47 protein-coding genes, 1 tRNA gene and 2 pseudogenes (1 of these 50 only partly in view) are annotated in these 57,671 nt (G+C 62.0%); 30 read left to right on the forward strand and 20 right to left on the reverse strand.

Features of this window, described 5'->3' with window-relative positions; translation table 11 throughout:
• Positions 1-234 precede the first annotated feature (234 nt).
• Entirely contained in the window at positions 235-1,674 is a 1,440-nt protein-coding gene (pyk, locus tag ASD52_RS34420; protein ID WP_025424792.1) for a pyruvate kinase, read from the reverse strand.
• Positions 1,674-2,045: pseudogene (locus ASD52_RS34425) on the reverse strand (DUF1036 domain-containing protein); the annotation flags it as partial. The pseudogene ASD52_RS34425 and the gene pyk, both read right to left, overlap by 1 nt.
• A gap of 297 nt (positions 2,046-2,342) precedes the next feature.
• Here ASD52_RS34425 and ASD52_RS34430 point away from each other — a divergent pair.
• From ASD52_RS34430 to ASD52_RS34440, 3 genes are all read left to right on the forward strand, one after another.
• Positions 2,343-3,137, forward strand: a complete 795-nt coding sequence (locus tag ASD52_RS34430; protein ID WP_025424794.1) for an N-formylglutamate amidohydrolase — start codon at positions 2,343-2,345, stop codon at positions 3,135-3,137.
• Between the two features lie 19 nt (positions 3,138-3,156).
• Positions 3,157-3,462: a DUF1244 domain-containing protein gene (locus ASD52_RS34435; RefSeq protein ID WP_025424795.1), complete on the forward strand. Its 306-nt coding sequence runs from the start codon at positions 3,157-3,159 to the stop codon at positions 3,460-3,462.
• Positions 3,463-3,586: 124 nt separating this feature from the next.
• Positions 3,587-3,853, forward strand: a complete 267-nt coding sequence (locus ASD52_RS34440; RefSeq protein ID WP_025424796.1) for a DUF2312 domain-containing protein — start codon at positions 3,587-3,589, stop codon at positions 3,851-3,853.
• 80 nt (positions 3,854-3,933) lie between these two features.
• On the opposite strand, the gene ASD52_RS34445 is transcribed toward ASD52_RS34440, so the two are convergent.
• Entirely contained in the window at positions 3,934-5,820 is a 1,887-nt protein-coding gene (locus tag ASD52_RS34445) for a DUF882 domain-containing protein (protein WP_057226580.1), read from the reverse strand.
• A 180-nt stretch (positions 5,821-6,000) separates the two neighbouring features.
• Positions 6,001-7,542, reverse strand: a complete 1,542-nt coding sequence (locus ASD52_RS34450) for a sigma-54 dependent transcriptional regulator (protein ID WP_057205656.1) — start codon at positions 7,540-7,542, stop codon at positions 6,001-6,003.
• Between the two features lie 188 nt (positions 7,543-7,730).
• On the opposite strand from ASD52_RS34450, the gene ASD52_RS34455 reads away from it, so the two are divergent.
• From ASD52_RS34455 to ASD52_RS34465, 3 genes are read left to right on the forward strand one after another with little or no spacing between them, the layout of a single operon-like run.
• Positions 7,731-9,590: a M3 family oligoendopeptidase gene (locus ASD52_RS34455; RefSeq protein ID WP_057221577.1), complete on the forward strand. Its 1,860-nt coding sequence runs from the start codon at positions 7,731-7,733 to the stop codon at positions 9,588-9,590.
• Positions 9,591-9,650: 60 nt separating this feature from the next.
• On the forward strand, positions 9,651-10,811 hold the full coding sequence (locus tag ASD52_RS34460; protein ID WP_025424800.1) for an aminodeoxychorismate synthase component I: 1,161 nt from the start codon (positions 9,651-9,653) through the stop codon (positions 10,809-10,811).
• Entirely contained in the window at positions 10,808-11,434 is a 627-nt protein-coding gene (locus tag ASD52_RS34465; protein ID WP_057221578.1) for an aminotransferase class IV family protein, read from the forward strand. Before ASD52_RS34460 ends, ASD52_RS34465 begins: the two co-directional genes overlap by 4 nt.
• On the opposite strand, the gene ASD52_RS34470 is transcribed toward ASD52_RS34465, so the two are convergent.
• Positions 11,399-12,349, reverse strand: a complete 951-nt coding sequence (locus tag ASD52_RS34470; protein WP_025424802.1) for a GGDEF domain-containing protein — start codon at positions 12,347-12,349, stop codon at positions 11,399-11,401. The two genes, ASD52_RS34465 and ASD52_RS34470, sit on opposite strands and share 36 nt — an antisense overlap.
• Positions 12,350-12,493: 144 nt before the next feature.
• Between ASD52_RS34470 and ASD52_RS34475 the strand changes: the two genes are divergently transcribed.
• From ASD52_RS34475 to ASD52_RS34510, 8 genes are all read left to right on the forward strand, one after another.
• Positions 12,494-13,390, forward strand: a complete 897-nt coding sequence (locus ASD52_RS34475) for a DUF3445 domain-containing protein (protein WP_057226583.1) — start codon at positions 12,494-12,496, stop codon at positions 13,388-13,390.
• 142 nt (positions 13,391-13,532) lie between these two features.
• Positions 13,533-14,984: a homospermidine synthase gene (locus ASD52_RS34480; RefSeq protein WP_025424804.1), complete on the forward strand. Its 1,452-nt coding sequence runs from the start codon at positions 13,533-13,535 to the stop codon at positions 14,982-14,984.
• A gap of 171 nt (positions 14,985-15,155) precedes the next feature.
• Positions 15,156-15,524, forward strand: a complete 369-nt coding sequence (gene omp10, locus ASD52_RS34485; protein WP_025424805.1) for an outer membrane lipoprotein Omp10 — start codon at positions 15,156-15,158, stop codon at positions 15,522-15,524.
• A 333-nt stretch (positions 15,525-15,857) separates the two neighbouring features.
• Entirely contained in the window at positions 15,858-17,705 is a 1,848-nt protein-coding gene (locus ASD52_RS34490; protein WP_025424806.1) for a bifunctional UDP-sugar hydrolase/5'-nucleotidase, read from the forward strand.
• Between the two features lie 115 nt (positions 17,706-17,820).
• The gene (gene hemH / locus ASD52_RS34495; RefSeq protein WP_025424807.1) at positions 17,821-18,858 is read left to right on the forward strand and encodes a ferrochelatase; all 1,038 of its coding nucleotides are present in this window, start codon (positions 17,821-17,823) and stop codon (positions 18,856-18,858) included.
• A gap of 101 nt (positions 18,859-18,959) precedes the next feature.
• On the forward strand, positions 18,960-19,958 hold the full coding sequence (locus ASD52_RS34500) for an SPFH domain-containing protein (protein ID WP_156613072.1): 999 nt from the start codon (positions 18,960-18,962) through the stop codon (positions 19,956-19,958).
• A gap of 3 nt (positions 19,959-19,961) precedes the next feature.
• Positions 19,962-20,420, forward strand: a complete 459-nt coding sequence (locus ASD52_RS34505) for an NfeD family protein (RefSeq protein WP_025424809.1) — start codon at positions 19,962-19,964, stop codon at positions 20,418-20,420.
• Positions 20,421-20,572: 152 nt separating this feature from the next.
• Positions 20,573-22,018: an outer membrane beta-barrel protein gene (locus tag ASD52_RS34510; RefSeq protein WP_025424810.1), complete on the forward strand. Its 1,446-nt coding sequence runs from the start codon at positions 20,573-20,575 to the stop codon at positions 22,016-22,018.
• Positions 22,019-22,132: 114 nt separating this feature from the next.
• Here ASD52_RS34510 and galU read toward each other — a convergent pair whose 3' ends face one another.
• Positions 22,133-23,020 carry a UTP--glucose-1-phosphate uridylyltransferase GalU gene (gene galU, locus ASD52_RS34515; protein ID WP_025424811.1) on the reverse strand — a complete coding sequence of 296 codons (888 nt, stop codon included), beginning with the start codon at positions 23,018-23,020 and terminating at the stop codon, positions 22,133-22,135.
• Positions 23,021-23,414: 394 nt separating this feature from the next.
• Between galU and ASD52_RS34520 the strand changes: the two genes are divergently transcribed.
• Together ASD52_RS34520 and ASD52_RS34525 are read left to right on the forward strand one after the other, a co-directional pair.
• Positions 23,415-24,635, forward strand: a complete 1,221-nt coding sequence (locus ASD52_RS34520; RefSeq protein ID WP_025424812.1) for a lytic murein transglycosylase — start codon at positions 23,415-23,417, stop codon at positions 24,633-24,635.
• Positions 24,636-24,736: 101 nt separating this feature from the next.
• Positions 24,737-25,957, forward strand: a complete 1,221-nt coding sequence (locus tag ASD52_RS34525) for a DUF459 domain-containing protein (RefSeq protein ID WP_234907903.1) — start codon at positions 24,737-24,739, stop codon at positions 25,955-25,957.
• Between the two features lie 217 nt (positions 25,958-26,174).
• Here the strand turns inward: ASD52_RS34525 and ASD52_RS34530 are convergent, their stop codons facing one another.
• Positions 26,175-27,632, reverse strand: coding sequence for a glutamate synthase subunit beta (locus ASD52_RS34530; RefSeq protein ID WP_025424814.1), 1,458 nt, complete (start codon positions 27,630-27,632; stop codon positions 26,175-26,177).
• Positions 27,633-27,736: 104 nt separating this feature from the next.
• Entirely contained in the window at positions 27,737-32,461 is a 4,725-nt protein-coding gene (gene gltB, locus ASD52_RS34535) for a glutamate synthase large subunit (RefSeq protein ID WP_025424815.1), read from the reverse strand.
• A 556-nt stretch (positions 32,462-33,017) separates the two neighbouring features.
• Between gltB and ASD52_RS34540 the strand changes: the two genes are divergently transcribed.
• Positions 33,018-34,064 carry a low specificity L-threonine aldolase gene (locus tag ASD52_RS34540; RefSeq protein WP_057205649.1) on the forward strand — a complete coding sequence of 349 codons (1,047 nt, stop codon included), beginning with the start codon at positions 33,018-33,020 and terminating at the stop codon, positions 34,062-34,064.
• A 100-nt stretch (positions 34,065-34,164) separates the two neighbouring features.
• On the opposite strand, the gene ASD52_RS34545 is transcribed toward ASD52_RS34540, so the two are convergent.
• Positions 34,165-35,022: a LysR substrate-binding domain-containing protein gene (locus ASD52_RS34545; RefSeq protein ID WP_025424817.1), complete on the reverse strand. Its 858-nt coding sequence runs from the start codon at positions 35,020-35,022 to the stop codon at positions 34,165-34,167.
• A gap of 95 nt (positions 35,023-35,117) precedes the next feature.
• Between ASD52_RS34545 and ASD52_RS34550 the strand changes: the two genes are divergently transcribed.
• Complete coding sequence (locus ASD52_RS34550) at positions 35,118-36,107, forward strand: bile acid:sodium symporter family protein (protein ID WP_057226585.1); 990 nt, start codon at positions 35,118-35,120, stop codon at positions 36,105-36,107.
• Between the two features lie 151 nt (positions 36,108-36,258).
• On the opposite strand, the gene ASD52_RS34555 is transcribed toward ASD52_RS34550, so the two are convergent.
• Positions 36,259-36,720 carry an Hsp20 family protein gene (locus tag ASD52_RS34555; protein WP_025424819.1) on the reverse strand — a complete coding sequence of 154 codons (462 nt, stop codon included), beginning with the start codon at positions 36,718-36,720 and terminating at the stop codon, positions 36,259-36,261.
• Between the two features lie 394 nt (positions 36,721-37,114).
• Here ASD52_RS34555 and ASD52_RS34560 point away from each other — a divergent pair, with 394 nt between their 5' ends.
• Positions 37,115-38,080 (forward strand): alpha/beta hydrolase, encoded by a 966-nt coding sequence (locus ASD52_RS34560; RefSeq protein WP_025424820.1) that lies wholly within the window; start codon positions 37,115-37,117, stop codon positions 38,078-38,080.
• A 24-nt stretch (positions 38,081-38,104) separates the two neighbouring features.
• Here ASD52_RS34560 and hisN read toward each other — a convergent pair whose 3' ends face one another.
• Both hisN and ASD52_RS34570 read right to left on the reverse strand, forming a co-directional pair.
• Entirely contained in the window at positions 38,105-38,878 is a 774-nt protein-coding gene (gene hisN, locus ASD52_RS34565) for a histidinol-phosphatase (RefSeq protein WP_025424821.1), read from the reverse strand.
• Positions 38,879-39,297: 419 nt separating this feature from the next.
• On the reverse strand, positions 39,298-40,179 hold the full coding sequence (locus ASD52_RS34570; RefSeq protein WP_025424822.1) for an N-formylglutamate amidohydrolase: 882 nt from the start codon (positions 40,177-40,179) through the stop codon (positions 39,298-39,300).
• A 195-nt stretch (positions 40,180-40,374) separates the two neighbouring features.
• Here ASD52_RS34570 and cpdR1 point away from each other — a divergent pair, with 195 nt between their 5' ends.
• The 4 genes from cpdR1 to ASD52_RS34590 all read left to right on the forward strand — a co-directional run bounded on the left by cpdR1 (position 40,375) and on the right by ASD52_RS34590 (position 43,390).
• Positions 40,375-40,737 carry a response regulator CpdR1 gene (gene cpdR1 / locus ASD52_RS34575; protein WP_025424823.1) on the forward strand — a complete coding sequence of 121 codons (363 nt, stop codon included), beginning with the start codon at positions 40,375-40,377 and terminating at the stop codon, positions 40,735-40,737.
• Positions 40,738-41,009: 272 nt separating this feature from the next.
• Positions 41,010-41,084, forward strand: a tRNA-Val gene (locus tag ASD52_RS34580).
• 565 nt (positions 41,085-41,649) lie between these two features.
• Positions 41,650-42,282: a DUF1311 domain-containing protein gene (locus tag ASD52_RS34585; protein WP_025424824.1), complete on the forward strand. Its 633-nt coding sequence runs from the start codon at positions 41,650-41,652 to the stop codon at positions 42,280-42,282.
• 415 nt (positions 42,283-42,697) lie between these two features.
• A complete protein-coding gene (locus ASD52_RS34590) occupies positions 42,698-43,390 on the forward strand; it encodes an alpha/beta hydrolase (protein ID WP_025424825.1) in 693 nt (230 codons plus the stop codon).
• A gap of 121 nt (positions 43,391-43,511) precedes the next feature.
• On the opposite strand, the gene ASD52_RS34595 is transcribed toward ASD52_RS34590, so the two are convergent.
• From ASD52_RS34595 to ASD52_RS34620, 6 genes are all read right to left on the reverse strand, one after another.
• Positions 43,512-44,189 (reverse strand): peroxiredoxin-like family protein, encoded by a 678-nt coding sequence (locus tag ASD52_RS34595; protein ID WP_025424826.1) that lies wholly within the window; start codon positions 44,187-44,189, stop codon positions 43,512-43,514.
• A 299-nt stretch (positions 44,190-44,488) separates the two neighbouring features.
• Positions 44,489-47,767, reverse strand: a complete 3,279-nt coding sequence (locus tag ASD52_RS34600) for an adenylate/guanylate cyclase domain-containing protein (RefSeq protein ID WP_025424827.1) — start codon at positions 47,765-47,767, stop codon at positions 44,489-44,491.
• A gap of 233 nt (positions 47,768-48,000) precedes the next feature.
• The gene (locus ASD52_RS34605) at positions 48,001-48,276 is read right to left on the reverse strand and encodes a hypothetical protein (RefSeq protein ID WP_025424828.1); all 276 of its coding nucleotides are present in this window, start codon (positions 48,274-48,276) and stop codon (positions 48,001-48,003) included.
• A 36-nt stretch (positions 48,277-48,312) separates the two neighbouring features.
• A complete protein-coding gene (locus tag ASD52_RS34610; protein WP_025424829.1) occupies positions 48,313-48,495 on the reverse strand; it encodes a hypothetical protein in 183 nt (60 codons plus the stop codon).
• 29 nt (positions 48,496-48,524) lie between these two features.
• A complete protein-coding gene (gene dapA, locus ASD52_RS34615; protein WP_025424830.1) occupies positions 48,525-49,463 on the reverse strand; it encodes a 4-hydroxy-tetrahydrodipicolinate synthase in 939 nt (312 codons plus the stop codon).
• Positions 49,464-49,474: 11 nt separating this feature from the next.
• Entirely contained in the window at positions 49,475-49,981 is a 507-nt protein-coding gene (locus ASD52_RS34620) for a hypothetical protein (protein WP_025424831.1), read from the reverse strand.
• A gap of 301 nt (positions 49,982-50,282) precedes the next feature.
• Here ASD52_RS34620 and ilvD point away from each other — a divergent pair, with 301 nt between their 5' ends.
• Both ilvD and ASD52_RS34630 read left to right on the forward strand, forming a co-directional pair.
• Complete coding sequence (gene ilvD / locus ASD52_RS34625; protein WP_025424832.1) at positions 50,283-52,121, forward strand: dihydroxy-acid dehydratase; 1,839 nt, start codon at positions 50,283-50,285, stop codon at positions 52,119-52,121.
• 162 nt (positions 52,122-52,283) lie between these two features.
• Entirely contained in the window at positions 52,284-52,712 is a 429-nt protein-coding gene (locus ASD52_RS34630) for a lipocalin-like domain-containing protein (RefSeq protein WP_025424833.1), read from the forward strand.
• Positions 52,713-52,771: 59 nt separating this feature from the next.
• Here the strand turns inward: ASD52_RS34630 and ASD52_RS34635 are convergent, their stop codons facing one another.
• Positions 52,772-53,176, reverse strand: coding sequence for a GFA family protein (locus tag ASD52_RS34635; protein ID WP_025424834.1), 405 nt, complete (start codon positions 53,174-53,176; stop codon positions 52,772-52,774).
• Positions 53,177-53,555: 379 nt separating this feature from the next.
• Between ASD52_RS34635 and ASD52_RS34640 the strand changes: the two genes are divergently transcribed.
• Positions 53,556-54,017: a MarR family winged helix-turn-helix transcriptional regulator gene (locus tag ASD52_RS34640; protein ID WP_025424835.1), complete on the forward strand. Its 462-nt coding sequence runs from the start codon at positions 53,556-53,558 to the stop codon at positions 54,015-54,017.
• Between the two features lie 12 nt (positions 54,018-54,029).
• Here the strand turns inward: ASD52_RS34640 and ASD52_RS34645 are convergent, their stop codons facing one another.
• Positions 54,030-54,476, reverse strand: a complete 447-nt coding sequence (locus ASD52_RS34645) for a MarR family transcriptional regulator (protein ID WP_025424836.1) — start codon at positions 54,474-54,476, stop codon at positions 54,030-54,032.
• A gap of 61 nt (positions 54,477-54,537) precedes the next feature.
• On the opposite strand from ASD52_RS34645, the gene ASD52_RS34650 reads away from it, so the two are divergent.
• From ASD52_RS34650 to ASD52_RS34665, 4 genes and pseudogenes are all read left to right on the forward strand, one after another.
• Complete coding sequence (locus tag ASD52_RS34650) at positions 54,538-55,266, forward strand: thioredoxin family protein (protein ID WP_025424837.1); 729 nt, start codon at positions 54,538-54,540, stop codon at positions 55,264-55,266.
• 123 nt (positions 55,267-55,389) lie between these two features.
• Positions 55,390-55,850: pseudogene (locus ASD52_RS34655) on the forward strand (DUF1579 domain-containing protein).
• A gap of 79 nt (positions 55,851-55,929) precedes the next feature.
• Positions 55,930-56,700 carry a VOC family protein gene (locus tag ASD52_RS34660; protein ID WP_025424838.1) on the forward strand — a complete coding sequence of 257 codons (771 nt, stop codon included), beginning with the start codon at positions 55,930-55,932 and terminating at the stop codon, positions 56,698-56,700.
• Between the two features lie 296 nt (positions 56,701-56,996).
• Positions 56,997-57,671 carry the 5' end (the start) of a GGDEF domain-containing protein gene (locus ASD52_RS34665; RefSeq protein WP_025424839.1) on the forward strand. It continues 1,086 nt past the right edge of the window, so the window shows 675 of its 1,761 coding nt (coding positions 1-675); the start codon lies at positions 56,997-56,999; its stop codon lies off the right edge, out of view.

Consider the following 57,671-nt stretch of genomic DNA (forward strand, 5'->3'; position numbering starts at 1 on the left):
CGCCTCGGCCTCTTGATATCGGCGAGTATCTGCCGGGCACGTTCGTAGAAGAGCTGTCCCGGCTCTGTGAACAGGTCACTGGACCAAGGAAGGCGTGATGGATGAGGAATACCTCTTTTGGGACAATCAGGGCTTCATGAAGCAGATCGGCCTGGCCCAATAGAAAGACAGAGGCCATGGGAGCAGGTTCACTGCTCCCATGGCCTCATGGCATTCTGAAACGAGCGGCGAGCCTCAGATACCGCTCAGGCCGTCCGAGCCGATATAGGCGATGCGCAGCATGTTGGTGGCGCCGGGCGTGCCGAGCGGCACACCGGCCGAGATGATGACGCGTTCGCCGGGCTTGCCGAAACCCTCATGAGCAACGATGCGGCAGGCACGGTTGACCATGTCGTCGAGATCGGTCGCATCCTCGGTGACGACGCAATGCAGGCCCCAGACGACCGAAAGCCGGCGAGCCGTCTGGACGATCGGCGACAGCGCGATGATCGGAACCTGCGGGCGCTCGCGCGCGGCGCGAAGGCCCGTTGTGCCGGACGAGGTGTAGCAGACGATTGCAGACAACCGCAGCGTCTCGGCGATCTGGTGGGCGGCCAGCGAAATCGCGTCGGCACCGGTCGCCTCGGGCGGCGTGCGCTGCGCGTAGATGATGCTGGAATAGTGCGGGTCGCGCTCGACGCTGCTGGCGATCGACGCCATGGTCGAGACGGCTTCCACCGGATACTCGCCGGAGGCGGATTCAGCCGACAGCATGATGGCGTCGGCGCCTTCGAAGACGGCAGTCGCAACGTCGGAGACTTCAGCGCGCGTCGGCACCGGCGCGGAGATCATCGATTCCAGCATCTGCGTGGCCACGACCACCGGTTTGCCGGCGCGGCGACAGGCGCGCGTCAGCTGCTTCTGCAGGCCAGGCACAGATTCGAGCGGCATTTCGACGCCAAGGTCGCCGCGTGCAACCATCAGCGCGTCGGAGAGCTCGATGATCTCGTCGATGCGCTCGAGCGCCTGCGGCTTCTCGATCTTGGACATCAGACCGACGCGGCCGCGGGCGATCTTGCGAACCTCGGCCAGGTCCTCGGGACGCTGGACGAAGGACAGCGCCACCCAGTCGAACTCTCCGGTTGCCAGAATCGCATCGAGGTCCGAGCGGTCCTTGTCGGTCAGGACGCCGACGGCCAGCAGCGTGTCGGGCAGGCTGACGCCCTTGCGGTCGGAAATCTTCGTGCCGGCAACAACCGTTGTGACGATGCTCTTGCCGTCGGTCTTTTCGGCGCGCAGGTGCAATTTGCCGTCATCGATCAGCAGGCGATGGCCAGGCTTGACCGCTTCGAGGATTTCCGGATGGGGCAGAAACACGCGGGTGCTGTCGCCAGGCTCGTCCTTGTTGTCGAGGGTAAAGGTCTGACCGACCTTGAGGTCGACCTTGCCTTCGGCAAACTTGCCGACGCGCAGCTTCGGACCCTGCAGGTCGCCGAGAATGCCGATCGGGCGGCCACAGCGCGCTTCGACCGCGCGGATGCGCTGCACCAGCGTGCGCATCACGTCGTGGCTTGCGTGGCTCATGTTGATACGGAACAGATCAGCCCCCGCCTCGTGCAGCTTCTGGATCATCTGCTCGTCGGCCGACGCCGGTCCGAGCGTGGCGAGGATTTTGACTTTTCTGTTCCGCTTCATCAATTCTGGCTTTCCTGCGTGCCGGGCGTATCGGAGAGCTGAACCATCCAGCTTCCCTGCCGCCCCGTGTCATATTCCTTGAATCCCATCCGCTGGAAGCCGCGGGCAAAGCAGTCCTGCACGCCCGAAACCTTGAATTCGTTTTCGGCGACGCACATGTTGACGTCGCCGGTCCAACGGCCACCCCGGGCCGCGTCTTCAGCGTAGAGATAATAGTATCGCGATTCGAGCTCGCCCTCGATCAGGGTCGCACATGTGGTCGCGGGAACCTGCCACCACCCCTCGGTTACCCAGCCTTCCTTGGCGCGGTAACCGATCGCCACGCCGACCAGATTTTGCGTGCCATTGCAGACGCGAAAATCGGCGCGAGCCTCACCGGCAAATAGAAATGAGCCTGAAATAGCCAGGGAAAACAGGAGGATCCCCCCCAATGTCGACAGCCCCGGCTTCGCTTTGGAAAATGGATATCTGGACACGGTTTCCGATGGAACTCCGTTTTGATTTGCGTGGCCTTTCTTGCGACGACCAGCCCGGAAAGTCAACGTAACTCTAATCGATTACATCGGGCTAATTAGGTGTCGATTGCGCAAAACAGTTGCGTTTTTCTTGTGAATGTCTCCGACGCGTGCAATCAAAAGCATACCCCCCCGAAAGCAGACTGGAACTGCATGCAGCACTATTCGCCCTATGAGATTATCGAAGCCAACCCCACAACCGGCCTCGTACTACTCGCCGACCACGCCATGAACCGCCTACCGGAAGAATATGGCAGCCTCGGCCTGCCGGCAGCCGCGTTTCAACGTCACATCGCCTATGACATCGGCGTCGAACATCTCGTCCGCCGGCTCTCGGCCGCACTCGACGCACCGGCAGTTCTAGGGTGCTTCTCGCGACTTTTGATCGACCCCAATCGCGGCGAGGACGATCCGACCCTGATCATGAAGATTTCCGACGGCGCGATCATTCCGGGAAACCACCCGATCAGCGAGGAGGAATGGGACAACCGGCTGAACCGTTTCCATCGGCCCTATCACCGCGCAGTCGCCGAGACACTGGAGCGCAGTGCCTTGGCCACGGGCAGCGCCCCGCTGGTCATCTCAATCCATTCCTTTACGCCCGCCTGGAAGGGTGCCGTCCGTCCGTGGCACGCGGCCGTGCTCTGGGACAACGACGCGCGCGCGGTGCTGCCGCTGATCGAAAAGCTCGAAGCATCGGGCGATATCGTCGTCGGCAACAACGAGCCCTATGACGGAGCGCTGCGCGGGGATACGATGTTCCGGCACTGCATGGCACCGGGCATTCCCCATGCCCTGATCGAGATCAGGCAGGATCTGATCGCAGACGAGGCGGGCATTGCCGCATGGGCCGATCGGCTCGCCCCGATCCTTGCCGATCTCAATACCCGGCCCGACCTGCATCGCTACGAACGGCACCCGTCGCGCACCGGCGCCTACGACATTTGAGACCAGGAAAGACAACATCATGACCGAGCTCACCCCGGACCAGCAGACCGCCTTCGAAGCCGCCGCCTTCCGGCGTCTGGTCGCGCACTTGCGCGAGCGCAGCGACGTGCAGAACATCGACCTGATGAACCTTGCCGGCTTCTGCCGCAACTGCCTGTCCAACTGGTATCGGGACGCAGCCAACGAGGCCGGCGTGACACTCGACAAGGAGCAATCCCGCGAGATCGTCTACGGCATGCCCTATGAGGAATGGCGGGCGCTGCATCAGAGGGAAGCCTCGAGCGAGCAGAAAGCCGCCTTCGAAACCAACCGCCCCAAGGAATAAACCTCTGCGCCGGGCCACCGCCACGGAAATGCCAGCGTTGTTGCGCAATGGCCCTTGACCTTGGCCGCCGTTCGCGGCACGTCACGGCACCCAAGAATTTCATTCCCCGCAAAAGGAGAAGACCATGTCAGATGCACACGGCGTCGCACGCGACCAACTCCGCGCTTTCATCGAACGGATCGAGCGCCTGGAAGAAGAAAAGAAGACCATCGCCGACGACATCAAGGACGTCTACGGCGAAGCCAAGTCCACCGGCTTCGATGCCAAGATCCTGCGGAAGGTCATCTCCATTCGCAAGCAGGACGCCGATGAGCGCATGGAACAGGAAGCGATCCTCGACACCTACCTGCAGGCGCTCGGCATGATCCCGGCCGCGGCTGAAGAAGAATAATTTCTCCTGCCATAGACAGCAAAAAGCCCGCCGGTATCACCGGCGGGCTTTTTTTGTGTTGAGTCTTATTTGCTCGAAACTCAGTTGGTGCTGAACTTCTTCACTTCCATGAAGTTGACGGCGTTGCCGCTGAAGCGGGCCGTATCGACCGTTGTTCCGGCCGTGCTGTTGAAGCCCGCAGCATAAACAGTCGTCGGGGCCGTGCGCAGCGTCTTGCTGACGAAGCGCGGTGCCGTCACGGGCTTGGAAAGCGTCGCGACGCGGCCGGCAGAAAGGGCCCATTCGGAGATGATCTTCTGCGTCAGCTTCGGCTCGGTGCGAACCGACGAACGGGTCGCGGCGTCGGCATCATGCTTCTTCGGACGACCACCTTTTGCCGGGGCTTCGGCCTGGGTGTCGAAGGCGCCATCAAAGGCATTGGCGCGGCCATTCGTCGAGGCCTGCGGCGCATAGGCGGCCATTTCGACCGGCTGGGCGACTGGCTCGCGCTCTGCCTGTGTCGGCGCGGCAAGCGCGACGCGTGTCGATGCCTGGGCCGTGGTATCACGCGGCGGCTCGGCCGAAGCCAGAACCGGGCGCTCTGCAAAGGCAGGCACGGCAACCTTGGCATCCGCGACAGCGGCAAGAGCCGCATCACCCGCCGGGCGCATGGCCGGCACCGGCACGAAGCCAAGTGCCTGCATGTCCGTTGCCAGCGGATCGACCGATGCCACAAGCGTCTCGCCGGCAGCAGCGTTCACGCCACCCCGATCGAGCATCTGCGGGACCGGCACCTTGACCGAGGTCAGATCGGCAAATTCGCTCGGCATTTCCGGCGTCTGCGGCAGGGCGGCAGCAAGCGCGTCCTGGGCCGCGTTCTTCTGCGGCGCGACCAGGGCCACGGCTACGCCGCCATTTTCAGGCGCATCCTTGAAGGCCGGACGAACGGCCGGAACCGGTGCATTGATGTTCTGATCGGCTGTGGTGGTCTCGGCTGTGGTGGTCTCGGCTGTGGTGGTCTCGGCTGCGACCGAACCGGCAACACCCGGAAGTGCTTCCTGGGCGGCAGGTGCCGACGCCGTCTGGACCTTTGCCGGAGTGGCTTCTTCATCGCCGGGGCCGGCCGCGATTGCCGAGGGTTCTTCATCCTCGTCGCCGCCACCGCCAAAGAGCATGGCGAACAGGTTACCGCGGCGCTTGCCGCCCTCGGCATCGCCCGCACCCTTGGCGCCACCACCGGCAACTTCGATCGCCGAGGCGCCGACGCGACGCTTGTAGTCGGCAACAGCCTGGTTATAGCCCGGCAGCGGCTTGCCGTCGGACGGAACGTGCATGGTCTTGCCGTCGGGGAAGAGACGGGCCAGTTCGTTGCGGGTCATGCGCGGCCAGGCGCGAACGCCGCCGACATCCATGTGAACGAACGGAGAGCCTGAGGTCGGGTAGTAGCCGACGCCACCGACCTGGAATTTCATGCCGATTTCGCGCACCGTCTTCAGCTTCACGTCGGGAATGTAGAAGTCCATCGCCTTGCCGAGCATGTGCTGGCTCTTCTTGGCAACGCCCTTGGAGCGCGAACGCAGCATGCCGTTGGTGGCCGGCGAACGATAGGCCGAAACGACGTGGATATAATCGCGCGAGCCACTCTTGGTGTAGACTTCCCACACGAGGTCGAGCAGGCGCGGATCCATCTTGGTCGGCTCGTTGCGACGCCAGTCGCGCAGGAACCGGTTGATCTGCTGCAGGCCCTTCGGGTCATAGCGGCCGTTGCGCTTGAAGGTGATCTGCGCCTTTTCCTGCGTGTGGATGAAATAGAGCTTCAGCGTACGCGTCTGGCCGGCGGCCTCGACGGGAGGTGCCATGCCAGGCGTAACCAGAGACACCGCAAGGGCGATGGATGTCAGAACCTGCGGCACCTTACGGGTCATCGCCGAGCAGAGTCTGCTAGCTAAGGAGCCGAGAGGCTTCTTAAAACTGAACAAATTTGGCATTCAATCCCCGTCCGACGGACAACCGTGCTTCGCTGTCTCAGATGACTGTCAAATAAGGTGACAGGATGGCATATATGCCACAGTCGTCACCGCCCCTTATAATATAGTGAACACTTCACTAACAAGGTCTAAACGGCGGTGACGGAATCGCACGGCTAGTGAGGCGTGAATGCGTCGATTTTATGCCGCCTCACGCAAGGGATTGTCGGGATCGATGCCGTAATCCTTGAGTTTGCGGTAGAGCGTCGACCGGCCGATACCGAGTTTGCGCGCCACCTGGCTCATCTGGCCCCGATAGAATTTCAGCGCAAAACGAATCAGTTCCTCCTCGACTTCGGCGAGTTTGCGCACGTCTCCGCCCTCATCGACGCTGGCAATTGCATTCTCCATACGGCCATCATGCGTGGCATCGGCCTCCATCGATTTCGCCGTGCTGGCAAAATCGGGATAGACGCTTACGGCCGGATCGGCAGCGGCGGTGCGCTCGGGGCCGGCATCGCCCCAGGAGAAACCGCTGCGGTCGGAAACGACGTAGCCGGGGATCTGCGTGGCGATCTGCGGGAAGTCCTTGACCGTCAGCTCGTTGCCGTCGGCCAGAACGACCGCACGGAAGATCGCGTTCTCCAGCTGGCGGATGTTGCCCGGCCAGTCATAGGCGGTGAGCAGCGCCATCGCACCGCTCGAAACGGTGAGCGGCGTGCTGAGCCTCTGCTCGGACGCAAACCGGTCGACGAACGAGCGCACCAGGACCGGGACGTCCTCCTTGCGCCGGCGCAGCGCCGGAATGGTGATCGGGAAGACGTTGAGACGATAGTAGAGATCCTCGCGGAACCGGCCTTCGCGCACCTCGTTGATGAGGTCCTTGTTGGTGGCCGAGATCAGTCGCACGTTGACCCGGTGCGGATGGCGCGCGCCGATCGTCTCGATCTCGCCCTGCTGGACCGCACGCAGCAGCTTCACCTGCACTTCGAGCGGCAGGTCGCCGATCTCGTCGAGGAACAGGGTGCCGCCGTCGGCGTCGACGAACTTGCCGCTGTGCTTTTCGGTGGCACCGGTAAAGGCGCCCTTCTCGTGGCCGAAGAGAATGCTCTCGACCAGATTGTGCGGGATGGCGCCACAGTTGACGGTGATGAACGGCTTGCCCGAACGGTCGCTGGCCGACTGGATCGCCCGCGCCACCATTTCCTTGCCGACGCCGGATTCACCCTCGAGCACGATCGGAATGTTAGACTGCGCAGCCCGGCGAGCGAGATCGATCACCCGGATCATCGCCGGGCTGGCCGAAACGACGTCATCGAAACCGACGGCACCGCCGCGCGGGCGGCGCGAGGTTTTGACCTTGCCGTCGCGGCTCGCCATCTTCAGCGCGTTGCCGAGCGCCACCGACAGCCGCTCCGGAGAAACCGGCTTGACCAGGAAGTCGAAGGCACCGGCCTGCATCGCTTGCACGACGGTTTCGATACCGCCCTGCCCCGTCTGCACGATGACGGGCGTATCGACGCCCCGTTCCGCCAGCGCATCGAGAAAGCCGTGGCCGTTCATTTCGGGCATCAGCAGATCGAGAAGGATGACGTTGATGATGCCGCCCTTGCGCTCGAGCAGCTCCAGGCCACTGCGGCCATTGTCGGCGAGATGCGCGACATGACCGAGACGCTCGATCATGTTCGTCAGCAACCGGCGCTGCACCGGATCGTCATCGATGACAAGAATGTGTGATGTCACGGAAGCCTCCTGCTTTGGACACGCGGTACTTTTTGGCCAACGTCATGTGCCAAATCACGTCAGGCATCTGTGCCATAAAGGGCTGAACATCATCTTTTGAGAAATGCTTGCATTTTATCCATTGGCGGCGATAGCAATGGAACCCATATCGCTTGCCTCTTCCTGCCACGAACGAGAGAAATCCGACGATGACCTTCCGCACCTTCGCCCTCGAGAAAACCATCGTCCGTGCCGCCACCGGCCCCGCCCAAGGAGCTGTGGCCGAGCTCGGCGATCTGCCCTCCTGGCGGCTGGAGGATCTCTATCCGTCCGCAACCTCTGATGCATTCCGTTCCGACATGAAGAAGGCCGAGGCGGACTCGATTGCGTTTGAGGCCAAGTGGAAAGGCAAGCTTGCCACCGCTGCGACGAAAGCCGGCGACGAAGGCATCGGTGCTGCCGTGAAAGAATTCGAAGCGCTGGAAGACATCATGGGGCGCATCGCGTCCTTTGCCGGCCTGACCTATTTCTCCGACACCTCCAAGCCGGAAAACGGCAAGCTCTACGGCGACGTGCAGTCGAAGCTGACCGATATGTCGGCGCATCTCCTGTTCTTCTCGCTCGAACTCAACCGCATCGACGATGCGGTGATCGACGCAGCGCTTACCAACGACAGCCTGGCGGCGCACTACAAGCCCTGGCTACTCGACCTGCGCAAGGACAAGCCCTACCAGCTTGATGACAAGCTCGAGCAGCTGTTCCTCGAGAAATCGATGACCGGGCCAGCCGCCTTCAACCGCCTGTTCGACGAGACCATGACGTCGCTGACCTTCACCGTCGACGGCGAGACGATGCCGCTCGAAATGGCCCTGAACCTGCTGCAGGATCCCTCGACCGAGGTGCGCAAGAAGGCGGCGATGGCGCTTGCCGAAACCTTCAGGGCCAATATCCGCACCTTCACGCTGATCACCAATACGCTCGCCAAGGACAAGGAAATCTCGGATCGCTGGCGCGGTTTCGAGGATATCGCCGACAGCCGGCACCTCGCCAACCGCGTCGAGCGCGAGGTCGTCGATGCGCTCGCGGAAGCGGTGAAGTCAGCTTATCCGCGCCTTTCGCACCGCTACTATGCCATGAAGGCGAAGTGGCTCGGCATGGAACAGATGGAGTTCTGGGATCGCAACGCGCCGCTGCCGGAAACGCCGAATGCGCTGATCTCGTGGAACCAGGCGAAGGATACGGTGCTTTCGGCCTACCATGCCTTCGCCCCAGAGATGGCCGCAATTGCCCGCCGCTTCTTCGATGACCGCTGGATCGATGCGCCGGTGCGCCCCGGCAAGGCCCCCGGCGCCTTCGCCCACCCGACCGTTCCCTCCGCGCACCCCTACGTGCTCGTCAATTATATGGGCAAGCCGCGCGACGTAATGACGCTTGCCCACGAACTCGGTCACGGCGTGCACCAGGTGCTCGCCGGCGAGCAGGGCGCGCTGATGGCCTCGACGCCGCTGACCCTCGCCGAGACGGCATCGGTGTTCGGCGAAATGCTGACCTTCCGTGCGCTTCTCGACCAGACCAAGGACAAGCGCGAGCGCAAGGCCATGCTCGCCCAGAAGGTCGAGGACATGATCAATACGGTCGTGCGCCAGATCGCCTTCTACGAATTCGAGCGCAAGCTGCACACGGCCCGCAAGGAAGGCGAACTGACCGCCGAGGATATCGGCAATCTGTGGCTTTCGGTGCAGGCGGAAAGCCTCGGGCCGGCGATCCGGATTTCCGAGGGCTACGAGACCTACTGGGCCTATATCCCGCACTTCATCCACTCGCCGTTCTATGTCTATGCCTATGCTTTCGGCGATTGCCTGGTGAACTCGCTCTATGCCGTCTACCAGAACGCCGAAAAGGGCTTCCAGGCAAAGTATTTCGAGCTGCTGAAAGCCGGCGGCACCAAGCACCATTCGGAATTGCTCGCTCCCTTCGGCCTCGATGCCACCGATCCGTCGTTCTGGGCACAGGGTCTGTCGATGATCGAGGGGCTGATCGACGAACTCGAGGCGCTTGATAAGGCGTGATCCGGCGCGGGCCGAGCCCGCGCTCCAGAGACTTTCAAGGAAAAGTGCGAAGCGGCATCGATGAACGAAAACGCACCTTTTGTGCTTTTCCGGGACGACAGCGAAAATCGGACCACGGTTTTCACTGATCCGGAGCGCGTCGTCACGGCGCGGACCAAAGCCGAATTCCGCCGCGGCCTCGCCGAGCTTGAGCGTGCACATGCGGCCGGCAAATGGATTGCCGGCTTCATGGCATATGAGGCGGGCCATATCTTCGAAGAGAAGCTGAGCCCCTTTGCCGAGGAGGGGGGGCGCGAAACGCCGCTGATGTCCTTCGGCATCTTCGACGCACCGAGCGACGACCATCCGCTTGGCGAGCCGCAACGTCGGATGGAGAACGAGCCTTTCCTTGCCGAGCCGCGTGCCGCCTGGGATTTTCCCACCTATCGCGAGCGGTTCGACCGCCTGCATCAGCATCTGCGCCAGGGCGATTGTTATCAGGCGAACCTGACGATGCCGATCCGCGCCCGCTGGACGGGCGATCCGCGCGCCGCCTTCTGGTCACTGATCGAACGGCAACCGGTAAAATACGGCGCGCTCGTCGTGCTGGATGGTCCGATCCTCGTCTCGCGCTCGCCCGAGCTCTTCTTCCGGGTCGACGCTGACCGATGGATTGAGACGCATCCGATGAAGGGCACCGCAAAGCGCGGCGCGTCGGCTGAGGAGGACGCCGAGATCATTGCTGCCATGCGCACTGACGAGAAGACCCAGGCCGAAAACCGCATGATCGTCGACCTCTTGCGCAACGACATCTCGCGCATCACCGAGGTCGGAACGCTCGACGTCCCGAAACTGTTCGACATCGAGACCTATCCGACCGTTCACCAGATGGTCAGCCATGTCAGGGCCAAGCTGCGGCCGGATGTCGGCATCACCGATATTTTCGCCGCACTCTTTCCCTGCGGCTCGATCACCGGCGCGCCGAAGATGCGGGCGATGGAAATCCTGCACGATCTCGAAGACGGTCCGCGCGACGCCTATTGCGGCGCAATCGGCTTTATCGCGCCGAACGGCATCATGCGCTTCAGCGTGGCGATCCGCACCATCTCGCTGTTTGCCAATGGCGAGGCCGTCTTCAATGTCGGCGGCGGCATCGTCTTTGATTCCGGCGCCCAGTCCGAATATGACGAATGCCTGCTCAAGGCGCGGTTTGCCATCGGCGATGCCGAGATCGCCCGATGACGGATTTTTCCCTGATCGAGACCCTGCGCTACGAACCCGATGTTGAATTCGTTCGCTTGAGGTTACATCTCGCCCGGTTGAAACGATCGGCACGAAGATTGGGATTTGCCGGCGCCGAGCGGGCGCAGGCGGAGCTGCAAGCCGCCGTCCAGGGTGCAACAGGCCCGCTACGGGTCCGCCTGACGCTTGACCGCAACGGCACCGTCGCCGTGACCACGGCAACTTTCACGCCCCTTGCAGAAGACACTGTCTGGCGCGTGCGTTTTGCTCAAACGCGGCTCTCTTCCGAAGACAAGCTGGTGCGGGTGAAGACCACCCGGCGCGACATCTACGAGACGGCACGCACTGAATACCCGGCAACCGAGGTCGACGAAGTTCTTCTCCTCAACGAAAAGGGCGAGGTCTGCGAGGGAACGATCACCTCAATCTTCCTCGACGATGGCAGCGGCACGCTGAAAACGCCGCCGATCGCCTGCGGGCTTCTGGCCGGCGTGCTCCGGACGGAACTCATCTGCCAGCGACGGGCGCGCGTCGCCCGCCTGTCGCTCGACGATCTGGCAAAAGCCGAGCTCTATGTCGGGAATTCGCTACGGGGCCTGATCCGGGCGAAGCTCTGGGTCTGAACCCGGCAAGGTGTACCGCTTTACCCGGTCGCGCCCGTCGCGCTTGGCGAGATAGAGCGCCTCGTCGGCGCGGGCATAAATGTCCTTGACGCCGTCGCCTTCCCGATACTCGGCCAGCCCCACCGAACAGGTGTAGTAGAACTCCGGGATACTCGCGAGCGGCCTGGCGCTGCGCACCTTGTCGAGCAAGCGGTCGAGGATCATGTTGCCTTCGCTGATCGTGGTGTCGGGCAGGATCAGCATGAACTCCTCGCCGCCGATGCGGCCGAAGCAATCGGAGCGGCGCACGAACTCCTGCATCTGGCGGGCGAAGTCGAGCAGAACCTCATCGCCCTGATGGTGGCCGTAGCGATCGTTGATCGCCTTGAAATAGTCGATGTCTATGATGGCGACGCAGCCCCACATATGCGGGTTCTGGGCGCAATTGGCGATGAATTCACCGAGCCGCCCCATGGTATAGCGCCGGTTGGGCACATTGGTGAGTTCATCGACCTGCGAGGCGCGCAGCGCGAAATCGCGATCCTGCCTTAGCGCGCGCTCCTCGACGCGAATGGTAGTGATGTCGACGGCGACGCACAGCATCCACCCCCTGGCATCGACCGTTTCCGTCATCCACAGCCAGCGGCCGTCATGCAGGTCGGTCTCCATCGCCCGAAACGGGATCTTGCCGCGCCGATTGATCGTTGAGGCTATCCAGGCATTGATGTCGCTGGTCGAGAGCACGGTTCCGCGACCGGCGGCATGGTTGCGCCGCATGATTTCCGCCCAGGTCGGCGCCTCGTCGGCCTCGATGAAATAGGCAGCGCGAAAGGCATCATTGGCAAATTGCAGCCGGTCGTGCTGATCGTAGAGCGCCATCAGCACGGGTGTTTGGGCCTGCAGGCCCATCAAGGTCTTTATATGGTCGCCGGTCACGTTCAGTCTGCGACGCCTCCAGGTCGGGGAAGGAAACAACAATCATGGCGCGTAGCGGATGATTGTATCAAAGCTATAGCACGAAGTCCTTGTGACAAGCTTCGGCCCATGCGAAACGAAAGGGAATATGGTTAAATCGCGAGAATGATCCGGTCATCCCGCATGAAACACACGCCCTACGACGGCTCCTCCAAGCCCTTTACGATCGGCCTCACGCAGCTCGATCCCGATCGCTGGATCGAGCCGGACGTCCAGCTGCAGCACTATCTCGACCAGAAAGCCCAGTTGCTCGCACAGTCCCGCGACGTGGTTTTTGCCGCCGACGACCGGACGCAGGACGCGCAGAGCGAACTGCTGCAGATCCTGTCCGACTATCTGCCGACACGGTATCCCGACATCTACTGTCGGCAGGACGAAACAATGATGGTCGGCGGGCGACGGGTGCCCTTGTGCGGCGACGACGCGCTTGTGCTAGCGGGCTCGCTCGTTCAGGACGACCTGGCGATCATGCAGCGCGACGACCGCGGCTGGCGCCTTGGCGCCGCCTACATCGCCTTCCCCTCGTCCTGGTCGCTCGCCGAAAAGTTCGGGCGCACCATGGACGAGATCCACGCCCCGGTCCCCGGCTTCGGAGACGGCACGCGCAACGCCGAACTCATCAGCCGCATGTTCGATAACCTGCCGCCTGGCCGCTTCGTCGAACGCTTCAACTGGGCCGTCAATGTCGACGGCTCCCTGCATCTGCCGAAGCCCAAATCGGAAGGGGTGTCGGCCGGCGCGATCGAGCTGACCGAAGAGCGCACCTTCATCCGCGTCGAGCGCCAGACGTTGCGCAAGTTGCCGCGAAGCGGCGCGATCGTCTTCACAATCCGGATCTATTCCGATCCCCTGGCGCTGTTGCGACAGCGGGCGGATGCGGGAACTTTGGCCCTTTCCTTCATCGAGCAATTGCGCTCTCTCGACCTGCCGCAGGCGGCCTACAAGGGCCTCGTCAGCAAGCGGGACGCTCTCATTTCGGCCCTCATTTCCATCGCCGGTTAAACAATATCGCAGATCAGCGTTGACCCGGCGGCCCTTTATTGTGACAGCAAACTATGCTCTAGGCCTATCACACGGCGCGAGCCTCATTTTCAGACACTTTCAACACCGTCACTGGGAAAGTTTCCTCAGGAGTAAGACCAAAATGGCAGACACCACCTATCCGGTTTACGGCGAGATCACCGGCCCGATCGTCATGATCGGCTTCGGTTCGATCGGCCGCGGCACCTTGCCGTTGATCGAGCGCCACTTCAAATACGACAAGAACCGGTTGATCGTGGTCGAGCCGCGCGAGGATGCTGCCGACAACGAGATCTTCGAGCGTCATGGCGTCCGCCACGTTCGCGCCCATGTGACGAAGGACAACTATAAGGAGCTGCTGAAGCCGCTCCTGACCGAAGGCGAAGGCCAAGGCTTCTGCGTCAACCTGTCGGTCGATACCGGCTCGCTCGACCTGATCAAGATGTGCCGCAAGCTCGACGTTCTCTACATCGACACCGTCGTCGAACCGTGGCTCGGCTTCTACTTCGATGCCGAAATGGACAACGCCTCGCGCACCAACTATGCCCTGCGCGAAACCATGCGCAAGGAAAAGGAAAAGAACCCGGGCGGCACCACGGCCGTTTCGACCTGCGGCGCCAACCCGGGCATGGTCTCCTGGTTCGTCAAGCAGGGGCTCCTCAACCTCGCCAACGACCTTGGCGTGAAATACGACGAACCGCATCAGGACGACCGCGAAGGCTGGGCGAAGCTGATGAAGAAGGTCGGCGTCAAGGGCGTGCACATCGCCGAGCGCGACACCCAGCTGACCAAGAAGCCGAAGCCGCTCAACGTCTTCTGGAACACCTGGTCGGTCGAAGGCTTCATCTCCGAAGGTCTGCAGCCGGCTGAACTCGGCTGGGGCACCCACGAAAACTGGATGCCGAAGAACGCCAAGAAGCACAAGAAGGGCTGCAAGGCGGCCATCTATCTGGAGCAGCCGGGTGCCAACACCCGCGTGCGCACCTGGTGCCCGACGCCTGGCCCGCAATACGGCTTCCTCGTCACCCACAACGAGTCGATCTCGATCGCCGACTTCTTCACCGTCCGCGACAAGGACGGCGAAGTTACCTATCGCCCGACCTGCCACTACGCCTACCATCCGGCCAATGACGCCGTCCTTTCGCTGCACGAAATGTTCGGCAACGGCGGCAATTCGCAGCCAGTCCATCATGTTCTTGACGAGAAGGAACTCGTTGAAGGCGTCGACGAACTGGGCGTCCTGCTCTACGGCCATGACAAGAATGCCTACTGGTTCGGTTCGCGCCTGTCGCTGGAAGAGACCCGCCGCATCGCCCCCTACCAGAACGCCACCGGCATGCAGGTCACCTCTGCGGTGCTCGCGGGCATGGTCTGGGCGCTCGAAAACCCGAAGGCCGGCATCGTCGAAGCCGACGAGATGGACTACAAGCGCTGCCTCGAAGTGCAGCTGCCCTATCTCGGCCCGGTCGAAGGACACTACACCGACTGGACCCCGCTCGACGGTCGCCCGGGCCTGTTCCCGGAAGACATCGACACCAAGGATCCCTGGCAGTTCAAGAACATCCTCGTTCGCTAAACCGCTGACATTGCGAAGCATCCGGCCCGGGGCATTTCTGCCCCGGGCTTTTTTTGTTCATATGGGAAAAGCCCGGCGCGCCGGCCCGACCACTCTTGCTTTCAACTCTTGATCGCGGCATGGTTCGGCGAAATGAAACGGACGCTCGGCACAAAGCGAGGGAAATCGCCAATGAAGCCATTCGCAATTCTGACCCTTCTCGCGACCGCCGCGACCCTGGCCTCCTGCCAGTCGTCGCCCCGGGAAGCCGGAGGGGCACCGCCCGCTCGCCAGGCAACGGGTGTCGAAGGCTCATGGACGGATCCGAACGGCATCGTTTCGACCTTTGCAGGCGGAACCTTCTCGACCCGCACCACCGACAGCAACCAGCTGCTGGCTTCCGGCAACTACGTGAAGCTCAGCCCGACACTCGTCGAGATCAACATGACCTCGCTGGTGCGCAACACCCAGTCCAAGGTCAATTGCGCGCTGGTCACACAGAGCCAGCTCAATTGCACCACCGATGCCGGCGCCCAGTTCTCGCTGGCGCGACGCGGCTGAGACAAGCTTCGAGCACGGATCAAAGCTCCCGCTAGGGGGCTTTTTTTGTGCATTCGTATGACTTAACCCTACTGCATGTTTCCCTAAATCGAAGCCGATTTAGGGGGAAAAACATGCAGCAATTCAAAGCGCTACAGCGACCTTTGCGCGCCTGAAAAGGCGCGCGGCGCTGTAGTTGCAGATCCGGCAACCGGAGGATGGTTTTAGTGCTTGAAGTCGCCCTGAAGTGATGAAAACATTCGCACCGGCAAAGCCACCCCGGCCGCGGGGACCGGACCCGCTTCGGCGGGTCTGAAAGCGGCCGGCAGACAACAGGCAAAACAGGAGAACATCATGATCAGACACATACGGACCGGCCTGATGACCGCGTCCATTCTTGCCCTCTCCTCGGGCGCAGCCTTCGCCGATTATGAACTGAACATCCTGCACATCAACGATCTCCACTCCCGTATCGAATCGATCAACAAGTTCGATTCGACCTGCTCGGCCGAAGAGGAAGGCAAGAACGAGTGCTTCGGTGGCGTCGCCCGCCTGAAGTCTCTGATCGACCAGAAACGCCAGGATCTGTCCGGCAAGAACGTCTTGCTGTTGAATGCCGGCGACAACTTCCAGGGTTCGCTGTTCTTCACCACCTACAAGGGTCTGGCCGAAGCCGAATTCCTCAACCTGATGAAGTTCGACGCGATGACGGTCGGCAACCATGAATTCGACGAGAGCGAAGATGGCCTTGTCGGCTTCCTCGATAAGATCGAGTTCCCCGTCGTCACCGCCAACGTATTGCCCAGTCACAAGTCGAAGATCGGTGACCGCATCAAGCCGTCGATCGTTCTCGAAGCCGGCGGCCAGAAGATCGGCATCGTCGGCGCCGTCGCCAACGATACGCCCGAACTCTCCTCCCCCGGCCCGGACATCCTGATCGGTGACGACGTCGCCACCACGACTGCCGCGGTTGAAGAGCTGAAGAAGCAGGGCGTCGACAAGATCATCGCGCTCACCCATGTCGGCTACCCGCGTGACCTCGCCGCGATCGCAAAGATTCCCGATGTCGACGTCGTCGTCGGCGGCCACTCCCACAGCCTGCTGTCGAACACCGACGCAAAGGCCGAAGGCCCCTACCCGACGATGGTCGACAACCCCGGTGGCTACAAGGTTCCGGTCGTCCAGGCCGCCTCCTATAGCAAGTACCTCGGCGATCTCGTCGTCACCTTCGACGACAACGGCGTGGTGAAGGCTGCCAAGGGCGATCCGATCCTGGTCGATTCTTCCGTCAAGCCGGATCAGTCCGTTTTGACCCGCGTGGCCGAACTCGCCAAGCCGATCGAGGAGCTGCGCTCCAAGATCATCGGCAAGACCGAGGCCCCGATCGACGGTTCGCGTGACAATTGCCGGGCCAGGGAATGCGAAATGGGCAGCCTCGTTGCCGACGCCATGCTCGACCGCGTCAAGGGCCAGGGCGTGACGATCGCCATCACCAATGGCGGTGGCCTGCGCGCCTCCATCGATGCCGGCGACGTTTCGATGGGCGAAGCCATCACCGTGCTGCCGTTCCAGAACACGGTTGCGACCTTCCAGCTCAAGGGTGACGGCATCCGTGCCGCGCTTGAGAACGGCCTCAGCAAGCTTGAAGAACCCGGCGGCCGTTTCCCGCAGGTGGCCGGCATGAAATATTCCTTCGACAAGTCGAAGGAAGTGGGCAGCCGCGTCGTCTCGGTCGAGGTAAAGGAAGGCGAAGGCTTCGTGCCGCTCGATCCGGCAAAGACCTATTCGATCGTCACCAACAACTACATGCGCAATGGCGGCGACGGCTACGCAATCTTCAAGGACAAGGGTGAGAACGCCTACGACTACGGTCCGGGCCTCGAAACCGTTCTGGCCGACTATCTCGCCGCGCACCAGCCGTTCAAGCCCTACACGGATGGCCGCATCACCGAAGTCGCTGCAGCCGCCGGCGCCACGACTGCCGAACCGGCAACGGCAACGCAGCCTGCAGCCGACGCCGCCGCGAGCGCGACGGCCTCCGGTCCGCAGAAGCATGTCATCGCCAAGGGCGACACGCTTTGGGATCTCGCCAAGGCGTTCTACGGCGATGGTGCGCTCTGGGCAAAGATCTCCGCGGCCAACGGCAAGCCCGCTCCGCGCCACCTGCATGTCGGAACCGAACTGGAGATTCCGGCAAAGTAAGACAATTTGCCTCTCCTTCGAGAGCCGGCGCGGGCTTCCCCGCACCGGCTTTTCTTCTTAGAAGGACGTGACGAAAAGTGCATGCACCTGCTTATACGTGACCACGAGGACCGAGATGACCAACGCGCCCGCCGCGACCGCCCAAAGCGATCACCCGACCGTTAAATCCGGAAAGGTCGGCGTTCTGCTGGTCAATCTCGGCACGCCCGATGGCACCGACTACACCTCGATGCGCCGCTATCTCAAGGAGTTCCTCAGCGATCGCCGCGTCATCGAATGGTCGCGGTTGTTCTGGTATCCGATCCTCTACGGCATCGTGCTCAACACCCGCCCCGGCAAGGTCGGCAAGGCCTATGAAATGATCTGGAACAAGGATCTGAACGAAAGCTACCTGCGCACCTATACCCGCAACCAGGCGACCTTGATGGCGGAAGCCTTCGCCAATCAGCCGCACATCGTCGTCGATTGGGGCATGCGCTACGGCCAGCCGTCGATCGCCTCGCGCATGGAAGCCCTGCAGAAGGCCGGATGCGAACGCATCCTCTTGTTCCCGCTCTATCCGCAATACGCCGCGGCAACGACAGCCACCGTCAACGACAAGGCATTCGAAGCCCTGCTCAAGATGCGCTGGCAGCCGGCGCTGCGCACCGTTCCGCCCTATCATGACGATCCCGTCTATATCGACGCGCTGGCAACTTCGATCACGCGGCATCTGGCGACACTCGACTGGGAGCCGGAAGTGGTGCTCACCTCCTTCCACGGCATCCCGAAGAGTTACTTCGAAAAGGGCGATCCCTACTATTGCCAGTGCCAGAAGACCGCGCGTCTGCTGCGCGAAAAGCTCGGGTGGTCCAAGGACAAGCTGCAGGTAACCTTCCAGTCCCGCTTCGGGCCGGAAGAATGGCTGCAGCCCTATACCGACAAGACGGTCGAGAAGCTGGCGCAGGACGGCGTCAAGCGCATCGCCGTGATCAACCCAGGCTTCGTTTCCGACTGTCTGGAAACGCTCGAGGAGATCGCCGAGCAGGCGGCCGAGAGCTTCCATCACAATGGCGGCGAAAAGTTTGCACATATCCCCTGTCTCAACGACAGTGCCGAGGGCATGATGGTTCTCGAGCATGTCGTGCGCCGGGAGCTAAGCGGCTGGCTTTGAAGCCGAAATCTGCGACGACCGCTTGAAATAGACTGACCGATGCCCACGTCTGGGTTAGAGTGTCACTTCAAACTGGGGTTGTGATCATGGGGGACGTGTCTTTGGGCGGATTTGATATTGCGGTCATCGCATTGGTGGTCTTGGTGATCTTTGTGATCATCACCATGGTCAAGACGGTGCCGCAGGGCTATCGCTATACGGTGGAGCGCTTCGGCCGCTACACCAAGACGATGGAACCGGGTCTCAACATCATCATTCCGTTCATCGACCGGATCGGCGCCAGGATGAACGTGATGGAGCAGGTCCTCGACGTTCCGACCCAGGAAGTCATCACCAAGGACAACGCCAGCGTGTCGGCCGATGCCGTCGCGTTCTACCAGGTGCTCAACGCCGCCCAGGCTGCCTACCAGGTGTCCGATCTTCAAAACGCCATTCTCAACCTGACCATGACCAACATCCGCTCGGTCATGGGGTCGATGGACCTCGACGAACTTTTGTCGAACCGCGACACCATCAACGACAAGCTGTTGCGCGTGGTCGATGACGCCGCCAACCCCTGGGGCATCAAGATCACCCGCGTCGAACTCAAGGACATCGCACCGCCGAAGGATCTCGTCGACGCCATGGCTCGGCAGATGAAGGCCGAGCGCGAGAAGCGCGCCCAGGTGCTGGAAGCGGAAGGGTCGAGAAACGCGCAGATCCTGCGTGCCGAAGGTGCCAAGCAGTCGGCCATCCTGCAGGCCGAAGGCCAGCGCGAGGCCGCCTTCCGCGACGCCGAGGCGCGCGAACGTCTGGCCGAGGCCGAGGCCAAAGCGACACAGATGGTGTCGGCGGCGATCGCTGCCGGTGACGTCCAGGCGATCAACTACTTCGTCGCCCAGAAATACACCGAAGCGCTTGCTGCGATCGGCACTGCCAACAACCAGAAGATCATACTGATGCCTATAGAAGCGTCCGCGCTGATCGGCTCGCTCGGCGGCATTGGCGCAATTGCCAGGGAAGTGTTCGGCGACAACCAGGCGCCAGCCCCCCGGCAGCGCCAATCGACGACACCGCGCACCGGCCCGGCGTCCGATCCGTTTGAACCTCAGGGACAATAGGCGATGGTCCAGCGCATCATCCTTGAACTCGGCCCCTGGAGCTGGTGGGTTCTCGGTCTTGCACTGCTGGCGGCCGAAGTCGTCGCACCCGGCGTTTTCCTCGTCTGGATCGCCATTGCCGCGCTCATCACCGGCGTTCTGTCGCTTTTGCTGTGGGACACTGTCGTCTGGGGCTGGCAGGTTCAGTTCGTCGTCTTCGCGCTTCTGTCCATCGTCGCCGTTCTCCTTGGGCGGCACTTCATCTCCTCGTCTTCCAGGGAGACGGACGAACCGCTGCTCAACCAACGGGCCCAAAGCCTCGTCGGCCGAACCGCCGTGCTTGAAAAGCCGATTGCCGAGGGCCACGGCCGCGTGCGTCTGGACGATACGATCTGGATCGTCGAGGGGCCCGATCTGCCCGCCGGTACGCGCGTTCGCATCGTTGCCAGCCACGGGCGCAACCTGACGGTCGAGAGCGCCTAAAGCGCCGCGACCGTTCAGATGCGCGTGCTGCGCTTTAAGCTCTTGTTTTTGCGCATGTCGTTAACGCGTTTTTGCCGTTTGGAAACGATTGGTTAACCACGCGGCTTTACGATTGCGAAAGGATTGCAATCAGGCTCGCGGACAAACGGCAGATGGTGCCAGACAACACTCGCTCGATCGGAAGAGACGCGCGGCGTTTGACGCTGGTGGCGTTGCTGCTGGCCGGCACCGCGATGGCCGCTCCGCTTTCGGCGCATGCCCAAACGGTGACGAACGCCGCCGTGCCGACGACCCCTGGCATCGTTGCCCCCGGCACAGCAACCGCAGCACCGGCGATCGCCGATCCGCAAACGACGGGCGCCGTCAGCACCGACGATCTGTCTCCGGCCTCGGACGAAGACCTCATCCGTCTCAACCGCCGCGAACCAACGATCGATGGATTGCGGACGCGAATAGAGCCGGAAGACGACCGCGCACCCGGCGTTCGCATCGGCACATTCACGCTGCGGCCGGAAATCGGCGAGACGATCAACCATGAATGGCGCAACAACGGCAACAACAACAAGCAGAACCGCGGTTATCTGGAAACCGGCATCCGCGGCACCCTGACGTCGGATTGGTCCCGCCACGAACTGACGGTTATCGGCGCTGGCGTGTTGCAGAACAACATCTCCGGCGAGGGCGAGGAAGAGCCTCGCGCTGACATCGACGCGGAACTGCGCCTCGATCTCTCAGATGAAACCGTTGCGCGTCTTCGGGCAGGCTACAGCTTCGACCGTGAGGACGCCGACGATCCGAACGCGATCTCGAATGCCAAGACACAATCGGGCGTCAACACCTATCGGCTCGGCGCTGCCATCGAGCGCGACTTCGGCCTCATCCGCGGATCGGTCGGGCTCGAATTCGAACGGCAGACCTATGGCGACGTCGAGCTGGAAAACGGCACGACGATGTCGGTCGAAGACCGAAACCGCAACAACGGAACCCTGACGGCGCGCGTCGGCTATGAAATGTCACCGGCACTGATCCCGTTCATCGAGGCCGCGGTCGGCGGGTCGATCTACGATCTTCGCCAGGACACGCTCGGCTTCGAGCGCTCCTACCAGAGCTACGCGACACGTGGCGGTCTGGAGGTCGACCTTGGCGAGAAGCTCTACGGCGAGATCGCCCTTGGCTACGAGACCTATCGTTTCGAAGATGACCGGCTCAGCGACGTCAGCGGCCTGTCCGTCGACGGCCGCCTCAACTGGTCGCCGCAACGCGGTACGGATGTGCTCTTCGGGCTATCGACCGGTCTCGACCCGTCGACGACAGCGGGCGTTTCCGGATCGATGGACTATGCCTTGACCAACATCATCACCCACGAGATGCGCTCCGATCTGGTTGCACGACTGTCCAACACCCTGATCATCCGCAAATATCCGTCAGACTCCAGTTCCCTCGACGAGACAACCTGGCGCACCGGCGCAGGCCTCACCTGGGATATGAACCGTTACCTCGCACTAATCGGCGATGTCAGCTATGAGCGCACCACGCCCGACGTCGGCGATACGACCGACATCACCCGCGTCGGCGTCGGTCTTGTGCTGCGGCGTTGAGTAAAAGCAGAGAGGCCGCCATGCATAAAGGCCGGGCGGCAATGCGCATTTCCACACAAAGAAAAAGGCCGCGCCCGTGGGGGACGCGGCCTTTTCGTTTCGGTTGAACCGGGATTACTTCAAGCTGCTCAAAAGCGCCTTCAGCGGGCCCTCCACGATCGGGCGGATATCGGCGCGCTCCAGCGCGAAGGCGACGTTGGCGAGGATGAAGCCATCCTTGGCGCCACAGTCGTAGGTCTCGCCGCGGAAATGATAGGCGGCGAACTGCTGGACCTCCGAAAGCTTCAGCATCCCGTCGGTCAACTGGATCTCGTTGCCGGCGCCACGCTCCTGTTTCTCCAGGATCGGGAAGATTTCCGGCTGCAGGATGTAGCGGCCGTTGATGAAGAAGTTCGACGGCGCCGTTCCCGGTGCGGGCTTCTCGACCATCTTGGTGATCTTGAAGCCGTCGCCGACCTTGTCGCCGACACCGACGATCCCGTATTTGTGGGCCTGGTCCGGTGCGCATTCCTCGACTGCTATGACGTTGCCGCCGCTCTGTTCGTAGAGCTCGACCATGCCCTTCAGGCAGCCCTTCTCGCCCTTCATGATCATGTCGGGCAGCAACAGCGCGAAAGGCTCGTTGCCGACCAGCTCGCGGGCGCACCACACGGCATGGCCAAGGCCGAGCGGCGCCTGCTGGCGGGTGAAGCTCGTCGTGCCGGCCTTCGGCAGAATGGTGTCGAGAAGCTCGATCTCGATCTTCTTGTTGCGCTCGCGCAGGGTCTGGTCGAGTTCGACCTGGATATCGAAATAGTCCTCGATCACGGCCTTGCTGCGGCCGGTGACAAAGATCAGGTGCTCGATACCAGCTTCCATCGCCTCGTCGACCACATATTGAATGACCGGCTTGTCCACCACCGTCAGCATTTCCTTCGGCACGGCCTTGGTGGCCGGCAGGAAACGCGTGCCCAGACCAGCGACCGGGAACACGGCTTTGCGGACTTTACGCTTGTCGGTCATCGGTACCTCCTTCATTCGGATTTCAATCCTGAGTGTTGCTGTTAAAATCCTTAAATCAAAATCAATTTAAGGAATCGTGCAGCGCTTTGCAGTGCGGCGGCAATCTCTACGCAACGATGTGAACGCACGCTGAACCGGGACGAAAAAAATGCAGATACGGACGGTACTCGCATTTTCTTCCACGGAAGACGCAATGGCCTTTTCATGGTAAAGGGTTTGTTGACCACGTTTCTGTAGATTCGCCTTAATCCGGCGCTGCATCGACTGCGGCCGGATCCGAGAACAGGAACCGCCGGCGGTCGCCGAACCGCAAGGCTGGCTCCAGACTGCCACCATGCGGAAATGTCCCGGCTATGACGGCTGAGGCTCCGCAGAGAAACGGAACCGACAGCTGATGATCAGAAACCGCAGGACGTTTTTCCGTCATATCGCAGCCGCCTTCGTCCTATCCGCCGTCGCGCTTGGCACCTCCCCCGCGCGCGCCGATGCCGGATTCCAGAATTGGATCAACAACTTCTATGCCACGGCTGCAAAGAGCGGCATCACCCAGGCGACCTATCGCAAGGCCTTTGCCGGCGTGAAGACACCCGACGCCACCGTGATCGAAAAGGCCAATTACCAGCCTGAGTTCAAGCACAAGATCTGGGAATACATCGATTCCCGCGTCAACCCCTACACCAAGCGCGTCGGCCAGGAGATGGCCGCCAAGCACGCCCGCACGCTGAATTCGATCGAAAAGCACTTCGGCGTCGACAAGACGATCCTGCTGGCGATCTGGTCGATGGAATCGAACTACGGCGCCGTTCTCGAAAAGGACGACCGCCTGCACTACGTGCCGCGGGCGCTCGCAACCCTTGCCTATGCCGATCCCAAGCGCGCGAAATTCGCCAAGACCCAGCTGATTGCCGCACTCAAGATCCTGCAGAGCGGCGACATCACCCCGCGCGAACTGACCGGCTCCTGGGCCGGCGCCATGGGACACACGCAATTCATCCCGACCAGCTATCTGCTCTACGCGGTCGACGCTGATGGTAACGGCCATCGTGACATCTGGAATTCGGTGCCCGACGCGCTTGCGACCGCCGCCAACCTTTTGAAGAAGAACGGCTGGCAAGCGGGCGAGACCTGGGGCTACGAAGTCGCACCACCGGCCAACGCCGCGAAATATTCCGGACAGACGAAGACGCTTGCCCAGTGGGCAGCACTCGGTTTCCTCCGCCCGAACGGCAAGGGCTTCCGCAACGGCAATTCGCGGGCCGAACTGAAGCTGCCGAGCGGCGGTAACGGTCCAGGCTTCCTGATGACCAAGAACTTCTTCGTCATCAAGCGCTACAACGCGTCGGACAGTTACGCGCTCGGCGTCGGTCTTCTTGCCGACCAGATCGCCGGTTATGCCGGAATGCAGCAGCGCTGGCCGCGACCGGACGGTTCGCTCGATATCAGCGAGAAGTTCGAATTGCAGAACCGCCTGAAGGAACTGGGTTATTACAGCGGCGAAGTCGACGGCAATTTCGGATCCGGCTCCAAGGCTGCGATCCAGGAGTTCCAATCGAAGAACGGCCTGGCGCCGGACGGCGAGCCGACACAACATCTGCTGCGCGCCCTGCGCAACTGACGCGCACGCCCGAAACGCGACGGCGGCCTTGCGGCCGCCGTCCGTTCGATGGATGATCAGATATGCATGCGAAAACCAAGGCCCGGATGACAGGGGGCGCAATGCCCTGGAGGACGGCGACGATGATCATCGCCGCAGCCGCGATGCTGTTCGTCGGCTTTGCCGCAAGTTATGCGGAAGCCCAGCAGAGGGTGCAGCGACGCAATCTCTTCCAGATGCTGTTCGGCGGCCTCACGCGCGAACGCCGCGTAATCGACGAGCGGTACGAGTTTCCGCAACAGCCGCGCCCGAGGCGCGCCCGCCAAAGCCAAACCCCGCAACGACAGAAGGCTCCGGGCCAGCAAAAGGCAAAGCCCGCCATTGCCGATGCGGCGCCGGTGCCGCAGCCGGTTGAAAAGGCGCCGGACTCCAAGAAGGTTCTGGTCGTCGGCGACTTCATGGCCGGCAGCCTCGGCGATGGCCTGAAGACCGCATTCGAGATGACGCCCGGCATCACCATCGAGACGCGCGCAAGCGGCTCGTCCGGGCTGGTGCGCGAGGACTATTTCAACTGGCCGGTGACGCTGCCGAGCTATGTGGGCGAGATCAAGCCTTCCGTCATCATCATCAGCCTCGGCGCCAACGATCGTCAGCAGATGCAGATCGGCAGCACCAAGGAAAAGTACCGCACCGATCTTTGGACCGAGGAATACCGCAAACGTGTCCATGCGCTAGCAGAGTTGGCACACAAGGAAAAACTGCCGGTCCTGTGGGTCGGCATGCCGCCGTTCCAGTCCGCCGCGATGACCGCCGACATGGTGACGTTCAACGGCATCTACCGCGAGGAAGTCGAAAAGGTCGGTGGCCAGTTCGTCGACATTTGGGACGGTTTCGTCGACGAAGGCGGCAAGTTCGTGCTGACCGGCTCCGACATCAACGGCCAGCAGGTTCGATTGCGCGGCGCCGACGGGATCAACCTGACCAAAGCCGGTAAACGCAAGCTCGCCTTCTACGTGGAAAAGGACATTCGCCGCCTGCTCGGGGATGCCGCGGCGACCGACAAGGACGTGCCGGGCGCCGATGGGCTGAAGGACCTTGTGGTTACCGCGCCGCTTGCCAACGAGGACATCGTCAAGACGCAGCCGATCGGCCTCACCGATCCGGATCTCGACGGCGCTGCAGCACTGCTCGGCGATGCCGCACCCAACAAGGGCACAGGCAAGAGCCCGCGCGACCGACTGGTCGACAAGGGGGATGTTGCCGCGGCACCTGCCGGCCGTGTCGACGATTTCCGCCTCGCCAAGCCTAGTACGGTCATCAGCAATCCGGTGATCCGGAACTAACACTTTTTCGAGCGGCTGCGTGCGACAACCATCGTCACGGCGATCGCTTCGCCTAGAGCGTTTCCGATTTGGACGGAAGCGCACAGATGCTCTATCTCTTTGTTTTTACGCATTTCCTGACGGAAAGCCGCTTCGCACTTTTCCTGGAAATTCCCTAAAGCAAAAGGGGCCCCACGATGAACCGGCGGAGCCCTTTTTGCACTTGGGAGCAATGATGTCAGCGCGGCAGGATCGACGATCCCATCAGCGCCTCGTCGATCGCGCGGGCCGCCTGGCGGCCTTCGCGGATCGCCCAGACGACGAGCGACTGGCCGCGGCGAACGTCGCCGGCCGTCCAGAACTTGTCGACCGAAGTCTTGTAGTCGCGGTCGTTGGCAACGACGTTGGTCGAGCCACGACGATCGGTGTTGAGCGTCAGCTTGTCGCCGAGATCCTTCAGTACGCTATCGGTGAACGGGCCGCTGAAGCCGATGGCGATGAAGGCAAGATCGGCCTTGATGATGAACTCCGTGCCGGCAATCGGCTTGCGGCGATCGTCCACCTGGCAGCACTTGACGCCGATGAGGTTGCCGTCCTCGTCGCCGACAAACTCCAACGTCGCGACCTGGAACTCGCGGATCGCGCCTTCGGCCTGGCTGGACGAGGTGCGCATCTTGGTCGCCCAGAACGGCCAGACGGCAAGCTTGTCTTCCTTTTCCGGCGGCTGCGGGCGGATGTCGAGCTGGGTGACCTTGACGGCACCCTGGCGGAAGGCCGTGCCGACGCAGTCGGAGGCGGTGTCGCCACCGCCGACGACGACGATGTGCTTGCCGCCGGCAAGGATAGGCGCTGACGGCCAGCCGGTGCTGTCGATGTTCTCACGCCCGACCCGGCGGTTCTGCTGCACGAGATAGGGCATGGCGTCATGCACGCCGGCGAATTCGACACCGGGGATGCCGGCATTGCGCGGCGTTTCGGAGCCGCCGCAATAGAGCACGGCATCGTGGCGATCGATCAGTTGCTCGGCCGGCAGGTCGACGCCGACATTGACGCCGCAATGGAAGGTGACGCCTTCGCCCTTCATCTGCTCGACGCGGCGATCAATGAAGTTCTTCTCCATCTTGAAGTCGGGGATGCCGTAGCGCAGCAGGCCGCCGGGCTTGCTCTCGCGCTCGTAGACGTGAACCTCGTGACCGGCGCGCGCCATCTGCTGGGCGGCGGCCATGCCGGCCGGACCCGAACCAATGACGGCGACCTTCTTGCCGGTCTTGGTAACAGCCGGCTGCGGCACGATGTAACCCATTTCATAGGCCTTGTCGGCGATCGCCTGCTCGACGGTCTTGATCGCGACCGGCGCATCCTCGAGGTTCAGCGTGCACGCTTCCTCGCACGGCGCGGGGCAGACGCGGCCGGTGAATTCCGGGAAGTTGTTGGTCGAATGCAGGTTGCGGATCGCCTCTTCCCAGTTGCCGTTGTAGACCAGATCGTTCCAGTCGGGGATCTGGTTGTGCACCGGACACCCGGTCGGCCCATGGCAGTAGGGGATGCCGCAATCCATGCAGCGTGCCGCCTGCTTCTGCACCTCCGGTTCCGACATCGGAATGGTGAATTCACGGAAATGGCGGATGCGGTCGGACGCCGGCTGGTACTTTGCCACTTGCCGGTCGATCTCGAGAAAACCAGTTACCTTACCCATCGTATCATCCTGATAGCTATGCGTCTGAACAGGCACTTGAGACAAGCGCGCGTGATGAACCCCCGAACCCTTTTCGGAACCGGGAGCCCTTTTCACCGGGGCCTCTATTCGGCCGCCTCTGCCATTTTCATGCGTTCCATGTCTTCGAGCGCACGACGATATTCGACCGGCATGACCTTGCGGAATTTCGGCCGGTAGTCTGCCCAATGGTCGAGGATCGCCTTTGCCCGGGGCGAGCCCGTGTGGTGCAGGTGGCTGGAGATCAGCTGATAGAGCCGCTCCTCGTCGTGGCGCGTCATATCGCCGGACACGTCGACCATGCCCTTGTGCATGATGTCGCCGCCGTGATGATGCAGCTTCTCGAGCATGTCGTCTTCTTCGGGCACCGGCTGCAGTTCGACCATCGCCATGTTGCAGCGGCGGGCGAAATCGCCTTCCTCGTCCAGCACATAGGCAACACCGCCGGACATGCCGGCCGCGAAGTTGCGGCCCGTCGCGCCGAGAACGACGACGACACCGCCGGTCATGTATTCGCAGCCGTGGTCGCCCACGCCTTCGACGACCGCAATGGCACCGGAATTGCGCACGGCGAAGCGTTCGCCGGCAACACCGTTGAAGTAGCATTCGCCGGAGATCGCGCCGTAAAGCACGGTGTTGCCGACGATGATCGAGTTTTCGGGCACGATTTTGGTGTTTTCAGGCGGCCGGACGATGATACGGCCACCGGAAAGCCCCTTGCCGACATAGTCGTTGCCGTCGCCCACCAGGTCGAAGGTGATGCCGCGCGCCAGGAAGGCGGCGAAGGATTGGCCCGCCGTACCCTTGAGGGTGACGTGGATCGTATCGTCCTTCAGGCCCTTGTGGCCCCAGCGCTTGGCAAGCACACCCGAAAGCATGGCGCCGGCCGACCGGTCGACGTTCTTGATCTTGGCTTCGAAGGCGACGGGCGCCTTGGTTTCCAAGGCGATCTTGGCCTTCTCGATCAGCGTTCGGTCGAGCACGTCGTCGATCGGGTGCTTCTGGCGGCTGGTCCAGTAGGTCTCCGCCTTCGGAGCGTCGACCTTGTGGAAGATCTTCGAGAAATCGAGACCGTTGGCCTTCCAGTGGGCGAGCGCGCCGTCCTTCTCCAAGAGTTCGGAAGCACCGATGATTTCATCGAGCCTGCGCACGCCGAGCGAGGCGAGGATCTCGCGCACTTCCTCTGCAACGAAGAAGAAGTAGTTGATGACGTGCTCGGCCGTGCCCTTGAAGCGCTTGCGCAGCACCGGATCCTGGGTCGCGACACCGACAGGACAGGTGTTGAGGTGGCACTTGCGCATCATGATGCAGCCGGCCGCAATCAGCGGCGCGGTGGCAAAACCGAACTCGTCGGCGCCGAGAAGCGCGCCGATGATCACGTCGCGGCCGGTCTTCAGGCCACCATCGACCTGAAGGGCAACGCGCGACCGAAGGCCGTTCAGCACCAGCGTCTGCTGAGTTTCGGCAAGGCCGATTTCCCAGGGGCTGCCGGCGTGTTTCAACGACGTCAGCGGCGATGCGCCGGTGCCGCCGTCGAAACCGGAAACGGTGATGTGGTCGGCGCGCGCCTTGGCGACACCGGCAGCAACCGTGCCGACGCCCACTTCCGAGACCAGCTTGACCGAAACATCGGCTTCAGGGTTGACGTTCTTCAGGTCGTAGATCAGCTGCGCCAGATCTTCGATCGAGTAGATGTCGTGGTGCGGCGGCGGCGAAATCAGGCCGACGCCCGGCGTCGAATGCCGGGTCTTGGCGACGGTCGCATCCACCTTATGGCCGGGCAGCTGCCCGCCCTCGCCGGGCTTGGCGCCCTGGGCCACCTTGATCTGCAGCATGTCGGCATTAACAAGATACTCGGTGGTCACGCCGAAGCGGCCGGAGGCGATCTGCTTGATCGCCGACCGTTCCGGGTTGGTCGAGCCATCGGGCAGCGGCAGGTAGCGGTCGCTTTCCTCGCCGCCTTCGCCGGTGTTCGACTTGCCGCCGATCCGGTTCATGGCGATTGCCAGCGTCGTATGCGCCTCGCGGCTGATCGAGCCGAAGGACATGGCGCCCGTCGAGAAGCGCTTGACGATGTCGGTGGCCGGCTCGACCTCGTCGACGGAGATCGGCTTGCGGCCGGCAGCCTCCGCACTCTTGACGGTGAACAGGCCACGGATCGTGTTCATCCTGAGCGCCGAGTTGTTCACCATCTCGGCAAATTCGCGATAGCGATCCTCTGCATTGCCGCGCACGGCATGCTGCAGCGAGGCGATCGCATCCGGCGTCCAGGCGTGGCTTTCGCCGCGCATGCGGTAGGCATATTCGCCACCGATATCGAGCGTGTTGGCAAGCACCGGATCGGCACCGAAGGCTGCCTTGTGGCGGGCGACGGTTTCGGCCGCGATCTCTTCAAGGCCGATGCCTTCGATCGTCGTCGCAGTCCCGAAGAAGAACTGGTCGACCAGCTTCGACGACAGGCCGACAGCATCGAAGATCTGCGCGCCGCAATAGGACTGGTAGGTCGAGATGCCCATCTTGGACATCACCTTGAGGATGCCCTTACCCACCGCCTTGATATAGCGGTAGACCACTTCGCTGCCGTCGACTTCCTTGGGGAAATCGCCGCGCTTGTGCATGTCGGTCAGCGTATCGAAGGCAAGATACGGGTTGATCGCTTCGGCGCCGTAGCCGGCGAGCAGGCAGAAGTGATGCACTTCACGCGGTTCGCCGGATTCCAGCACGATGCCGACCGAGGTGCGCAGGCCCTTGCGGATCAGGTGGTGGTGCACGGCGGCCGTTGCCAGCAGCGCCGGGATCGCGACGCGGTCCGGACCGACCTGGCGGTCGGAAAGCACGATGATGTTGTAGCCACCCTTGACCGCCGCTTCCGCACGTTCGCAGAGGCGATCGAGCATTTCCGGCATGCCTTCGGCATCGCGCGAAATGTCGTAGGTGAAGTCGAGCGTCTTGGTGTCGAACCGGTCCTCGGTATGGCCGATCGAGCGGATCTTTTCCAGATCGCCGTTGGTCAGGATCGGCTGGCGCACTTCCAGCCGCTTGGCATGCGCCATGCCGGCATGATCGAGCAGGTTCGGGCGCGGGCCGATGAACGAGACGAGGCTCATCACCAGCTCTTCGCGGATCGGGTCGATCGGCGGGTTGGTGACCTGCGCGAAGTTCTGCTTGAAGTAGGTATAGAGCAGCTTGCGCTTGTCGGACATTGCCGAGATCGGCGTGTCGGTGCCCATCGAGCCGATGGCTTCCTGGCCGGTGGTGGCCATTGGCGACATCAGGATCTTGGTGTCTTCGAGCGTGTAGCCGAAGGCCTGCTGGCGGTCGATCAGGGAAACGTCGCGGCGCAGCGCACGCGGCTCGACCGGCTTCAACTCTTCGAGGATGAGCTGGGTATCGTCGAGCCACTTGCGGTAAGGATGCTTGTCGGCGAGCGAAGACTTCACCTCCTCGTCGGAGATGATGCGACCCTGCTCCATGTCGATGAGCAGCATCTTGCCCGGCTGCAGGCGCCACTTCTTGACGATCTTTTCTTCGTCGACCGGAAGCACGCCGGCTTCAGACGCGAGGATGACGCGATCATCAGATGTGACGATATAGCGGGCCGGACGCAGACCGTTGCGGTCGAGCGTCGCGCCGATCTGGCGGCCGTCGGTGAAGGCCACGGCTGCCGGTCCGTCCCACGGCTCCATCAGCGCTGCGTGGTATTCGTAGAACGCCTTGCGCTCGGGCGACATCAGCTGGTTGCCGGCCCAGGCTTCGGGGATCAGCATCATCACCGCATGCGAAAGCGAGTAACCGCCCTGCACCAGGAATTCGAGCGCGTTGTCGAAACAGGCGGTGTCCGACTGACCCTCGTAGGAGATCGGCCAGAGCTTGGAGATGTCGTCGCCGAAGAGCGGCGAGGACACGGAAGCCTGGCGCGCCGCCATCCAGTTGACGTTGCCGCGCAGCGTGTTGATTTCGCCGTTGTGGGCGACCATGCGATAGGGGTGCGCGAGCTTCCAGGACGGAAACGTGTTGGTCGAGAAGCGCTGGTGAACCAGGGCGACGGCCGACTGGAAGCGCTCGTCCTCCAGGTCCTTGTAGTAGGCGCCGACCTGATAGGCCAGGAACATGCCCTTGTAGACGATCGTCTGCGTCGACAGCGACACGACGTAGAAGCCGAGATCGCCGCCTTCCGCTTCCGCATAGATGCGGTTGGAGATCACCTTGCGCAGCGTGAACAGGCGACGCTCGAATTCGGCGTTGGTCGCGGCATCGCGGCCGGCACCGATGAACACCTGCACATGGTGCGGTTCGGTCGCAGCGATATCAGGAGCCTTGGAAAGCGACGAATTGTCGACCGGCACGTCGCGGAAGCCAAGCACGTGCTGGCCTTCCTCGGCGACCACTTCGCTGATCACGTCCTTGAAATGGGCAATCAGCTTTTCGTCGCGCGGCATGAAGAGGTAGCCGACGCCATATTCGCCGGCCTTCGGCAGGGTAACGCCCTGCTTGGCCATTTCCTCGCGGAAGAAGCGGTCGGGGATCTGCACGAGGATGCCAGCGCCGTCACCCATCAGCGGGTCGGCGCCGACGGCACCGCGGTGCGTCAGGTTTTCGAGCATGAAGAGGCCGTCGCGCACGATCTGGTGCGACTTCTCACCCTTCAGATGCGCGACGAAGCCGACGCCGCAGGCATCGTGTTCGTTGCGCGGATCATAGAGACCCTGTTTTCGCGGCAGGCCGGACGGGAATGTGGGCGTTTTTTCAGCCGTCGCAACAGTGTGTGCGAGGTTGAGCCCAGATTGCTGTGATGGCGTGTGATCCGTCATCGTCTTCCCTCCTGTTGAACCCGGCATGTCCGGGCATACCTGCGCCCGCGCATGGCTTCTCGTCGCACGCATTCACGTGCCGCAAAGCCGGGGCATTCATCGTCTCATGATCCTGATCAGGTCGCAAATAATGCACGGCATCATCAGGCATTGATGTCAGTGACCATCCTGATGGCAGGCGTTAACAACCGGATGAAATCCGGCGGATCCCCCTGCGCCACACGCCGATTGCCGATTTTTTGGGCACTTGCGGCGATTGTTCCGGTCCCTAGACCGAAATAGGACAGCAAGACTGTCCTATTTCATGCGCTCTATGCCAGAAACCGCCCCCCTCCGCAAGGGGCATATGAGCAAATAATAGAAGGGATTTTGCCGAACATTGCCGAAAATTTCCCGGTTTTATAATTTAATTACGACAAACGGACGTTTTCTTCATTTTGGTTTCAAACTGGTATCCTGTTGGCCTCCATAGCAGCGACCGTGATTGATCCGGCCGGCAGGTGGGTTATGGTCGCCCGAACGACGTCGATATGACCGTGAAACAGGACGATATGTGATGATTTTTTCCTCTGACAACTGGGCTGGCGCCCACCCTGCCATCGCCCAGAGCCTCGTGACCCATGCCGACGGCTACGCCTCCGCCTACGGCACCAGTGAGCTCGACCGGAAGGTGGAGAGGAAACTGTCGGAGGTTTTCGAGCGCGATGTCGCAGTCTTCTTCGTCGGCACGGGAACGGCCGCCAATTCGCTGGCGCTCGCCAGCACCAGCCGCGCCGGCGGCGTCGCGTTCTGCCACCGCGAAGCGCACGTGACGGCCGACGAGTGCGGCGCTCCGGAATTCTTCACCCATGGATCGAGGTTGAAGCCCGTCGACGGCAAACATGGCAAGATGGACGCATCGCGCCTTGAGGCGGAAATTCGCCGCTACCCGCTCGACAATGTCCATGGCGGTCAGCCGATGGCGGTCACGCTGACGCAAGCGACCGAAAGCGGCACCGTCTACGCACTCGATGAGATCGAGGCGATTGCCGCGGTCGCCAATGCACACAAGCTGCCGCTGCACATGGACGGCGCCCGCTTTGCCAATGCGCTGGTCAGCCTCGATGCCACACCGGCCGAGATGACCTGGAAGCGTGGCGTCGATCTCGTTTCCTTCGGCGGCACGAAGAACGGCTGCTGGTGCGCCGAGGCCCTTGTCCTCTTTGATCTTTCGAAGGCGCACGAGATGCATTTCCTGCGCAAGCGCTCGGCTCAGTTGTTCTCGAAATCGCGCTTCGTCTCGGCCCAGTTCGACGCCTACCTCGAAGGCGGTCTCTGGCTCGACCTCGCCCGGCATTCCAACGCCATGGCCCGGCGTCTTGCCAACGGCATCGCCGCTTCGCGCAACAGCCGGCTCGGTTGGCCGGTCGAAGCCAACGAGGTCTTCGTCATCCTGAAAAAGGACGTGGCGACGAAACTGCAGGAGCAAGGCGCCGTTTTCTACGACTGGCCGGTTCCGCACGAACTCGCCGGAAGCCTCGCGGCCGACGAGGGCCTCTATCGCCTGGTGACGAGCTTTGCGACCAAGATGGACGACGTCGATCGCTTCGTCGCAGCCTGCTGAGGCGACTGCATAATTCCTTGGATCAGGATAGATCCGAGGAGAAAATTATGCAGCAAATTCAAAGAGCCACAATACCGCGTGCCACGCGCGGTGTTGTGGCTCACGCCTGGCCCTGTAACGTCCTCACCTTCGACAAAATCTCGGTCGAGAGCGCCGCGATCAGCTTCTGGTCGGCGCCCTTGCTGGGAACCAGTACGAACTCGACATCCTCCAGCGGCGGCAAGGTGCCGGTGGGTATTTCCCGCAGGCCCTGCGGCGCCATACTGCGCGGCTGGACGAGCACGCCCATGCCCGCTTGGGCGGCGGCCGTCAGCCCGCTGAGGCTGCCGCAGGTGCAGACGATCCGCCATGGCAGCCGATGCCGGTCGAGCACCTCGAGCGCCACGCTGCGCGTGATGCTCGGCGGCGGAAAGGCGATCAACGGCAGCACCCTGTCACGCTTCACACGCTCGGGATCACGCGCCAACCAGACCAGCGGCTCGCGATAGACCAGTTCGCCGCGCGGATCGCCCAGCCGCCGCTTTGCCAGCACCAGATCGATCTCGCCACCATCCTGCATATGGTAGAGCACGCCGCTGAGTGCTACCGTCAATTCGAGCTCCACCGACGGATGGGCGCGAACGAAATCTTCGAGCACGCCCGGCAACCGGCTGGTGACGAAATCCTCCGACATGCCCAGCCGTAATCGTCCGCGCAGACTGCTTTCGGCAAGCAGCGCCTTGACCTCGTCGTCGATCGCCAGCATCGAACGCGCATGGGCAAGCAGGGCCTGACCATCCGTCGTCAACGAGACCCGGTGCGTGTCGCGGGCAACGAGCTTGCGCCCGAGCGACGCCTCAAGCCTTTGAATATGTTGACTGACCGTCGACTGGCCAAGCGCCAGTCTCTCGGCCGCGAGGGTGAAGCTGCCCATCTGTTCGAGCGCAACGAAGCTGCGCAGTTGCACGAGGTCGAGCATGCATTATCCAATTTCGCGATAACTGTTATTCCTTGCATCCTGCTTCATAATGACATTTCTCGGCAAGACGTTTCTCAATCGAGCCAGTGACAGACATGGGCCGCTATCTTCCCGACACCTTCACCCTGCTCCTGCTTCTCACCGTGCTTCTGGCATCGATGCTGCCGATCCATGGCGAGGCGACGGCCTGGTTCGCCATGGCAACGAAGGTGGCGGTCGGCCTGGTCTTCTTCCTGCATGGCGCAAGATTGTCGCGCGATGTCGTCGTCGCCGGCTTCCTGCATTGGCGGCTGCATCTGGCGATCCTGGCATCGACCTTCGTGCTGTTCCCGCTGATCGGCCTCGTCGTCGGCTTCGTACCGTCATCGGTCCTGCCGCCGGCGCTCTATACCGGCATCCTCTTCCTCTGCGTCCTGCCCTCGACCGTGCAATCGTCGATCGCCTTCACGTCGGTTGCCGGCGGCAATGTCCCGGCAGCAATCTGCTCAGCGTCCGCCTCCAACATCTTCGGCATGTTCCTGACGCCGCTTCTCGTCGGTCTCCTATTTTCCGCCGGCGGCCATGGCGGTGTGTCGCTGGATGCCCTTGAGCAGATCCTGCTGCAGCTGCTGGCACCGTTCATCGCCGGTCAATTGTTGCAGCCGTGGATCGGCGGCTGGATCCGGGCGCGCAAGGGCCTGCTTGCGCCCGTCGACCGCGGTTCGATCCTCATGGTCGTCTATCTGGCCTTCAGCCAGGCCGTCACATCGGGGCTATGGCAGACCTTTTCGCTTGCCGATCTCGGGGTGCTGGTCGCGATCGAGATCGTCATGCTGGCGCTGGTAGTCGCCGTCACCATGTTCGGCAGCCGCCTCTTCGGTTTCAACCGCGCCGACGAGATCGCCATTACCTTCTGCGGCTCGAAGAAGAGCCTTGCGAGCGGCATCCCGATGGCAAGCGCCATCTTCGCCGGCCAGAACATCGGTGCGATCGTGCTGCCGGTCATGCTCTTCCACCAGATCCAGCTGATGGCCTGCGCGGTGATTGCCCAGCGTTACGCCGCCCGCAAAGAGCTGGACGCCATCGCCGAACCCGTCCGCCCCTAAAGCAATTCCAGGAAAAGTGTGAAACGGTTTTCCGTCCGGCATTGCGTTATTTCAATGATCTAGAACCTGTCCGGGAAGACGCGAAAACAACGATCCCAAAAAAAGGCGGCGTCCTTTCGGGCGCCGCCTCTTCAAGCTTGGGAGGGAGGGATTAGAGGTTCTGGGCCTCGATCTGCTTCGGCTGCGATGCGACCGACGTAATGTCGATCCGGCGCGGCTTGGCTGCTTCCGGGATCTCGCGGGTGAGGTCGATGTGCAGCAGGCCATTCTTCAGCGAAGCGGACTTGATCTCCACATGGTCGGCAAGCTGGAAGCGACGCTCGAAGGCGCGCTTGGCAATACCGCGATGCAGGAACTGGTTTTCTTCGGCCTTGTCCTCGCTCTTTTCGCCCTTGATTGTCAGCGTATGTTCGCGCGCTTCGATCGACAGTTCGGTTTCGTCGAAGCCGGCAACCGCCATGGTGATGCGGTAGGCGTTTTCGCCGGTGCGCTCGATGTTATAGGGCGGATAGGTCTGAGCCTGGTCAGGCTGGCCGAGGCTGTCGAGCATCGTGAAGAGGCGGTCGAAGCCGACGGTGGAGCGATAGAGGGGGGAAAAATCAACGTGACGCATGGTGTCCTCCTGGGAGCAACTGTTTGCGATGTCTGGTCTGCCACCCCATCCAGGCAGCGGCGCGACCGGTGAACGGACCCGTTATCGGCGTCCGTGAGCAAGAGATGGGAATGCGATTTCGTCAGTTCAAGGCATGCCGCCTCAAGATTCCCAAGAGGTGAATGGCGGATGAATGACAGGTTCGGCCGTGGTTCAGATCAGGGGCGTTACAAAGGCCACACTGGGAGGAAATCTCCTGGGGCTGAAGTGACATGTCCCTTCCCCTTCAGCGGCCGGAAACGGTGATCGTCCGGATTTCACCCACCGTTTCCGGCTTTTTTCTTTGACGGCGCCAAGCCCGCCGCCTATCCCTGATGATACCGATCAACGCGTCTTCAGCCTGGTTTCGTCCGTCATGACCACGATCCTCCGCTCCACACCGGATAATCCGATACCGGACAATCACGTGGCGGGCTTCTTCGATGGAGCCGGTGGCCGCAAGATCCGCTACGCCATCTTCAAGACCAGGACGCCGGTTGCGCGCGGCACCGTGGTGCTGCTGCAGGGCCGCAACGAATCGATCGAGAAATACTTCGAGACCATCGCCGAACTCAACGCCGCCGGCCTCTGGGTCGCAACCTTCGACTGGCGCGGCCAGGCGGGCTCGGAGCGGCTCTTGCCCGAGGCCGGGCGCGGCCATGTCGAGCGCTTCTCCTATTACGAGCGCGATCTGACCACCTTCCTCGAACAGATCGTGCTGCCGGATACCCGGCTGCCGTTTTCGATTGTCGCCCACTCCATGGGCGCGCTGGTCGCGCTGTCGCTCGCGCCCACGCTTTCGAGCCGCATTGATCGCCTGGTGGTGCTTGCCCCCTTTGTCGGCCTCGGTGGCCAGATAATTGGCGAACGCAGCATCGCCAGCATGGCAACGGTGATGCGCTGGGTCGGTCTCGGGCGGCTGCCATTGCATGCCGACAAAGGCAATCGCCCCTTTGAAAACAACGTGCTGACCGCCGACCGCCGGCGCTTTGCGCGCAACCTGGCCTTGACCGAAGCCTATCCGGAATTGCGACTTGGGCCGCCGTCGGCGCGCTGGTTGACCGAAGCGTTTCGTGCAATGCGCCGCGTCGCCCGACGGGAACATCTGACCCGCATCACCCTGCCGACGATCATCCTGGCGCCGACAGCCGACCGGCTGGTGCCGCATGTCGCCGTCGAGTGGCTGGCGCGCAATTTCCGCGCCGCCCACATGATCCCGATCGACGGTGCGCGCCACGAACTGCTGCACGAGGCCGATCGTTATCGCGCCCAGGCCATGGCGGCCATTCTTGCTTTCGTCATTCCCGATAAGGACGACAAGGACGAAGGCGAAGCGGCCTGAGACAATTCAGTCTTTTGAGAAAATTCAGCCTTTGAGAATTTCCAGCGTCTGCGCATGCAGTTCGGCGCTGCCGGCAGCGATGACTTCGCCACCCATTTCCGCCGGGCCGCCCTGCCAGTTGGTGACGATGCCGCCAGCCTGCTCGATCAACGGGATAAGGCCGCCGACGTCATAGGGCTTGAGCCCGCACTCGATGACCAGGTCGACATGACCGGCCGCAAGCAGCGCGAAGGCATAGCAATCACAACCGTAGCGGAACAGCCGCACCTTGTCCTGCAGCGCCTCGAAGCGGGTCTTGTTGTCGCCGGTGTAGAGATGCGGCGAGGTCGTAAACAGCACGGCATCTGAAAGCGCGTCGCAAGTGCGGGTCGACAGCACCTTGTCGCCGTCGGGTCCACGGTAGAGCGCCTGCTTGCCGTCGGCAAAGAAGCGTTCGCCGGTAAATGGCTGATCCATCAGGCCCATCACCGCATCGCCGTTGCGATAAAGACCGATCAGCGTGCCCCAGACCGGCAGGCCGGAGATGAAGGCGCGCGTGCCATCGATCGGATCGATCACCCAGACATATTCGCGATCGAGCCCGACATTGCCATGCTCCTCGCCGAGGATACCGTGACCGGGGAAATTCTCCTCGATCAGAGCGCGGATCGCGGCCTCAGCCGACTGATCGGCCTCGGTCACCGGATCGAAACCGCCCTCGAGCTTGTTGACGACGCTCGTGCCGATGCGAAAGCGCGGCAAGGTTTCCGCCTTGGCGGCATCGGCGAGACGATCGAAAAAGGAGCGGTCGGGCAGCATGTCACTCTCTTTAGGGAAAGAAGCAGGAAGGTCCAATCTGCATAGACGAAATCTGCAGAAAGGCAAACGGCCAAGCGACCGGCTGTCAGCGATCCAAGACGGTGGGCCGTTCCGATCGTTTCAGCGCCGTCGATCCGGTGAAATTCCTTTGCCGCACTGCAAAAGTTTTCACTCTCTCAACTTGACAATTGTGCAGTGCAATATTAGGGTTTTTGTGCAGTCACTTGTGACTGTAAATACCCTCCTTGGGTGTTTCCTCCCTAGACTTAACCGCGCCACCGGCGCGGTTCTTTTTGAGGTCTACTACAGCGCCGCGCGGCTTATTGGACGCGCAAAGGTCGCTGTAGCGCTTTGAATTGCTGCATGTTTTTATCCTTAAATCGAATAGGATTTAAGGAACATGCCATAGGGAACCGACGCTACTCCGCAGCAAGCGGCAGATAGGCGCCATAATCCTCGACATGACGCGCGAGCGACGCGATGAAGCTGGTGAGATCGGCGACCAGCGCGCCGAAACCGGGCTTGCGGACCAGCGTCGTCTCATCGACATAGAGCCCGCGATTGATCTCGATCTGCAGCGCATGCAGGCCGCGGCTCGGTCGGCCGTAATGTTCGGTGATGAAACCGCCGGCATAGGGCTTGTTGCGCGCGACGGTATAGCCGAGCTCAGCCAACAGATCGACGGCCATCCTCGACAGTTCCGCCGCGGCACTGGTGCCGTAACGATCGCCGATGATGAAGTCCGGCCGCTGGGCGCTGCCCGGCAGATGCACATTGCCGGGCATCGAGTGGCAATCGATCAAGACCGACAGGCCGAACTGGACATGCGTGCGGGCGATGAGCTTGCGCAAGGTGGCGTGGTAGGGCTTGTAGATCGTCTCGATGCGCGCCAGCGCGTCTTCGACGGGGAAGCGGCCGCGATAGATTTCCATGTTCTCGGCGACAAGCCGCGGCACGGTTCCAAGGCCGCCTGCCACCCGCATCGAACTGATATTGGCATGCGGCGGCACCGGCCCGTCGAACATGCGCGGGTCGAGTTCGTAAGGCTCGCGGTTGACGTCGAGGAAGGCCCGCGGGAAATGCGCCAGCAGCATCGGCGCGCCGAGGAACGTCGCGTTCTGGAACAGCTCGTCGACATAGTGATCTTCGGAACGACGGATCGCCAGCGCATCGAGGCGGGACTGATCGAGAAAGGCCTGTGGATAAGAGCGGCCGCTATGCGGCGAGTTGAATACGAAGGGAATCCGCTGACTTGCAGGTTCCAGAACCTCAAACAGCTCCCTCTCCGTCATCTCCCCCATCGGAACCCTTTTTACCATGTGCGGTTCTTGCTGTTGCCATCATGTTGCCAGTTGGTCGGCTCTGTGTCCATAGTGCGCCCACTCCGGTTTCTGGGGAGTTGACGCGTCGCGTTCACGAGATATTTACCCCGTTGCGGTTTGGATAGAACGCCGCAATCCATACGCAATGAATAAAGAGAAGCAACGGCCGAGTTCATGACTGTGAAAATCCTTCTTGCCGAAGACGACAACGATATGCGCCGCTTCCTTGTGAAGGCGCTCGAAAAGGCTGGCTACAAGGTCATGTCCTATGACAACGGCGCCAGCGCCTACGACCGCCTTCGCGAAGAGCCCTTCTCGCTTCTCCTGACCGATATCGTCATGCCCGAGATGGACGGCATCGAGCTTGCCCGTCGGGCGACCGAACTCGATCCGGATCTCAAGGTGATGTTTATCACCGGCTTTGCCGCGGTCGCGCTGAACCCGGATTCGAAAGCTCCGAAGGACGCCAAGGTCCTGTCGAAGCCCTTCCACCTTCGCGACCTGGTCGACGAGGTCAACAAGATGCTGGCCGCCTGAGGCCAGACATTTTTTCCACAGCTGCCGCCGCCGTCCGTGACACTTGGACCGGATCGGCGCAGACTTCAGATCGACCGCCGCGATCCACAGGGATCTCCGGCGGTCTTTTTATTTCAGTGACTTACGCGCAAAGCCCGGAAATCCGGACTTCCGGCAAGCCGCCACAGGCGGCAGACGATGACGGAAAACCGCCAGCAAAATTTCAGTCAAAAAACCTTCGAAAACCCTATTGACGCGAGAGCGGGTTCTATGGTCTATGCGCCTCATCGGATGGGCGTGTAGCTCAGCGGGAGAGCACTACGTTGACATCGTAGGGGTCACAGGTTCAATCCCTGTCACGCCCACCATCCAAGTTTCTGATAAAAAGGGCTTTCGGGAAACCGGAAGCCCTTTTTACGTTTTGCTTCCAAGGTTCATCGAACCTGCGGCCGATGACGCCTAAGCGCGATATTGGAGAGGATCAGAACAGCATGGGACGATCCGTGCCGGATCATCGGCACACTGCGGATTGCGCTAAATGGAAAGCGGCATGAATCGCTACTCGTTTACCTTGACGCAAAATCGCAAAGATTGCAGTATTCAATAGGATACAACTTAATTTCAAGCAGCGTTACGTTGTTGCACACACACTACAGCGGCAGGATATACACCAACATTTTCAAATCCTTCCGACGCAGCCACGCGCAAAATCGGCCTCGCCCTTCGTGATCAGGACTATGGGCAGTCTGATCGAAAACAGTGCTCGACAAGACCTTCGGGTCTTGCCTTGCGCCTGTTTCCTTCCATCCGATCCCATGGTCCTGAACAGAGTGGATGAATTTAACAGGCCCTGACCCTTGCCATCGAATTTGTGAAACCAACGGCACGCACAGTTCTCACGGGTTGTCCAACGCCACACGAGGAGACGGTACAATGAACAGATTTTTCGTTTTCGGTCTTGGTCTTTTCTCAATGTCGACTGCACCATCTCTGGTCCAGGCGCAGGAGGAGCCGAGCTTTGATTGTTCAAAGGCCAAGAGCCAGGTCGAAAAAGTTCTTTGCTCCGGCGGAGATTCCGGAATGGGGTGGATCGATCAGACCATGGCCGACCTGTACAAGGCCGTCCGCGCTGCGCCAGGCGCGGATGCCGCCACACTGGAATCGAGCCAGCGCGCCTGGCTTGCAAAGCGAGACCATTGCCTGATCGACAGCTATCGTGGCCGCTATGCCGAACTCAGCTCCGCCTATGACCAAAAACATCTCACAGGCACGTACGGGAACGCGCGCGGCGTGCTCGACAGCGTGTTGTTTCCCGATGGCAACCTCTTGGTCAACATCTCGACCGATGTCGGCGCTCCCTCCTACGACTCCTGCTCGGTAACCTTCCGTGCCCCGCTTGAAGGGGAGGCGGTGCAGCACGTTTTCACGCCTGAGGAAATCGGCGCCGACGGTCAGTGCACGGTCGACTTGAAGATCACAGGTTCCCAGATCGATGTCACTCCCAAGGATTGCCGCGTTTTCTGCGGCAACTCTGCCTCGTTCGACGGCGCCTACAAGAAACAGTAAGGCACGATCGAGAACTTGATCGATAGATGAGAGGAACGGCGATCGTGCTTCGATGAAGCCGATCGTCTGCCTACCTGTGATCTGATCAACCGGCCCACCGTGACGGCATTGCCGTGCAAGCCACCGAGTGACGGCATCGACCGCAGCGGCCGCCACTGCGCGGAATATTCGGGGTAGCTCATGGATCGGCCAGCCTCGCCGCCCTACTTTGCTCTCGCGACCTGAACGCATCCGCCCGGCAGGAGGCACGCGCCATGTCGACGGCAAAGTGCCGAGGATTCGAGAGCCCTACCGCATGTTTCGTTAGACTGTATTCGATCTAAGGATAAAACATACAGCAATTCAAAGTGTTACAGCGACCTTTGCGCGTCTAATAAGACGCGCGGCGCTGAAGTGGGAAGGAAAGGAACGGACAATGCCAGCCATCAAGAACATCGTCCTGGTCCATGGCGCCTGGGGTGACGCCTCGCATTGGCGCCACGTGATACCGCCGCTGCACGCCAAGGGCTACAATGTCGCAGCGGTCCAGAACCCGCTGACGTCACTTGCCGACGACATCGACCGGACATCGAAACTTGTGGCCGCACAGGACGGGCCGACATTGCTGGTCGGCCATTCCTATGGCGGTGCCGTGATCACCGGCGCCGGCCACGCGCCGAACGTTGCCGGCTTGGTCTATATCGCCGCTTTCGCGCCCGACGAAGGTGACAGTCTCGGCAGCATCTTCGCCCGCCGCGACGCCCCTTCCGGTGCCGGCAGTATCCGGCCTGATAAGGATGGTTTCCTCTGGCTCGACCAGGCGACGTTCCGCCAGAGCTTCGGCCAGGATCTCGGCGAGACCGAAGCGCTGGTCATGGCCGTCGTGCAGAAGCCGATTGCAGGACGCTGCTTTGAAGACAAGTCCGGCCCGCCGGCCTGGAAGGTGAAGCCCAGTTGGTATCAGGTGTCGAGCCGCGACAACATGATTCCGCCGGAAACCGAACAGTGGATGGCGGAGCGCATCAAGGCGAAGAAGACGATCACGCTTGACGCGAGCCACGCGTCGCTGGCCTCGCGTGCCCCGGAGGTCGTCGCGCTGATCGAAGAAGCGGTCGCCTCGCTCGCCTGACGTCGGGCGTCGCGCCACCGGCTGCCCCGAACGACATTTTCATTTCGGGGCAGCATCGTCTTCGCGGGACGAACACCGGCGCCGGCCAAACGTGCCGCCGTCTATCGTCCACGGGCGGCGGTCAATGGGCGACGTTCGACGCGGCCGACATCAGCTCCTCTCGGCGAGGCACGCCGAACATGTTGTGTCCGTCAGCCGTGGCCTCGGTAAAGCTCCATCGCACGATGCCATCCCGATCGAGCAGGAACTCGCCGACGAGTTGCCCTTCGCCCGTCGCGATCATGCGTTCGTCGTCATGTGTGATTTCATAGCCGTCCGCCTTGTCGAGAAACGACGAGGCCGCCCAAGGATCCATAGCGGCCGGCAGCTCGCCCGGCATGTCAACCAGCATTGCCATGACGGTTTTCTTGGCAAGTTTGTGAGGCCAATCGTCCTCATCCTCGGTGAACTGAAGATTGGGTAAGCCGAACGCGCGGTGAGAAACCCGTTCCGGATCGGACGCCGCCAGCAGATGTGGCAGCGGATGGTAGCGGAAATAAAGGCGCGCCCGGTCGATCGGCGTGTTGACGACCGTCAGGCTCTCGACACCTTTTTCGCGCAGTGCCTCGTCGAGCTGCGCCATCGCCGCGATCTGGCGTCGGCAGAAGGGGCAGTGCAGACCGCGGAACAGGCCGACCAGCACCGGCTTGCGACCGCGAAAATCGTCGATGGAAATCTGACCGTCCTGGGTGATGGCGTCGAGAACCACGTTCGGTGCCCGGTCACCGGGTTGCAACGGTCCATTGTGCTGTTCAACCATAATCTTTTCTCCTTATGCCGATCGTGGGTCACGGAGATGTGGGGAGCGCGTCTCGCGCGGTGCGCTAAACGCGACCATCGCGTCGAACGCAGAGCCGGTTTGGCGACACAAGCCTACATTTCGGGCGCCCTTTCGCGGCCAATCCTACAGCGCCGCGCGTCTTGTTAGACGCGCAAAGGTCGCTGTAGCACTTTGAATGGCTGCATGTTTTTATCCTTAAATCGAATAGGATCTAAGGAAACATGCAGTAGAACCCGAATCGTCGTGTTTACCTTCGACGGACCTGCCCTGCAGCGCCCCTAGTCGAGGAATGGCAGTATCATCAACGCTTCGGGATCAAGACCGTGCCGTGTGCATATGTCGCGAGCCGAAGCGAAGTGCCTTTCCGCACCATCGAGGTCACCAGCATCAAGGCAGAGCGTCGCCAAGCCATCATAGCACGGAAACAACAGCTGTGCCTCTCGCGTTTCGAAAGCGAGTTCGAGAGCCTCCTCATACAGACGGCGCGCGACATCCGGGCGACCGTGGCACTGATCGATCTGTCCCAGCACCAGCAACGACACCGGCAGATGATCGCGCTGATCGAGCTCGCGGTCGATCGCGATCGCCCGTTCGGCAGCCGGAATGCCGTCGGCAGCACAGCGGTCGGTGAAGGTGCAGTAGGCCACCGCCAGATTGGAAAGCAGCCGCGCCTGGAAGCTGAGGTCGCCGATACGGTGGGCCATGCCGAAGCCGAACTTGCAGACCTCGATGGCCCGCCGTGGCTCGATGATCGTGTAGAGGACGGCAAGATTGGTGTACCCCCGGCAGGCCGCATTGAGCAGGTCGGCAGCCTCCGCGACCGAGACGCTGCGCTCGATCGTTGCGATCGCCTCAGTGCCGCGGTTGAGGCGCGCCAGCGCCACCCCTTTGGTATTGAGGGCTTCCGCCGTCACCCGATCCATTTCGCGCCGAGCGTCCGGTGCTTGCGGCACCAGCGCCCCGACACGCTTCAGGGCATCGTCGGCCCAGACGATAGCGTCGGCATAGTTGCCCATGCGAAAGGCAAGGTGGCCCCGTTCCTGGGAGAGATGGGCGCTTTCGATCGGCGCATCCGCGTCTTCCAGAAGCTGGGCCGCGTTCGCGAATGCCACCAGCGCCTCGTCGCGCCGGGCCGCCTCCCACAGGAGATGTCCGTACTTGCGCTGGATGCGGGCCGCTGAGACCCGGTCGTCAGTGGCATGATAGACGTCGAGCAGGGAAGCGTAGTGCCCAGCAGCCGCGTCGCGCCGCCCGGAAGGGCCGAGCAGATCGGCAACGCGCTCGCGGGCAGCAAGCCATTCGGTCCCCTCCTCGCCAGCGGCCGCCCAGGCGGCCATGGCCTGCTTGTAGAACCGTATGGCATCATCATTCGCATAGATCGCCTGCGCGCGTTCTCCTGCCGCCATGAGATAGCGCGCGCCCTTCGACCTATCCTCCGACTGGCTGAAATGGTGGCCAAGCAACGCCATCTCCTCCAGCCTTGTCGTCTGTGCTCCATAGCGGCGCTCAAGCTGGTCGGCGACAACGGCATGTATCTCCGCACGCCGACGCAGGAGCAGGTTGTTGTAGACCACCTCCTGCAGCAGCGTCTGGGTGAAGCGGTAGGTCTGCGCGCCCTGTAAGCGTCCCTCCCGCGTCTCCTCGATAATTTCGGCATCACACAGATTGTCCAGCGCCGCATCGATCGTGGCTTCATCGCCGGCAACGACACGCAGCAAGTCGACATCAAACCGCGGGCCGATGACTGCCGCATGGTGAAGCAGTCTGCGCGACCGCGGTTGCAGTCGGTCGATCCTGCCCAAAAGCATGGCTTCGATGGTTACGGGAATATCGACGGTGGCCTCGCGCTCGACCACGCGCCAGGCGGCCCCGAAATGCTTCAGCGCATCGACTTCGATCAGGCCACGTACGATTTCCTCGATGAACAGCGGATTTCCGCTGGCGCGCGCCAGTATTCGGCCCGCCAGCCCCCGATGCAGGCCATCGGTACCGAAGAAGGCCGAAAGCAGCCTGCGCCCTTCGGTCTCGGTGAGCGGCGCGAGCCGCAACGCCGTGAGGCTCGTTCGGCCAGGCTTCAGCCGATCGACCGCCGCGTCCGGGCGCTGCGTCGTCAGCATCATCAATGGACTGCCCTCCATCCGGTCGAGGATAAAGGCGATGGCATCGAGGGACGCGGCATCGGCCCAATGCAGATCCTCGATCACCAGCAGCAGCGGCGTTCGCGACAGGCGCCGCTCGAAGATGGCTCGCACGGCCGCAAAGAGCTGGCGACGCATCTGTTCCGGCTCGACATGGCGCAAGGTTTCGTCGTGCGTTCCCATCCCCAGGATGCGAAGGAAAAGCGGCACGAGCTGTTCAAGCTTTTCGGGCGCAAAGCCGATCTCGGCAAGCCCCGCTGTGAGCAACTCTGTCGTCCGCTCCAATGTATCGAAGGTCGAGATGCCATAGGCGCCGCGCAAAACAGATGCCAGAACACCGTAGGAAGGTTCTCCGAGCGGAGAAGAGCTAGCGCGACGAACGACAACGTGCCCGAAGCGCGGATCGACGGCGACCAGCGCAAGAAATGTATCGACGAGGCGCGATTTTCCCATCCCCGCCTCCCCGGACAGACGCACCAGTTGCGCCGCCCCGTTACAGGCGAGTTCCAGGCAATCGAGCAGTCGCTTCATTTCCGCATCGCGCCCGACCAATGGTGAAGTCAGACCCAACGCCTCCAGACCTCGTGCGGCACTAGGGGCGTCAAGAACCTTGATCAGACGGTAAACCTCGATGATGCCGGCCTTGCCGCGCAATGCGGTTGCACCCAGCGCCTCGTAGGCGAAGGCATGCCGGGTCACGCGGTGTGTCACCGGTCCAACGAGAATTTCGCCGGGTCCTGCCATGGACTGCAGGCGCTGCGCGGTGTTCACGGCATCGCCAGTGACCGAATAGGATCTGCTGTCTCCAGCGCCCAGGGCGCCGGCAACCACGGTTCCGGTATTCAAGCCGATATGCAGGCTGACCGGCGCACCGATGCGATCCTGCCAGCGCTCACCGACAAGGCTGCCGCGCGCGATCATGTCGATCGCTGCACGCAGGGCCCGCTCGGCATCATCCTCATGCGCCACCGGGGCGCCAAACAGCGCGAGCAGCGCATCGCCGATGAATTTGTCGACGAAGCCGCCATAGGTTTCGACCGCCGCGGTGAGCTCTGCAAAAAGTTCGTTCTGAAACGTTTGCAGGATCTCCGGATCCATATGTTCGCCAAGGCTGGTAAACCCGCACAGATCGGCAAAAAGAATGGTTGCCGTACGGCGGTCGGCATTTTCGTTGTCGCTCGATACCGTCAGGGATGAGTCCCGCACCGCTCTAGGCTGGGGCATCACGGCAGCCTGCCCGGACGCCAGGACCTTTGCCGCCGTCGGCTTTTCCACCGGCGTCCCACAATTCGGGCAGAAGGCGAAACCTGGCAGACAGTCCGCGCCACAGCCCGGACACAGGCTCTGCTGTTTGGCTCCGCAGCTCGGGCAAAACGAAAAACGCCCCTCGATCTCGCAACCGCACTCACGACAATTCATCAATGGCGAACCTTCGAAGAGGCTCCGTGCTCCGCATGCTATCCAGAGCCGTTTGGACAAAATATGCACAAAACAATGAACCCGCCGGCAAGGCTTTGCAAGCAATCGCTAATTAAGATTTCAAAGACTGACAGGCTACGAACAGGACGCGCCATGGCGCCCTTGGGAGGCATTCTGCATTCCTCTCCGTCGACCAAGCGAGCCCTTGGCCGACGGAAACAAAGACCTCGAAATCAGGGGTGGGCGCGGCGGCGGGACGGCCTGCGCACGCTCGACCTGCCTGCAAAGGTACCGAGATCGATGGCGGCGCCGTCCGGCGCCCGGCAAACCTCTTCGGGGTGGCGATCACTTGCTTCGATGGCGAAGTGGATCGCCGCCGCCTCATTGGTGAAGAGCCCTCCGACCAGTCCCTTGCGGTCGGAGACAACCCACCATCCATGACTATCGCGCCCGACGACGAAACGCGCGCGCGCCAGGAAGCCACGCCGTACCTGCTGCATACTGCCCATGATCGAATGGTCCTCGTTGATGAAGAGTGCGGCTACTCAGCCGACAAACCAGGGGATGACCATCTGGATGGCATAGGCGAGCCCAAGCACGATACCGAGGCGGATGCCGATGCCGAGAAAGGCGTCGCGAACCACACTGTTGGAGGTGGCATAGTTATCGCTGCCCTCCGACCGGCGTCTTTGTTCCGCCTGCGCGGCAAGATGGGGAAAGCGTGACATGGTCTGTCTCCTTTGATGTCGACGCGGCCTCAGCTCGCAAGCGCCAGTGGCAAGCTCGGGCTGGCATGGGAGGCGCTGCGAACCTCGGCCAGCGGTTCGAGCGCTGAACGGATCTCGGCTGCCGTCTCCGGCGACACCGTCGTCAGCGGCAGCCGCACGTCGGGGCTTAAGCCTCGTGCCAGATGCAAGGCGTATTTGATCGGCCCCGGGTTGGTTTCGCGCTCGAGCGCGATAAACAGAGGTTGGAGCCGCTGATGGATGGCGACAGCCGCTTGGGCGTTGCCCGTTGTGATCGCATGATGCAGCGACACCATCAGCCTCGGCACGACATTTGCGGCGACCGAAATCGTGCCATGCCCGCCACAAAGGTTGAACGGCAGCGCCGTCTGGTCGTTGCCCGAGAAGTGGCAGAGCTGCGCCTTGATCGATGGCGACGATGCGAGAAAGCGGCCGACGTCTCCCGTCGCGTCCTTGATGCCGACGACCCCAGGCAGCTGCGCCAATCTCTCGAGCGTGCGCGGCGCAATATCGACGCCGCTGCGTGAGGGCACATTGTAAACGATGACAGGCAGATCGACCGCCCGGACCACTGCCTCGTAGTGGCGATAGATCCCCTCCTGGGAGGGCTTGTTGTAATAGGGTGCAACGATGAGCGCGGCATCGGAGCCGAGCGTCTTGGCCTCCGTGGTCAGTTCGACCGTCGTTTCGGTGCAGTTCGTGCCCGTGCCGGCGATGACAGGGACGTTCTTCTCGGCGACCTCGACGCACCGTTCGATGACCATCCTACGCTCGGCGCGGGAAAGCGTCGCGGATTCGCCCGTCGTTCCGCAGGCGACGATGGCGGAAATGCCGTGGCGGATCTGGCATTCGACGAGCGACATCAGGCCGACGGTATCGACCTTGCCGTCCTTGAATGGCGTGACCAACGCCGTGATCGCCCCTTCGAGGCGAAGCCAATGATCGCTCATGGAAATGTCCTTCAGGTTGGAAGATGGCCGCGGCGAATTCTGTCGCCTTCGATGGAAAGCCGGTGGACGCGGCAGCATTGCAGGAAGGCCGTCAGCAGGGCCGTCGCCAGATCGGCGTGGCGCGCCTTGAATGTCACGCGGCCGGCACCCGCCGGAGCGTAACGAAGCGTACAGGTCCACACGCTGCATTCGTGGCTGAGCGTGCGCAGGCAGAGCTTGGCTTTGGTCGAAGTCGTCAGCTGGATCACGGCATCGACCAGCGCGTCGGCGGCCATGAGCTCGCGGAAGCGGCGCGACGGCCAGTCTTCGGCAACCAGATCAGGCATGTCTTGGACCAGTCGTACGGCCTCCCAGACGTGATGTTCACGTAGGCGGCGCACCGCCTCGATGCGCAGGAGCAGGAGCTTCAAGGCATCCGGCCCGCCGTCGGCGCGATCCGCTCCCTCAAAGGGGCTGATGCCGGGCTGGCGATCCGGCGTATCGGAACGATGGCGAAGGCTGAAATCGTAAAGGGTCATGATGCTCACCCGTTGTCGATGAGTGGAGGCTACCCCTGCCCCGCGTCCGGTTTCGATTGCGACTTGCATCGGCCGGCATAAGATTTTCATAAGGGGATCACGTGGCGGGTGTCCAAGCCGCGGACACGACGCTAGATTGGCGCAAGGGGTCGATATCCGGCCGAAATGCGGGCAGTGTCGCGTCGAAATAATCTGACGCAAAAGATGACGTGCACGCAATTTTGCGCTAGGTAGCCCCTGCACTGGCGGTCGGTGATCGCCACATCAGCCAATGACATTTCGTCCTTGAAGGAAAACGTCCATGCCTGCCTATCGCTCCCGCACCACCACCCACGGCCGCAACATGGCCGGCGCCCGCGGCCTTTGGCGCGCGACGGGCATGAAGGATGGCGACTTCGGCAAGCCGATTATCGCGGTGGTCAACTCCTTCACGCAGTTCGTGCCGGGCCACGTCCACCTCAAGGACCTCGGCCAGCTCGTCGCCCGCGAAATCGAAGCGGCCGGCGGCGTCGCCAAGGAATTCAACACCATCGCCGTCGATGACGGCATCGCCATGGGCCATGACGGCATGCTCTATTCGCTGCCGTCGCGCGAGATCATCGCCGACAGCGTCGAATACATGGTCAACGCCCACTGTGCCGACGCCATGGTCTGCATCTCCAACTGCGACAAGATCACGCCCGGCATGCTGATGGCGGCACTGCGCCTCAACATCCCGGCCGTCTTCGTGTCCGGCGGCCCGATGGAGGCCGGCAAGGTCGTCCTGCACGGCAAGACGCATGCGCTCGACCTGGTCGACGCCATGGTCGCTGCCGCCGACGACAACATCTCCGACGAGGACGTCAAGGTCATCGAGCGCTCGGCCTGCCCGACCTGCGGTTCCTGTTCCGGCATGTTCACCGCCAATTCGATGAACTGTCTGACGGAAGCGCTCGGCCTGTCGTTGCCGGGCAACGGCTCGACGCTCGCAACGCATGCCGACCGCAAGCGCCTGTTCGTCGAGGCTGGCCACCTGATCGTCGACATCGCCCGCCGCCATTACGAGCAGGATGACGACAGTGTGCTGCCGCGCAACGTCGCCTCGAAGCAGGCCTTTGAAAACGCCATGGCGCTCGATATCGCCATGGGTGGCTCGACCAACACCGTTCTGCACATTCTCGCCGCCGCCCATGAAGGCGAGGTCGATTTCACCATGGCCGACATCGACCGGCTGTCGCGCAAGGTTCCCTGCCTGTCCAAGGTGGCTCCGGCCAAGAGCGACGTGCACATGGAAGACGTGCACCGTGCCGGCGGCATCATGTCGATCCTCGGCGAACTAGAAAAAGGCGGGCTGATCAACCGCGATTGCCCGACGGTGCACAGCGAGACCCTCGGCCACGCCATCGACCGCTGGGACATCACGCGCACGACGAGCGAAACCGTGCGCAACTTCTTCCGCGCGGCCCCCGGTGGCATTCCGACCCAGGTCGCCTTCAGCCAGGAAGCCCGCTGGGATGAGCTCGACACCGACCGCGAAAAGGGCGTCATCCGCTCGGTCGAACATCCCTTCTCCAAGGACGGCGGCCTTGCCGTGCTCAAGGGCAACATTGCGCTCGACGGCTGCATCGTGAAGACCGCCGGCGTCGATGAGAGCATCCTGAAGTTCTCCGGTCCGGCACGGGTGTTCGAAAGCCAGGACGCATCGGTCAAGGCCATTCTCGCCAACGAGATCAAGGCCGGCGACGTCGTCGTCATCCGCTACGAAGGTCCGAAGGGCGGCCCGGGCATGCAGGAAATGCTCTATCCGACGAGCTATCTGAAGTCGAAGGGCCTTGGCAAAGCCTGCGCGCTGATCACCGACGGCCGCTTCTCCGGCGGCACCTCGGGCCTTTCGATCGGCCACGTCTCGCCGGAAGCGGCGAACGGCGGCATGATCGGCCTGGTGCGCGAAGGCGACATGATCGACATCGACATCCCCAACCGCACGATCAGCCTGCGCGTCGACGAGGCGGAACTCGCCAGCCGCCGCGCCGAACAGGACGCCAAGGGCTGGAAGCCGACCGAGGTGCGCAAGCGCAAGGTGACGACGGCCCTCAAGGCCTACGCCGCCTTTGCCACCTCCGCAGACCGCGGTGCTGTTCGCGACCTCGGCGATCTCTGAGCCGACGACGGTTAACGAGACGGAAGGCTCCCGCTCGCGGGGGCCTTTTTCATGCGCGTCGCGACCTTGCGACCACACGCGCCGCTACCAGGCTCAGCCGGCCTGTTACGCACACAATTCACCTGCTATTTTAGATTGATCTAATTTTTGTAGGGGTGGACGATGACAAACGCGGCGAACCTGCTCGGCACCTGGAAAATGCTCTCCTGGACCCGCAAGGCGGTGGTATCGGGCGAAATCAGCGATGCCATGGGTCCGGACCCCATCGGCTATCTCTCCTACCAGCCGGATGGCCGCATGACCGCGGTCGTGGTCAAGCGCAATCGACCCGTGCCGAACGGCGCAACCCCCACCGACGAGGAAAAGGTCGCACTGTTCGATTCGATGCTTGCCTATGCCGGCTCCTATACGCTCGAGGACGGCAAGGTCATCCATCATGTCGAGGCGAGCTGGAACCCGGCCTGGGGCGTTTCGGACCTGATCCGGCCGTTCATGCTGGACGGCGACCGGCTAGTGATCCACAGCGCGCCGGGCGTCGACCCAACAACCGGCGAAGAGGTCACCTATCACCTTGAGTTCCGCAAGGTTTGAAGACCGTTCCACCAGGGCCCATCGATGCAGGAGCATTGCATGACGCCCGATGCAGCAGCCTAGAGGTGGCGTGTCTCGGCCGGCGGGTGGAACCAGTTGTTGTTGCGGCCGTCCATGTACTTCACCGGCGCTTCGGCAAGCACGGCGGGATCGAGATCATCGAGCGTTGCAACATTGACGGAATAGTAGGCGCCGCCGATTTCCTCGATATAGCCATGCCCGTAGGCAGCAATGCCGCAGGTCTTGCAGAAGCGGTGATGCACGCTGTCGCTGCCGAACTGGTAGTCGGCGATATCGACTTCTTCGGCCTGCAGCCGGAACGCATCCGGCTTCACGATCGCGCCCCAGTAACGCTTCTTCCAGCAGATCGAGCAGTTGCACTTGCCCGTACCGGCGTCGAGATCGATGTCGGCCTCATAGCGGATCTTTCCGCAATGGCAGCTTCCCCGATAGGTCATTTTCATTGACTATACTCCCAGACCAAAACAGCGCCTTCTCAAGGCGCCAACATGACAACTTACTGTCATTTACCCCTCCCACAATGACAACATATTGTCAATTGCGCTCTACGATGGAATGCTGAAAGTAGGGAAAGCAGACGGACCGAGCACGATACTCAAACGATGCACCGAATTTAGAGACGCCGGATCCCCGAAGGGGCACTGGCCCAGTTGTCGTTGCGTCCGTCCGTATAGACGACGGGAGCCCCCGCCGGCGCCGAAGGGTCGAGGTCGTCAGGGCAGGCAAGATTCCCTTCGTACTATCAAAACGCTTGCGACGAGGACGCCTCCATGACAACATGCTGTCATTATTCACCATCGCGCAATGGTAGTCTCTTCCAACATGAATGACCCTGTTCGCACCCCTGCCGGCGACGCCTTCGCCCAGTTCGCCATCTCGGTGCTTCGCCTGGCCGGTCCGTTGACGGCGGCGGGCGACACGCTCGCCAAACCCTCGGGCCAGACCAGTGCGCGTTGGCAGGTGTTGGCGGCTGCAAGCCACGCACCGATGTCAGTTGCCGATGCCGCCCGCGCGCTTGGCCTTGCGCGACAGGGCGTACAGCGCATCGCCGACCTGCTCGAAGAAGAGGGCTTGATCGCCTATGGCGACAATCCGGCACACCAGCGGGCAAAGCTGATGGTACCGACGCCGCGCGGCGAGGAGGTGTTGGATGAAATCAAGGCCAGGCAGGCCGTCTGGGCGAATGCCGTTGGCGCGGAACTCGGAGAGGAGCAGTTGCAGCGAGCAACCGCATTGATCGGTGAAGCCATCGGCCTGCTGCGGGATCGCCAGGCGACGGGCTAGAAGCAGGATCGATCAGGCAAACTGCAGGAGATCGGAGCGCAGACGCTCCGGCCCGCCCTCACCGAGCCTCACGCCCACGATCGCGTGGGTCGCCTTCCAGATCGGGACAGCCCGTGCCAGCAGGCGCTCGCCCTCCGGCGTCAACCGCAGCCGACGCGACCGTCGGTCCTCTTCGTCAGCGAAAATCTCGACGAGCCTGCGCCGCTCCAGCGGCTTCAGCGCTGCCGTCAGCGTCGTGCGATCCATGGCAAGCAGCGACGCTACCGCGCCCATGTTCGGCGGCGCCGGACGATTGAGCGACATCAGCAGGGAAAACTGGCCGTTGGTAATGTCGAGCGGCCGCAAGGCATCGTCGAACTGGCGGGCGATCGCACGGGCCGCGCGCTGGACATGCAGGCACAGGCAGGTGTCCTTCACGAACAATGTGGTCTCGAACGGAATGACGGGTACTTTTGACATGACTGATTAATGTTGATATCAACGTAATTAGTCAAGTGCAACGTTGGAAGGAGGAGCGGGCATGAGACAGGATCATGCAGTCGTATCGTCGCAGGAATGGCTGAAAGCGCGAAAAGCGCTTCTGGATCTGGAAAAAGAACACACCCACCTCAGAGACAAGGTCAACGCGGCACGCCTCGCCTTGCCCTGGGTGAAGATGGAAAAATCCTACGTCTTCGACACGCCTGATGGCCAGAAGTCCCTGGCTGAACTCTTCGACGGGCGCAGCCAGCTCGTCGTCTATCACTTCATGTTCGGCCCGACCTGGGAGGCCGGCTGCCCCGGCTGCTCGTTCCTCGTCGACCATTTCGACGGCATGCTGCCGCACCTCAATCACCACGACGTGACGTTGACCGCCGTCTCCAACGCGCCCCTCTCGAAGCTCGAAGCCTACAAGAAACGCATGGGCTGGCGTTTCCCCTGGGCTTCGGCCGAGGGCAACGGCTTCAACAGCGACTTTCACGTCGCCTTCACGCCGGCCGAACTCGCTCAGGGCAAGGTCGTCTACAACTTCACCGAGACGGAAAGTGCCAACGCACACGAGGAACTGCCCGGCCTCAGCGCCTTTCAGAAGACCGACGACGGCACCGTCTACCACACCTATTCCACCTATGCCCGCGGGCTTGAGGAAATGGTCGGCACGCTGATGCTTCTCGACCGCGCGCCGAAGGGACGAAACGAGGAGGGCACACAGGGTTTCGTGCGCCGCCATGACGAATATGGCGATATGCCCAGACGCAAAGCCGGCTAAGCCTCCCGGCAACTGCGCCCGGAACGGAACCTTTCGGCACCGGGCGCGTTTCTTTTCGCTTGTATCTCTGATCCACTCGTATCTCTGATCGATTTTCACGCGTCCCGGGGAGAGGAAGCTTCGGTGAAGGCAGAACCGGAAGAAGCGCATCGCTGGCTCGAGCAACTGCTCGGCGATTGGCAGGTGCGCACATCCGGCGCGCCGGAAACAGGCACCCCATGGACAGAGCATGTTCGCAGCCTTCAGGGGCTCTGGGCGGTCTGCGAAGGCCAGGGCACGATGCCAGACGGCAGCTTCGGCCAGACCTTGATGACACTTGGCTACAGCCCCGAAACCGGACGCTTCGTTGGAACCTGGGTCGGCTCGATGATGACCCACATGTGGATCTATGACGGCGAACTCGAACCTGACGGGCTGACGCTGTCGCTCTATTGCGATGGCCCGGACTTCGACGCTCCAGGAAGGAAGGCCAGGTATCGCGACGCCATAACCATGGCCAATCCCGGCGCCTGTTGACGGCCCATGTCAGGACGGTTGAGGGGGCCTGGAAGGAACTGATGACGGCGGAGTACAGCCGCCTCTGACGGGGATTTAAAACACATCGCTTGGCCTCGCCGGCCTCGTTCGGCGCCGGCTTCCAACATCGCAACCGGAGGACATAAGATGGCAGGCCATCACGGCAAATTCGTCTGGTACGAACTGATGACGACGGACACCAAGGCGGCAGAAACCTTCTACAAGGACGTCGTGGGGTGGGACGCCCGCGACGCCGGCATGCCCGGCGTCAGCTATACCCTGTTTACGAAAGGTGAGCGGCAAGTCGCGGGCCTGATGACCATGCCCGAAGGCGCGCTCGAGATGAACGTGCCCCCCGCATGGCTCGGCTATATCGGTGTCGAAGATGTCGATGCGGCGGCGGCAACGGTTGCTGCCAAGGGCGGCAAGATCCACCGTGCGCCCGACGACATCCCCGGCATCGGCCGCTTCGCCATCGCCACCGACCCGCATGGCGCGGTTTTCGCCCTGTTTACCGGCATCGGCGACCCGCCGCCCGCCGTTGACCCAATGATGCCGGGCCAGATCGGCTGGCATGAACTGATGTCCGGCGACCTCGACACGGCCTTCCCCTTCTATGCCGAGGTCTTCGGCTGGACCAAGGATCACGCCATGGATATGGGGGAAATGGGCACCTATCAGATCTTTGCAATCGACGGCGTGCAGGCCGGGGGCATGATGACCAAGCCGAAGGACATCCCGTCCCCCTATTGGCTCTATTACATCAACGTCGCAGCGCTCGACACGGCCATAGAGCGTATCAAATCCGGTGGTGGCAAGATCGTCCTTGAGCCCTTGGAAGTACCGGGCGGAGCCTGGATCATCCAGGCGCTCGACCCGCAAGGCGCACTCTTCGCTCTTGCCGGCCAGAGAGGCTGAACGCAATCGCGATCGAAACGGACCTGCCTGACGTCCATCGATGGGCTCCAGGCAGGCCGATGATCACCGCTCATCTGGCAGGCGCCCTGCAATCGGCGCCCGGCGTGCGCCGCACGCATCCCTCAGTTGCGGTTTAACCCATGGTATTTTAGGGTATTTCAGGGATATTTAACACCTTATGCGATAGTACATGCGGCATGTATCACTGATCGCGGAAAGCATTCCTTCTCCGCGACAAGAAATTGTCGCGACTCCGGCACGATAGCCGGTAGCATTGGTGGACCAACTTCGCGCAAATGACCAATCACACCAACAATGAGCTCCAGCGCGGCGAGAACGGTCGCAACCTTCGCTCAGCGAAGATGCTGCGCCGCAAACTGCAGTGGCTGATCGCCATCGTGGTCGCCTGTACGGGTGTGCTTGCCACCGAAATCATCGCCGCGTCCTATTCCGACTTCGTTGTTGCTCGACGCAACCTTGCGGAAGTCATCGCGTTCTGTCGTGTTCTGAACACGGCAACCTATCTCTCGGCCGAGCGTGGGCCGTCGAATGGGGTGATGGGCATCGGCGTCGGCCCGGGTTCTCCGGTTCAGGCGCGCCTTGTCGAGTTTCGGGCGCGCAGCGACGCAGCCCTTGCCGAGATCGTCGCCGGCGCGACCGATGGCAGCCGGTCGGAGCCGGCGACGGCACTTTCTCCCATTCTTGCCGAAGTCCAGCGTCGCCTTCAGCTCGGCCGTGCCGAGATCGATCGCATCGCCGCCCTGCCGCCGGAACGCCGCGACCTCAAGGAAATCCAGATGGCGATCGAAGGCATGTTTGCGGTGATCGACGCAATGCGCCCCGCCTTCGACTGGAACATCCAGCGCTTGACCAACACCGATCCTGATCTGGCGGGCATCGCCATCGCCGCCCATATGCTCGCCAATCTGCGCGAGGATGGCGGTCGGCTCGCGTCCCAGGTCATGGCTCCG

This window comes from Ensifer sp. Root142 (assembly GCF_001426785.1).
In the GTDB taxonomy this organism is placed as follows: domain Bacteria; phylum Pseudomonadota; class Alphaproteobacteria; order Rhizobiales; family Rhizobiaceae; genus Ensifer; species Ensifer canadensis.

What these genes read in the sequence shown, in the direction of transcription:
- pyk (WP_025424792.1), bottom strand. Translation starts at nt 1,674, where the DNA reads ATGAAGCGGAACAGAAAAGTCAAAATCCTCGCCACGCTCGGACCGGCG.
- ASD52_RS34430 (WP_025424794.1), top strand. Translation starts at nt 2,343, where the DNA reads ATGCAGCACTATTCGCCCTATGAGATTATCGAAGCCAACCCCACAACC.
- ASD52_RS34435 (WP_025424795.1), top strand. Translation starts at nt 3,157, where the DNA reads ATGACCGAGCTCACCCCGGACCAGCAGACCGCCTTCGAAGCCGCCGCC.
- ASD52_RS34440 (WP_025424796.1), top strand. Translation starts at nt 3,587, where the DNA reads ATGTCAGATGCACACGGCGTCGCACGCGACCAACTCCGCGCTTTCATC.
- ASD52_RS34445 (WP_057226580.1), bottom strand. Translation starts at nt 5,820, where the DNA reads ATGCCAAATTTGTTCAGTTTTAAGAAGCCTCTCGGCTCCTTAGCTAGC.
- ASD52_RS34455 (WP_057221577.1), top strand. Translation starts at nt 7,731, where the DNA reads ATGACCTTCCGCACCTTCGCCCTCGAGAAAACCATCGTCCGTGCCGCC.
- ASD52_RS34460 (WP_025424800.1), top strand. Translation starts at nt 9,651, where the DNA reads ATGAACGAAAACGCACCTTTTGTGCTTTTCCGGGACGACAGCGAAAAT.
- ASD52_RS34465 (WP_057221578.1), top strand. Translation starts at nt 10,808, where the DNA reads ATGACGGATTTTTCCCTGATCGAGACCCTGCGCTACGAACCCGATGTT.
- ASD52_RS34475 (WP_057226583.1), top strand. Translation starts at nt 12,494, where the DNA reads ATGATCCGGTCATCCCGCATGAAACACACGCCCTACGACGGCTCCTCC.
- ASD52_RS34480 (WP_025424804.1), top strand. Translation starts at nt 13,533, where the DNA reads ATGGCAGACACCACCTATCCGGTTTACGGCGAGATCACCGGCCCGATC.
- omp10 (WP_025424805.1), top strand. Translation starts at nt 15,156, where the DNA reads ATGAAGCCATTCGCAATTCTGACCCTTCTCGCGACCGCCGCGACCCTG.
- ASD52_RS34490 (WP_025424806.1), top strand. Translation starts at nt 15,858, where the DNA reads ATGATCAGACACATACGGACCGGCCTGATGACCGCGTCCATTCTTGCC.
- hemH (WP_025424807.1), top strand. Translation starts at nt 17,821, where the DNA reads ATGACCAACGCGCCCGCCGCGACCGCCCAAAGCGATCACCCGACCGTT.
- ASD52_RS34505 (WP_025424809.1), top strand. Translation starts at nt 19,962, where the DNA reads ATGGTCCAGCGCATCATCCTTGAACTCGGCCCCTGGAGCTGGTGGGTT.
- ASD52_RS34510 (WP_025424810.1), top strand. Translation starts at nt 20,573, where the DNA reads ATGGTGCCAGACAACACTCGCTCGATCGGAAGAGACGCGCGGCGTTTG.
- galU (WP_025424811.1), bottom strand. Translation starts at nt 23,020, where the DNA reads ATGACCGACAAGCGTAAAGTCCGCAAAGCCGTGTTCCCGGTCGCTGGT.
- ASD52_RS34520 (WP_025424812.1), top strand. Translation starts at nt 23,415, where the DNA reads ATGATCAGAAACCGCAGGACGTTTTTCCGTCATATCGCAGCCGCCTTC.
- ASD52_RS34525 (WP_234907903.1), top strand. Translation starts at nt 24,737, where the DNA reads ATGCCCTGGAGGACGGCGACGATGATCATCGCCGCAGCCGCGATGCTG.
- ASD52_RS34530 (WP_025424814.1), bottom strand. Translation starts at nt 27,632, where the DNA reads ATGGGTAAGGTAACTGGTTTTCTCGAGATCGACCGGCAAGTGGCAAAG.
- gltB (WP_025424815.1), bottom strand. Translation starts at nt 32,461, where the DNA reads ATGACGGATCACACGCCATCACAGCAATCTGGGCTCAACCTCGCACAC.
- ASD52_RS34540 (WP_057205649.1), top strand. Translation starts at nt 33,018, where the DNA reads ATGATTTTTTCCTCTGACAACTGGGCTGGCGCCCACCCTGCCATCGCC.
- ASD52_RS34545 (WP_025424817.1), bottom strand. Translation starts at nt 35,022, where the DNA reads ATGCTCGACCTCGTGCAACTGCGCAGCTTCGTTGCGCTCGAACAGATG.
- ASD52_RS34550 (WP_057226585.1), top strand. Translation starts at nt 35,118, where the DNA reads ATGGGCCGCTATCTTCCCGACACCTTCACCCTGCTCCTGCTTCTCACC.
- ASD52_RS34555 (WP_025424819.1), bottom strand. Translation starts at nt 36,720, where the DNA reads ATGCGTCACGTTGATTTTTCCCCCCTCTATCGCTCCACCGTCGGCTTC.
- ASD52_RS34560 (WP_025424820.1), top strand. Translation starts at nt 37,115, where the DNA reads ATGACCACGATCCTCCGCTCCACACCGGATAATCCGATACCGGACAAT.
- hisN (WP_025424821.1), bottom strand. Translation starts at nt 38,878, where the DNA reads ATGCTGCCCGACCGCTCCTTTTTCGATCGTCTCGCCGATGCCGCCAAG.
- ASD52_RS34570 (WP_025424822.1), bottom strand. Translation starts at nt 40,179, where the DNA reads ATGGGGGAGATGACGGAGAGGGAGCTGTTTGAGGTTCTGGAACCTGCA.
- cpdR1 (WP_025424823.1), top strand. Translation starts at nt 40,375, where the DNA reads ATGACTGTGAAAATCCTTCTTGCCGAAGACGACAACGATATGCGCCGC.
- ASD52_RS34585 (WP_025424824.1), top strand. Translation starts at nt 41,650, where the DNA reads ATGAACAGATTTTTCGTTTTCGGTCTTGGTCTTTTCTCAATGTCGACT.
- ASD52_RS34590 (WP_025424825.1), top strand. Translation starts at nt 42,698, where the DNA reads ATGCCAGCCATCAAGAACATCGTCCTGGTCCATGGCGCCTGGGGTGAC.
- ASD52_RS34595 (WP_025424826.1), bottom strand. Translation starts at nt 44,189, where the DNA reads ATGGTTGAACAGCACAATGGACCGTTGCAACCCGGTGACCGGGCACCG.
- ASD52_RS34600 (WP_025424827.1), bottom strand. Translation starts at nt 47,767, where the DNA reads ATGAATTGTCGTGAGTGCGGTTGCGAGATCGAGGGGCGTTTTTCGTTT.
- ASD52_RS34605 (WP_025424828.1), bottom strand. Translation starts at nt 48,276, where the DNA reads ATGGGCAGTATGCAGCAGGTACGGCGTGGCTTCCTGGCGCGCGCGCGT.
- ASD52_RS34610 (WP_025424829.1), bottom strand. Translation starts at nt 48,495, where the DNA reads ATGTCACGCTTTCCCCATCTTGCCGCGCAGGCGGAACAAAGACGCCGG.
- dapA (WP_025424830.1), bottom strand. Translation starts at nt 49,463, where the DNA reads ATGAGCGATCATTGGCTTCGCCTCGAAGGGGCGATCACGGCGTTGGTC.
- ASD52_RS34620 (WP_025424831.1), bottom strand. Translation starts at nt 49,981, where the DNA reads ATGACCCTTTACGATTTCAGCCTTCGCCATCGTTCCGATACGCCGGAT.
- ilvD (WP_025424832.1), top strand. Translation starts at nt 50,283, where the DNA reads ATGCCTGCCTATCGCTCCCGCACCACCACCCACGGCCGCAACATGGCC.
- ASD52_RS34630 (WP_025424833.1), top strand. Translation starts at nt 52,284, where the DNA reads ATGACAAACGCGGCGAACCTGCTCGGCACCTGGAAAATGCTCTCCTGG.
- ASD52_RS34635 (WP_025424834.1), bottom strand. Translation starts at nt 53,176, where the DNA reads ATGAAAATGACCTATCGGGGAAGCTGCCATTGCGGAAAGATCCGCTAT.
- ASD52_RS34640 (WP_025424835.1), top strand. Translation starts at nt 53,556, where the DNA reads ATGAATGACCCTGTTCGCACCCCTGCCGGCGACGCCTTCGCCCAGTTC.
- ASD52_RS34645 (WP_025424836.1), bottom strand. Translation starts at nt 54,476, where the DNA reads ATGTCAAAAGTACCCGTCATTCCGTTCGAGACCACATTGTTCGTGAAG.
- ASD52_RS34650 (WP_025424837.1), top strand. Translation starts at nt 54,538, where the DNA reads ATGAGACAGGATCATGCAGTCGTATCGTCGCAGGAATGGCTGAAAGCG.
- ASD52_RS34660 (WP_025424838.1), top strand. Translation starts at nt 55,930, where the DNA reads ATGGCAGGCCATCACGGCAAATTCGTCTGGTACGAACTGATGACGACG.